Here is a 56,916-nt window from a genome sequence, read left to right as displayed (position 1 = left end):
TCCAGGTGCTGGTGGAGGATCGCGAGCGCGGAGTCGGCCCGGAACGGCGGGTGACCGGTGAGGAGCTGGTAGAGCACACAGCCCAGCGCGTACACGTCGGAGGCCGGTCCGGCGGGACGGCCCAGGGCCCGCTCGGGGGCGATGTAGAGGCTGGTGCCGACGATCTGCCCGGTGGCCGTGAGGGCCGCGCCGGGATCGTCCAGGAAACGGGCGATGCCGAAGTCACCGATCTTCACGGTGTCCGCGCGGTCCAGGAGGAGGTTGGCGGGTTTGACGTCCCGGTGCACGATGCCCTGCCGGTGGGCGGCGGCGAGGCCGTCGGCGGCCTGGGCGGCGACGCGGGCCACGCGCTCGGCGGGCAGCGGACCGGAGCGGGAGAGCAGCTGGGCGAGGCTGTCGCCCTCGACCAGCTCCATCACCAGGAAGAGGCGGCCCTCGTGCTCGCCGAAGTCGAGGACGCCGACCACGTGGGGGTGGTTGAGCCGGCCGGCGGTCTGGGCCTCCAGGCGGAAGCGGGAGGTGGCGGTGCGGTCGGTGTCCTGGGGCAGCAGGAGCTTCACGGCCACCGGTCTGCCGAGCGTCTCGTCGTACGCCCGCCAGACCTCCCCCATCGCGCCCCGCCCGATCGCGTCGTGCAACTGGTACCGGCCTGCTATGAGCACCTGTGTTACATCCTCATGCCGTGGGACGACTCGACCGCCGCCGGCGTGACTCACCGCCTCGCGGCGGGCGAGGTGGGGGGTGCCGCAGCGGCCTCAGAATACCGATCATGAACCGCGCGACCGACCGCCGCCGGCGGGACGAGGAGAGGGGGCGCCCAGGGGGCCGGCCGGGGCCGGCCGAGGGACAATCTCCTTCAGGCCCGTGCCCAGGAGGGGTTGGGATGCCCGTGGTCCCATGGTGTCGGCGGGGGAGAGGGCCGGGAGGGGAAACGTCAGCATGATCGAGTGGATGCCCCGGGGCACCGGCGCCAGGCCCGTCCCGCAGCCCGTCGCCACCCCGCTGGTGTGGGCCGGGGCCTTCGGGGGCGCGCTGGTGCTGGTGGCGCTCCTCAACATCCTGGTGGGTACGGACCGGCCCGGATTCGCCCTGACCGCGCTGTCCCTGCTGGCCGCCGTGCTGGGCCTGTGCGCCCGATTCACGGCCGCCCCCGGCACGGCCGTGCTCTGCTGGCTGTTCCTCAACGGCTTCGCGATCCCGCCCGCGGGCACCCTCACCTGGGCCGGCCCACGTGACACCTTCTGGCTCGGCTGCCTGCTCACCGCCACCCTGGTCGGCACGGCACTGGCCCGCCTCGTCCACGCCCGCGCCGCCCACCGCCGCCTCGCCACGGGAGCGACCGACACGACGGATCCGGGCGACGGCCCGTACGTCCTCTGACGACGGGGCGGAGCGCCGGGACCGACCGGAACCACGGCCCCGAAGGGGCCGCCTTGGGGGACCCGGCCTCGTGGGCGCGTTCCCGGCGGTGGTGACCCGCGGCCGGCCGCGGTCACAGGGCCGTGCGGCGCAGGGTCAGGTGGATGTCGCCGGCCTTGTCGGTCTCCTCGGCGAGGACCTCGTAGCCGTTCTCCTCGGCGAAGGAGAGGGCGCTCTCATGGCCGTACGACCGGGTCAGCCGACGCAGCCAGGCCGCGTCGAAGCGCCTGCGGTCGTAGTCGCTGATGATGGCCTGGAAGCCGCCGTCGTCGGCGCGGGCGAAGCCGATGTCGTTGCTGGCGGAGCCGACGTGCCGGCGGCGGACGATGACCTCCGCCCGCTGGCTGCGGCGGTCACCCTGGTAGCCGTAGAGCGGCTGCGGCTGCGCGTGGCTCTCGACCTCCTCGAAACCGAGCCTCTTCAGGGCGCGTACCAGCGTCTCCTGGTCGTGCAGCGAGGTGCGGACGCGGGTGTAGTGGGACACGGGGACTCCTTCAGGCGAGGCGCACGATGGGTTGCCGGTCGAGGACCCAGACACGGCGTTCCAGGTCGAAGGCGGAGACGGTGAGGCGTTTGTGCGCGTCGATGCGGAAGTCGACGCGGAACCGGTCCGCGCCCGCGCGGGCGGGCGGATCCGCCTCCAGGAAGGTCGGGTTGTCCTCGTTGAGCCACAGCTGTGACTGCTCCTGCCGGTGCTGCGCGGTGACCGCGACGGTACTGGCACCGCCGTCCGCGTCGAAGACGATCTCCAGGTCGGCGCCCGCGTCCCGGTAGGTGGCGTGCGCCAGTTCGTAGACGGCCAGCCCCAGGTTGCGCTGCCCGTCCCGGATGGCCTTGATGGTGAGGGTGCGGATCGGATCCGGCGTCGGGTACTCGCTGCCCGCGCGGACCAGCGGCTCGAACTCGTAGACGCCGGTGTCGCGGTTGACGTGCCGGATGGCGTAGTCGTGCTGGATGTGGTCGTGCAGCTCGTAGCCCCCCGCGATGCCGGCGGCCCCGGCCGCCACCGCCTCCAGCGGACGGTCCAGACGCAGCACCTCCGGCGCGAACTGCCAGCGCAGCAGCTCCTGGACGGCCGGGATGAGACTGGAGCCGCCCACCAGGAACACCTGGGAGATCTCCGCGGCCGGGTAGCCCGCCGCCGACGCGCTGTCGAGGGTCTTGCGCAGCGCCCTGCCCACCCGGCCGAGTACGTCCCGCTCCCGCAGCAGGGCCTCGAAGTCACCGCGGGAGAGGTCGAGGCGGTAGGACTCCCCGGTCCCGGGGTCCGTGGCCTCCACGACGGCGGTCGTGGCCCGGGTGAGCGTGGTCTTGGCCGCCTCGGCGGAACGCAGCAGCCGCCGGAACACCCGGTTGTACGCCGCCGTGTCGCCGAGCGGCACTCCGGTGGCGTCGGCGGCGTGCCGGGCGACGAGGGCGTCGATGTGGTTGCCGCCCAGGTCGGCTCCCGCCTTGGCGATGGCCCGGACACCGGCCCCGCCGCCGGTCGCGGACGGCTCCTGCACCCGTACCACGGAGATGTCGAGCGTGCCGGCGCCGAAGTCGAAGACCATGAAGGCGTCCCCGGGGCGCAGCCGGGCGCTGTAGCCGACCGCGGCGGCGGTCGCCTCGTCGACCACGCGCAGCCGGCTGAGGCCCGCCGTCTCGCCGACCTCGCGCACCAGCCAGTCCCGGTAGGTGTCGAAGGCCTCGACCGGGGCGGTCGCCACGATCTCCAGGTCGTCCGTGCCGACGGCGAGGGTGGCGGCGGCCATCACGTCGCCGAGGAACTGGGTGGCCGCCTCGCGGTTGCTGATCCGGCGGCCGCCGACGGAGCGCGGGATGTCGATCGACTGCCCGGTGACACTGCTCTTCGTGGACTGGAAGACGGCCACCGCCGGGTCGTCCAGCAGGGCCGCGTCCCGGGCGACGGCGGCACCCGTCCAGCGCCGTCGGCCGTCCGCGGCGAAGGCGATCAGCGAGGGGATCACCCGCTGACTCACGCCGCCGCTGCCGTCGCGCAGCAGGTCCAGTCCCTCCAGCGGGATGGGCTCACCGCGGTCCAGGGTGTGGTCCCAGCCGGCGACCACGGTGTTGGCGGTGCCGAAGTCGATGCCGATGCGGGTCGTCATGGGATCTCGGGGCTCCTCGGGGCTGGGGCATGTGCCTGGCGCGGCCTCACGGGCGTCTCGGCAGGCGGCTTCTCGGCGGGCTGTCCGGCAGGCATCTCAGGGGCGTCTCACGGGCATCTCGGCAGGCACCTCACAGGCTGATGTCGTACTCACCGGCGGACAGGGGAGCGAGGTCGCCGATCTCGCCGATCTCGATGTCGAAACGGAAGCGGTACTCCAGCAGGTCGTGCAGGAGGTCCAGGTACTCCCGTGCGGCCGCGGGCAGGTCCCGGGCGGCCCGCGCGCCGGCCACGACACCCAGGTCCGCGGGGACGCAGGCCACCAGGGGCCTGGTCATCAGCGTGGGCAGTTCCCAGGTGCGCAGGTCGTAGAGGTCGGTGAAACCGGCGTCGTACCCGACGGCGAGGAAGTCGCCCGACGGGGAGAGGTGGGCGCTGGTGACCGAGGCCGTCGTCTTCGGCCGGGACAGCGACTTCTGCTCCAGCGACCCGGCGTCCAGGACGAGGATCCGCCCCCGCTCGTCGACGAGGACGACCTCGTCACGGCCCGGGAGCGCCTCGAGGCCGCGGACCAGGCCGGCGTTGACGGCGCCGGGGACCAGATTGCGGCCCTCGCGTCCCAGTTGGAGGACGGTGCCGCGTTTGCTCGCCACGACGAGCGAGTCGGGGCCGGTGAACACCGCCCGGCCGATGATCATCCCGCCGTCGCCGCGGGCCACGACCTCCGTGGCGGTGCCGTCGGTGACGGCCAGCTCCCGGGCCAGGACCGCCAGACGGCCGGACGGGAGGTGCGCGGTCACCGCCCGGGGCCAGTCGCGCTGGGGATCCAGGCCGAGCTCGTCCAGACGGACCGCCTCGACGGTGCCGTCCGGCGCCCCCAGCAGGAGCCGGCCCCCGCGCGTTCCGGCGGCGAAGGCGCCGTCCGTGGTCCTCAGGGTGAGCGCGGTGAAGGGACCGGGTTCCTGGTGCAGCACCCGGTGGGCGCCGCCGGCGCAGCGCACGAGCCGGCAGGTCGTCCGGCCGTTGTTGGTGCGTTCACCGGCGACGAAGGCACCGCCGCCGGTGTGCACCACGTACCCGACCGAGGAGTCGAAGCAGTCGTAGCGCTCCACCAGCCGTCCCTGCGCCAGGTCGACGACACCGGCGACCTGATGGGTGCCCGCGATCGCCAGCAACGGGGCGTCGGGGGCGAAGGAGACGTCGTTGACCCGGCCGTGGAACTGGATGCGGCTGCTGCGCGCGATCGCCGGCCACCAGTCCTTCAGCCCTCGCACCCACGCGCGCGCGGACCCGGAATCGGCCCGCCGCATCATCTCGAAGACCCGGCGGCCGTCCTCGTCGCGCGGCGCCCAGTCCCCGAACAGACCCATCAGCCCGAGGCCGGTGGACGGGGCCACGTCCTGCACCATGCTCCACAGCTGCGGCCATTCCCCGCGCGCCGCGAGCTGCCCGCCCAGGTAGGCGAGCTCGTCCTCCTCCATCTCCGGTATGCGCGACCGCCGGTCGCCGCCCACCAGGATCCGCACCAGGTCCAGGCCGCCGGTGGCGCGCATCGCCTGCTGCAGCCGGGCGCGGGTCTCCCGGGAGGCGGCGGCGTAGGCCAGTTCCAGCAGCCGGCCGTCGGGGTCCATGCCCCGGTACTGGTCCAGCTGGCCGGTCAGCAGGAAGAACACGACCCGGCGGACGGGGTCCCTGGGGGCGAGCCGCTTCCCGGCGCAGAACGGCACCAGCGCCGGTTCGGACATCGCCGCGTCGCACAGGTCCTCCACCAGCGCCGGCGAGAGCGCCGCCGTGATCCTCGTACGGGCGATGTCCCCCAGCGGATGTCCGGTGCGCGCGGCCGCCCGGAACAGGGCGGCACGGGCGGCGGGCGCGGTCAGCCGGGAGAGGTCCGGCTCCAGTACGACGAGACTCGCGCCGCGCTCCGGCTCGTGCGGCGCGGGAGCCTCCCAGGAGGACAGGGCGGTCAGCAGCCGTGGATCGGGGAAGCGCAGCCAGGCCGCCCACAGCACGGTCAGCGTCCCGGCGGGCGGGGGTGCCGGATTGCGCAGCAGGACGGAGGTCAGCGGGGGCAGGTCCGCGGGCCCTTCGGCGTCGCCCTCGAACGGGTGGGAGGCGATCCGCCACAGCGCCCGCGACAGCGGTCCGGTGGCCGTCGCGCAGGTCTCCTCGGCGGTCCGCCGGATCCGGGGGTCCGGGTCGGACAGCAACGGGTGCGCCGCGTCGGCCTGTTCCACGGGCCAGAGCTCGGTCAACCGCCCGTGCAGGGCGGCCGTCCGCAGCCGGGCGAGCCCCTCGGGGGCCAACGCGCCGGAGTCCAGCACCACTTGACGCAGTCCCGGATCGCCGGTGGCGTCCCAGAGTTCGGCGATCAGCTCACCGGCGTCCCCCCGCCGCGGATGCCCCGCGTCCCGCGCGGTCGCCGACAGCAGGGCCACGACCCGCGGATCGCCCTCCCGGACGGCCGTGGAGAGCCGTGACCAGGCGCCGCGCGCCCGGAAGCCCCACCACGACGTGGTGTTCCAGCGCGCGGACACGCGCAGCCAGCGCTCGGCGCGCCGTTCGCTCACCACCGGCCTGCTCCCCCCTGCGGACCCGTCACGCCGACGCCGTACGCCGGCGCCCCCGCCCGCATTCCCCGCTCGTTACGCCAGTTCCAGCCGCACCTGCGCCTCGGCCGCCCGCTCGGCCTCGGCGAAGGAGGCGGACTGGGCCCGCCCGTCGCGCAGCCACGCCCGCAGGTTCTCGATGGACTCCCGCTGCGAGCGGCTGAGCGGGACCAGCCGCCCGATCGCCTCGGCGACGTCACCGGTGGTGATGTCCCGTTCCTCGGCGAACGCCCGGTACATGGCGTCGACGATCGCCTGTTCCAGCTCGGCGCCCACACAGCCGTCGGACAGCCGCGCCAGCAGCGCCGTGTCGAACCGGCCGGGGTCGCGGCGCCGCTTGCGCAGGTGCACGTGGAGGATCTCGCGGCGCTCGGCCTCGGTCGGCAGGTCGAGGAAGAAGACCTCGTCGAAGCGGCCGCGGCGCAGCATCTCCGGCGGGAGCGCGGTCACGTCGTTGGCGGTGGCGACGACGAAGACCGGTTTGGTCTTCTCCTGCATCCAGGTGAGGAGGGTGCCCAGAACGCGCTGCGACGTCCCGGAGTCGCCGCCCCCGCCGACGGCGAACGACTTCTCCAGCTCGTCGATCCACAGCACGCACGGCGCCACGGTCTCGGCCAGCGCCAGCGCGTGGCGGATGCGTTCCTCGGACTCGCCGACCAGCGAACCGAAGACCGCGCCGACGTCCAGGCGCAGCAGCGGGAGCTGCCACATCCCGCCGATCATCTTGGCCGTCAGGCTCTTCCCGGTGCCCGGAATGCCGATGAGCGCCAGCCCCTTCGGAGCGGGCAGCCCGTACGCCGCCGCCTCGTCGCCGAAGGCGCGCTCGCGCAGGGTGAGCCAGCGCTTGAGCGCCTCCAGCCCGCCGATGTCGTCCGGGGTCTCCTCCGGCGCCGTGAACTCCAGGGCCTGCGAGGAACGGATGACCGCCTTCTTCTCGGCCAGGACGGCGCCGATGTCCCGGTCGTCGAGGACCTGGTCGCGCACGATCGCCTTGGCGAAGGCCCGCCGGGCCTGGGTGGAGGTGAGGCCCAGCGCCGCCTGGGCGAGCCGGGCCATGCCGTGGACGGTCAGTTCGGTGCGGATTCCGCCGGTCGAGGCGATCATGCGGTCCAGTTCGGCGCGCAGGGTGTCGGCGTCCGGCAGCGGCAGCTCCAGGACCACGGCGTCGTCGTTGAGTTCGCGGGGCACGTCCCGGACGGGCGTGGTGACCACCAGCGAGGACCCGGTGTACACCAGCTCGTGCGCCAGGTTGCGGACCTTGCGCCGCACGACCGGGCTCTTCGACCAGAACTCGTGGAAGTCCTTCAGCACGTACAGGTCGCGCTTCTTGGGCGCGGCCTTCACCATCTCGCCGATCTTCTCCAGCGCCTTCTCCGGGGTCGGCGCCTGGGGCATGCTCCGCCCGGCCGACGACCGGAACCCGTCGGCGATGTCCCAGCTGACCAGGTCGCCGGAGGCGTCCCGCGCCGCGCGCGCCGCGTCCAGCACGGCGAGCGCGCGCTGCTCCTCCACCGTGACCAGCACCAGCAGCGGCACACGGGCCCGCAGGTACAGGCCGATGTCGTTCTCGATGGTCACCGCGGACCGCCCTCCCAGCCGTGCATGCCTGTCAGCGTGATCGTGCCGTCCGCCCCGATCACCAGCTCCGCCTCGGGTACGCCGGCGAGGTCCGCGGCGCCGTACCGCCCCGTCAACGCCCAGTACTCCTTGTTGGACGAGCCACGCAGCCCCGCCCCCAGCCGCAGCCGCGCGTTGTACCGGCCGGCGACGACCAGGTCCGCGTCCGCGACCGCCGCCGCCCGGCGCACGTCCCCCTCGACCTCGGCGCGGCTGAACCCCGTCAGGACGATGATCCCGAGGTCCGTACGGCGCCGGATCGCGGCGCAGAACGCCCCGACCGCGTCCGGTTGCTCCAGGGGTTCTCCACCGGTCAGGGTGACTCCGTGGAGGCCGTCGGTGCGGAGCACCTCGTCGACCACGTCGGAGACCCGCCGCGGCCCGGCGCCGTGCGGGGGGTGCGTGTCCGGGTTGAAGCAGCCGGGACAGCGCAGGCTGCACCCCTGGCTCCACACCACGAACCGCAGGCCCGGACCGTTCGCCGCGCTGCGGGCGAGCGTCGAGTGGATCCGCCACCGGGGATCGGCGCCGACCGCGTCGCCCTCTACTGCCATAGCCGGTCGTGGTGCTCCTCGCCGGTCTCCACGTACGCCTCGGCGGTGAGCTCCTGGGACTCCACGTCACCGCCGAGCCGGGCGACCAGCTCCTGGGTGTCGGCCAGACACGCCATGCCCTCCACGCCCTGGACGTGCATCTCGACCCGCCCGTCGGCCCGGATCGTCACTTCGAGAATCTCGTCGGCCAACTCGCCCCCCACGTCCGGCTTCTGACCTGATTGACCGGCAATATATCTTTCCGCGCGAGGGGCGTCAGCAGGTCCGCACGACCCGGCCGGCGGCTCGTCGGCCCCGAAGGACCCCGTACGCCGGGCCGCTGAGGGCTGCCGCTTCAGACGGCGGTCGTCTGCCCGGCGGCGGTCGTCTGCCCGGCGCCGGCGTCGTAGGCGGCACGGGCCTCGGTCACGGCGGACCGGTGGCGCTCGGCCCAGTCCACCAGGCCGGTCAGCGTGGTGCACAGCTCACGGGCCATGGGCGTGAGGCGGTAGTCCACCTTGGGCGGCACGGTGGGGTACACGGTACGGACGAGCAGTCCGTCCCGCTCCAGCCTGCGCAGGGTAAGGGTGAGCATGCGGCGGCTGATGCCGCTGACGGCGCGTTCCAGTTCGGTGAAGCGGACGGGGCCGTGGGCGGCGGCGATCAGGATCCCGATGCTCCACTTGCCCGCCACCCGGTCGAGCACCTCGGTGACCGGACACGCTTCGTCCCGCACCGCCTCGGCCACACGGGTGTGCCTCTGTGACATGAATGTGCCTCCTTCCGCGGAGCGGCAACGTTACCGAGGATGACTGCTGTAACACGTCGTGCACCAAGGGGGAACAGATGTCCGTTCGCGCGCTCGTCGTCGATCCGTCCGCGCCCGCCGCCGTCCGCCTCGCGGAGGTACCCGACCCCGTGCCGGGGCCGGGGCAGGTCCTCGTGGACGTCACCCACGCCTCGCTGAACTACGGCGACCTCAACGACGCCCGCTCCGGCCGGATCCCGCCGGGTGCGGTGCTCGGTTCGGACGCCGCCGGAGTGGTGACCCGGGCCGCCGCCGACGGAACCGGCCCCGCGGTGGGCACCCGGGTGGTGGCCCTGACGCCGGGCGCCTTCGCCGAGCGCGTCGCGATCGACGTGGAGGCGCTCGCCGAGGCGCCGGCGTCCCTCGACCTGGCGCGGGCGGTCGCGCTGCCGGTGGCCGGAGTGGCCGCGCTGCGCTCGCTGCGGGCCGCCGGCCTCGGACCGGGGAAGAGGGTGCTGGTCACCGGCGCCTCCGGCGGGGTCGGCCGCTTCGCCGTCCAGCTCGCGGCGCGGGCCGGGGCCCACGTGATCGCGTCCGTCGGCTCGGCGGCCCGCGGGGAGGGGCTGGCCGCACTCGGCGCCGACGAGGTGCTGGTCGGGCTGGACGGGCTCGACCGCCCGGTCGACGTGGTCGTCGACAGTGTCGGAGGGCCCCAACTCGTGGCCGCCTGGGGCCTGCTCGCGCCCGGAGGCAGCGTGCAGAGCGTCGGCTGGACCTCCGGGGAGCCTGCCGTCTTCCCGCCGTACGCGACGGTCGGCCCGGCCAAGTCGCTGAACTCCTTCGTCATCGAGGGCCCCGCGGGCGCGGACCTGGCCACGCTCGCCGAACTGGCCGCGGAGGGCGCCCTCACCGTCGAGATCGGCTGGCAGGGCTCCTGGGAGCGCTTCGCGGAGGCCGCCGGGGCCCTGCGCGGACGGCGCGTCGCCGGAAAGGCGGTGCTGGAGGTGTCGAAGGCCCGGTCAGTTCCGGCAGCCGCATCCTGAGGCGGCCCTGGCCTCGGCCACCGTGGTCGAAGGGCCGGTGGCCCGCTCGTCCGGGGTGCAGCAGGCGGTGACGCCGCAGCACGCGGCCGCCGCCGCGGCCGTACCGCCCGTCTCGCCGGAGCCGGAGGGCTTGACCGCGCGGACGACGGCGGAGTGCATGCGGTCGGCCACCGCGTGGGTCGGCGTGATCTCGACGTCGGTGAACCCGGCGGCGCGCAGCCCGTCCCGGTACTCGGCGAAGGACAGCGCGCCGGCGACGCACCCGACGTGGTCACCGCGCTCGGCCCGCTGCCCGGGAGTGAGGCCGTCGTCGGCGACGACGTCGGAGACGCCGATACGGCCGCCGGGCCTCAGCACGCGGAAGGCCTCCGCGAAGACGGCGGGCTTGTCGACGGACAGGTTGATCACGCAGTTGGAGATGACCACGTCGACGGTGTTCGCGGGCAGCGGGATCGCCTCGATGGTGCCCTTGAGGAACTCGACGTTCGTCACGCCCGCCTTCTCGGCGTTGGCCAGGGCGAGGGCGAGCATCTCCTCCGTCATGTCCAGGCCGTACGCCTTGCCCGTCGGCCCGACGCGGCGGGCGGAGAGCAGGACGTCGATGCCGCCGCCGGAGCCGAGGTCGAGGACGCGCTCGCCCTCGCGCAGCGCCGCGACGGCGGTGGGGTTGCCACAGCCGAGGGACGCGGCGACGGCCTCGGCGGGCAGGGTGTCGCGCTCGTCGGCCGCGTACAGGGCGGAACCGAAGGTCCCGCCGACCTCGACCGGCTCGGGCCCGCAACAGGCGGTGCCGCCCTCGGTGACCTTCACGGCTGCGGCGGCGTAACGCGCGCGGACGGTTTCGCGGAGGTCGGCGGACTGCTCGCTCATGACTTCACTCCTGGGTGACCGGGCGGAGGTGCCCCGGAACGGGCTGTTTCGACGTTCATTGATTCCACCCTGCGCCCTGTATCGAGAGACGTCAACATAGAGACATGTCGAAACAGGGGATTAAGATGCTCGGCGAGGACGCGGACCTCTGCCGCCGACTGTCCGCGGCGCCGCTCGACGAGGAACGGGCGGCGGAGCCGGCCGGGGTCTTCAAGGCCCTGGGCGACCCGGCCCGGTTGCGGCTGCCGCCGGTGATCGCCTGATGCACCGCCCGCCGCGGCGGCGACGGGCCGACCGCGCGGGACGCGGCCGCGTACGTTCCCGCCCGGACCGCCGGAGCCGGCGCGGGCGCGGGTGCGGCCCTGGCCGACGCCGGGTGACCGCCGCGAGGGCACCGGGCGTCCCGCCGCTCCGGTGGCTTCCGACCGGTGCGGCGGCTCGCCGGACGCCGTCCGCCGGCACCGGTTGCCGCGCGGAACCGTCACCGGTCGGGTGCCGCACCGTGGCCCGCCCAGGAGGCACGATGTTCCGGGGAGGCCGCGGCCGGCTCGCCGCGCGTGCTGATCCCCGCGCCGCGCGGGAGAGAGGACGTGTCCCATGCCTGAGCTGCCGGACGTCGAAGGATTCCGGAAGGTGCTCGAGTCCTGTGCGAAGGGCCGGGTCATCCGACGCGTCGACGTGCGGGACACCGGCGTACTGCACGGGGTGACCACCCGGAGGCTGCGGGACGCGCTGGAAGGCCGGCGTTTCACCCGGCCGGAGCGGCACGGGAAGTGGCTGCTCGCGCGCACCGGCGGTCCCACCCTCCTGCTGCACTTCGGCATGACCGGAAGACTGGTGTGCGGCCGTCCCGACGACCCGGTCGAGGCCCACGACCGCGTCCTGTTCACCGTGGCCCGTGACCGTCAGCTCCGCTACCGCGACCAGCGCAAGCTCCAGGGTCTCTGGCTCGCCGACGACGAGTCGGAGGTCGCACGGCTCCTGGGCCGCCAGGGGCCCGACGCGCTGGCGGTGAACCGGGAGGAGTTCGAGGCCGCGCTCTCCGCCCGCCGCGGCAGCGTCAAAACGGCCCTCATCGACCAGTCCGTCCTGGCCGGACTCGGCAATCTCCTGGCCGACGAGATCTTGTGGCGCGCGGGAGTGCGCCCCACCAGCCGGGCGAGCGATCTCACCGAGGCCGACCGCCGCCGCCTCTACACGCACATGCGCCGCACCCTGCGCTCCGCGGTCACCGCCGCCTGCGTCCCGCCGCGGGACTCCTGGCTCACCGGTCACCGCGACGACCCGGCCCCCGTCTGCCCGCGCTGCGGCAACCCCCTCCGCCGTTCCCGTACGGCAGGACGCGCCACGGTGTGGTGTCCGCGGTGCCAGTAGAACGGAACCTCCGGTCCCCTTGCGGGCGGGGGCGCCGGTCCGACCGTGCCCTGGTCGGCGTGGCGCGGGCACGGCGAAGGCTTCGTCGAGCGGGGTGAGGCGGCCGAGCCGCCGCGGCGCCCGTCCGCCACCGGGTGAGGACCACGCGGACCCGCCCACCACTCCGTCGCTCCGGTCTCCGCCGAGCCCCGTCCTGCCTTCCTGGCTCCGGGGCCCGTGGAGCCCGTCCCGCCTTCTGGCTCGGGGGGCCTGTGGAGCCCTTCTCGCCTCGTGGCTCCGGGCCCAGCGGAACCGCGTCCCGCCTCGTGGCTCCGGGCCCCGCGGAACCGCGTCCCGCCTCCTCCGGGCCCCGCGCAACCCCCGCCCCGCCGTCTCACCCCCGGCCCCGCCGAGCCCCGTCCTGCCTCCTGGCTCCGGGGTCCGTGGAGCCCGTCCCGCCTTCTGGCTCGGGGGCCTGTGGAGGCCCTTCCCGCCTCCTGGCTCCGGGCCCAGCGGAACCGCGTCCCGCCTCCTCCGGGCCTCGCGCAACCCCCGCCCCGCCGTTTCACCCCCGGCCCCGCCGAACCCGTCCCGCCTCCTGGCCCCCAGCCCGCCGCACCCCCTCCCGCCCCTCCCGCCCTGCACCCCGGAGCTCGCGCGCCTCCGCCGCAGTTCCGTCACCCTTGCCGCGCCCAGGAGCACGCCTCTGCGCAGCTCCCCGGAGCCGCCGAGTCCTGGCGCGACTCCCGGCGCAGGCCCCGGCGCCGGTGCCAGGGGTGGCGTTCCCTTCGGCCGGGCGGGCCGGGCCGGAAGGAGGACCGTGCCCGACGCCCGCCGTCGCCTCTGGGAGGCGGAACCTCAGTTCCGCCCGCCGTCGCCTCCCGGAGGCGGAATCTCAGTTCCGCCCGCCGTCGCCTCCGGGAGCGGAACCTCGGACATCCGTTCGCCATCAAGCAGGGCGTACAGGCGTAGGCGTACGGACGACATGGGGTGGGCGCGCGGTGAACAGGCGGATCAGGAGGGCGGCACTGGCCTGTCTCCTTCTCGCGACGGCGACGGGCTGTGCGACGGCGTCCACGGCGGAACCCCCCGCGGGGTCCCCTTCCGCCACGACGCCGCACTCCTCCGCATCGCCCGCACGGCCTCCCCGCGGTGACGCCGGCGCGCAGGCGGGCACCGCGGCCGCCTACCGCAAGTGGGGCCTCGAGCCGCTGGCGGCACCGCCCGCCCCGCCCGCGACCAAGCCGGCGGGGCGGGCGGCCGACGGGGGCGGGGTGCCGGTGATCAGCGACATACCCACCAAGGAGAAGATCGTCTTCCTCACGTTCGACGACGGCGCCGAGAAGGACCCGGAGTTCGTGACGATGATGCGGGAGCTGAAGATCCCCTTCACGATGTTCCTGACGGACTCCGCCATCCGCACCGACTACGGCTACTTCGAGCAGCTCCAGCGACTCGGCGACGGCGTCCACAACCACACGCTGACGCATCCCAACCTCCGCACCCTGGGCGCCGCCGCCCAGAAGCAGGAGATCTGCGGGCAGCAGGAGAAGCTGAGGAATCGATACGGCACCACGCCGCGGCTGTTCCGTCCGCCCTACGGCAACTGGGACGAGAACACCCGTGCCGCCGCGGCCTCCTGCGGGATAGAGGCGATCGTGCTGTGGCGCGAGTCGATGCAGATAACGAACATGCAGTACCAGCGCGCCGACCGGAAACTCCACCCCGGTGACATCATCCTGGCCCACTTCCGCGGACCGTCCGAGCTCAAGGGCGCGACCATGACCGAGATGACGGCGAACCTGCTGCGCCACATCCGGAAGCAGGGCTTCACGGTCGCCCGCCTGGAGGACTACCTGTAGCCCCGGCGAACCGGGCCGGCCGGCCAGGACATCTCTCTCCGGCAGGGCCGCGCACGAGACCGACCCGTTGCGCGGACGTGCCCAACAGGTCTCCTGTGCAAGGGGACAGGGGTGTCATCATGGAACTGTTCACGGAGCCGCGGACCGAGCCGTCACGGGGGTCATCTGATGGGCAGTGAGAACGGGGCGGTCGCCGGAGGGCTGGCCGAGACGATCGAGGCGTTGCGGGCCGAGCTGACGACGGCGATGGCGCAGGGCAGCGGACAGCCCCTGCAGTTCGAACTGGGGCCGGTGGACGTCGAGTTGGCGCTCGCCATCACCCGAGAGGGCTCGGGCAGCGGGGGATTGCGCTTCGGGGTGGTCTCGTTCGGCGCGGCGGGGAGGGCGGCGGCGGAGACGACGCACCGGCTCTCGCTCACCCTCAACCCGGTGGCGGCGCGCGGCGACGGGCCCGTGCGCGTGACGGCGGACGTCGACGGCGAGCCGCGTTGAGGGGGACCGGGTTGTGCCGCTGAGCGCGCAGCGCGTCGCGGAGGTCTTCAACCCCTCGGCCCGCGTCGTGGGTTCGGGCTGGTTCATCACGCCGCAGCTCGTGCTCACGGTCTGGCACGCCGTCGAGGGAACCACGCCGAGCGGTGAACCCGCGCCCGGCGTACCGCCGCCACGGCGCCCCCTGTCGCCGGCGGCACTGGAGGAGCTGACCCGTGACCGCGCGCGCTGCCGGGTACGGGCGCTGGCGGACGCCCGCAGGGGACAACCGTTCCAGGACGCCGTGACCGTGTGGTGGCGGCCGGAGTGCGACACGGCGCTGCTGCTGGTCACCGACGTCGACCAGCCCGCGTTGCCGGCCGGCTGGTCGCCGACGCACTGGGCCGATCTCACCTCCGCCGACCCCGTCGACGTCACCGCCGTCGGCTTTCCCGACCACGACGTGACGAGCGGGACGCGCGAGTCGCGGCAGTTCAGCGGAGTCGTGCATCCGCTGTCCGGGGTACGGGCCGGGCAGTGGGTCATCACCACCGGTGCGCTGGCACGGCCGACCCCCGGCAGCGGGTGGGCGGGCATGTCGGGCGCGGCGCTGTTCGCCGGGGACCGCCTCGTGGGAGTCGTCACCGCGGACGCCGGCGGAGGATCCGGACCGGTCGCCGAGCTGCGGGCCGTACCCGCGTCGACGTTCGCGGACGATCCGGGCCTGGCCGCGTGGATCGCGTGGGCCGGTGGAGCGGGGGCATGGGCACCCGGACGCGTCGGAGAGCCGGAGCCGAGTCGCCCCGCACCTGCGGACCCCCCGCGACGCCGCCGTACGGCCGGACTCTGGACCTCCCCGGCCGCCCTGCTGCTGGGCACGGCGGCCGCGACGGGCGCCGCCCTCCCCGCGGGACCCGCCTCCGCGGTGGTCGTGGCCTCCGCAGGATGTGTCGCCGCCTCGCTGCGCGCCCGGCACCTGCGGCGCCACCGCCCGCTGCTCCCGCCTCCGCTGCTCGCCGCCGCGCCCGCCGCCGACGTCGTCCGCGACCGCGGCGGTCTCCCCTACCACGCCGCCGAGCCCGGCGAGCTGGCCCGCGTCTACACCCAGCAGTACCTCGACACGACCACGGACCGGGACGCCGACGCTCCGGCCGGGCCACTCCGCGTCACCGGACAGCCGGTCTCCGTCGAGCGCCTCCTCACCGACCCCACGGCTCGCCACATCGTCGTCACCGGCCAGCCGGGCGTGGGCAAGTCCAGTCTGCTGGAGTACGTGGAGGTCACCGCCTGGCGGTGGTGGCGCGCCGCGACCCGTGCCCAGGGGCCGAGCGGGGCGCCCTTCGGGCCGCTGCTGCCCGTGCGGATCGCCGCCCGGGAACTGGTCGGCAAGGACTCCGTCGCCTCGGCCGTGCGGCCGGAGGCGCGGGTCCTGCTGGAGGCCGGCCCGCCCGTGCCGGGCGCCCGGGTCCTGGTGCTGGTCGACGCGCTGGACGAGGTGACCCGGCCCGAGGACTGGCGGCAGGTGATGGAGCTGCTGCTCACCACGGCCCGGGACAGCACCGGAGGGCCCGGCATGGAGCGCCGTCTGCTGCTGTCCACGCGCGGTCTGCACGACAGCACCTGGCGCAGCCTCGCGAGCGCCGGCGTCACGGAGTTCCGCCTCCAGCCGTTCTCCGACGCACAGCTCCACCGGTTCGTCATGGCCCATCAGACGGGCGGCGCCGACCGGCTGGCCGACCCGCTGGTCCACGAGCGGGCCGAGGCGCGGGCCGCGGAGTTCCTGGCGTACGTGCGCGGAAGCAACATGGTCGACCTCGTGCGGCTGCCCCTCCTCGCCCAGCTCGCGGTCGGCCAGTACTTCGAGCCGGGCGGGCAGCCGCACCTGCGGGGCCGCCGCGTCGACCTGTACGCGCGTGCCGTGGCCGAGTTCCTCGGCCGCTTCCCGCAGCGGCAGGCCCCCTACGAGCCCGGCCTGCGGGACCGCGTCGAGGAACTCCTCGGCCGGCTGCGCGAGCGCTACGCCCGGGAAGCGCCGCGCCACTCGGCCGTCACCACCGCCCTGCGCGGTTTCCTCGGTGATCTGGCCGACGTCTACCTGCGGCACGGCACGTCGATCACCCGCGCCGCCGCGGACCTGCTCACCGGCCCGCGGGACGACGACCTGTACACCCGCCGGACGGTCGCCGCGCTCCTCGACGCCACCGGACTCGTCGTCGACGTCCACGGGGCGTACCCGCGTTTCCTGCACCGCACGTTCGCCGAGTACCTGGCCGCGGAACACCTCCGGGACCGCTACGGCACCGACCCGGCCGCCTGGGGCGACGCCCTGGCCGATCCCGACACGCGGGTCGCCGCGCTGTTCGCGTTCGACCGCCACCCGGCCGAACGGCAACGCGAGCTCGCCCGCGGGCTGGCCGCCGACCCCCGCCGGGTGGAGCAGGCGGCGTGGCTGGTCGCCGAGGGCATGTGCGACGACGAGACCCGCGACCGGATCCTCGAGAAGCTGTGGCAGCACCCGGACGAGCAGGAGACGGGCACGGCCCCGGTCGTCCACGACTGGCAGCAGACCCACACGGCGCTCGCCCACCTGCCCGGCCAGCGGCGCCGCCTGCACGACATGGCGACCGACCCGGACTCCGTCCCGGTCGACCGGGTCAACGCCGCGGCGGCGCTGGCCGGCCACGACCCGCGCGGCACCGGGCTGCTGCGCGGTTTCTGCCACGACGCCTCGTTCCCTGTGCAGTTGCGGATCGGCGCGGCGGCCTACCTGGCACGGGCCGACCGGCAGACCGGCACCGCACTGCTCACCCGGTTCGCGGACGACTCCACCTCCCGCTACTGCGCCCAGGCCGCCGCCCGCCTCGCGGAACACGACCCGCCCGCGGGCACCGCGCGGCTGCGCGCCCTGGTCGCCAACCCCCACTGCCCCCATCTGGCCCGCGTCGAGGCCGCCGTCGCGCTGCGCGCCCACGACCGGGCCGCCGGAACCGACTGGCTGCGCCGATTCGCCGCCGACGGGCGCTTCTTCGCGGACTGCCGGGTGTACGCGGCCGACGCCCTCGCCGCGTTCGCCGGCACGGGCGACCAGGAACGCACTGAGGCGACCGAGCTCCTCGAGCGCATCGCCCGCGACGAACGCGTCGACGCCGGCTACCGCGTCGAGGCGGCCCACCGGCTCGCCCGCTACGACACCGCCACCGGCGCCCCCATGCTGCGCGACTTCGCCGACGGCGCCGTGCGCGGCCGCTACAGCTGCGACGCCGCGGTGCTGCTCGCGCAGCACGACCGCGCGGACGGGGTACGGGCCCTGGGCGCCATCGCCCGCGGCACCGGCCAGGATCCCCAGCACAGGCTGCGCGCGGCGGCCGAACTCGCCCACTACGAACCGGCGGAGGGCGAAGCCCTGCTGACCGAGCTGGCCCGGGAACCCGCCTGGGACGACGGGCCGCGCCTCCAGGCCGCCGTGCTGCTGGCCCGGCGTGACCGGCAGGCCGGCCTGTCCCTGCTCCGCGCTCATGCCGCCGAGTCGTCCGGCGAGGCCCGCGTGACCGCCGCGCGCGCACTGGCGGGCGTCGACCGGGAGGAGGGGTTGCGCCTGCTGCGGGAGCTGGCGGACTCGCCGGACGCCGGACGCTCCGTACAGGTCCACGCCGCGAGCGCCATGGGCGACTTCGATCCGGACCTCAAGGAGGCCACGTTGCGCAGGCTCGGCGCGGACATCAGACCGGGCGGATGGTTCTCGGTGTGACGCGGCGGGGAAGTGCGTCGGTACGGCGTCCAGTGACGGATGTACACCAACGGGGAGGCGACGCACGGTGATCCCACGCATCGACGGCGGTCCGGATCCGGTCGGTATGGCCCGCAAGTTCGCGCGCAAGGGCGACTGGCGCAGTCTGTGGTGGCTCATCCTGTCCTTGCCACTGCCGCAGGCGGTGGGCGCGGCGGCTCATCTGAAGCCCCGCAAGTGGACCCCGCCGTCGGACGCCGACGCCCGGCTCGCCGCCGTGCTCTCCGGCGTACACACGAAGGAGGCGCTCCGGCTCGGCGCGGACCTGTTCCACCGCACGACCGTGAAGATGCCCGGCTCGCTGCGCCTCGTGCACCCGGCCGGCTTCTGCGTCCGCCATCCGGTGGTGGCGCTCGACACCAGGGGCCGGGACACGCACACCTCCCGCGTCGTCACGGTCGACCGGACGGGCGTGCGCTCCGTGCTGTACGAAGGACCCGCCCAGCACTGGTCGATGTGCGCCCTCGACAGCGAGACCGTCATCGCCCGCCGGGAGTTCGACAGCGGCGGCTACCGCGGCGACACGGAGATCGTGGAGTACACCCCCGGCAGGGAGGCCGTGCTCGCCTCGGGGAGCGGGCTGCTGGACGCCGTCGTGGAGCCGACCGCGACGGGGTGGGTGGTCGGCACCAAACTGCTCGGAGTCGCCCTGGCCCTCGCCGACGGCGAACAGGAGCAGCTAGATCTGCGGGAGTTCGGCCTGCGCCGCGCGGACCTGTTCGCCGTCGACGCCACCGGCACCCGCATCGCCTTCGCGGACGGCTCCCGGCTGCTGGTCACGGACAGCAGGCTGCAGCCGCTGCACGAGCTGGTGGTGGAGTCCGTGCGGCACGGGGAGTTCAACGCGATCACCTTCACCGAGGACTCCATCGTCACCGCAGGCTGGGACAAGGGCCTGTACCGCTGGCAGATCATCGGCGGCCGCATCCGGGGCCTGTACGCGGGCTACGACTCCACGCCGCGCACCATCTTCCGGCTCAACCCGGTGGCCCCCTGGAACCTCCTGGTGGCGGAGGGCGGCAACGTCAACTACCACTACGACATCTCCACCCTCGAACGCTGCGCCTCGCCGGACTTCCTGGTGCCGACGGGCCCCGACGACAGGGACGACGACCTCCGCGGCTCGCGCGCCATCGGCGGCTTCGTGTCGGCGCCCTACGGCAGGCTCGCGGTGTACGAGGGCGGACTCGCCCACCGCACCAGGACCTCGGCGGACTTCTACTCCACGATCGTCCAGGACCTCGAGCATCCCCTGAACATCCTGGTGAAGCCGGTTCTCGCCCTGAACGCCACCGACGCGGACCGGGTCCGCCCGCACCTCGACCCGGCGCCCGGCGCGGGGGACATCTACCCGCTCACGGCGACCGAACGCGCCGTCCTGGAAGCGGCGATCGAGGCGTGCGACTGGGCGCCCCAGGTGACCGGTGGCTGACCCGTCGGTGCCACCGGTATGAGGTCTTCTCCGTCGGACCGGTATCCGGGGGCCGGACCGGTATCCGGGAAGCTGGGAGCGGTATCCGGGAGGCTGGGACCGGCGCCCGGGGAAGCCCGACCGGCATACGGGGCGCGCTGCACCGGGATCCTGGGCGACCGCTACTTCTCCGGGTCGTGGCCCCAGTTCATCAGCGAGTAGCGCCACTTGCTGTGTGTGGTGTCTCCCGACGGCCGTTGGGCGAGGTGGCGTTTGATGTAGCCGACGACCTTGCTCATGTGCGCGTAGTCGTCGTCGGACAGATCGCCCCGCTTGCTGCGCAGGATGGCCACGATGCGCCGCCCCGAGGCGTGCCCGGTCGACTCGCCTCCGGACTCGTGCTGTCCCGCGCTCTTCGACTCCTCACGGGCCAGCCAGTCCTCCAACTCGCCGGGGCTGAGGTTGACCAGCTCGTGGAAGTCGTCCCACACGGCGCCCTGGTCGCGCGGCGACACGCTAGCCGTCCTTCTTCTTGCGGAGGGCCTGCGGTTTGTGGACGGCCTCGCGTCCGGACTTGTCGCTGCGGACCAGGTACTGCGGGTCCTCGGGAGAGGCGGCGACCGTACGTCCGGCCTCCTCGGTCCTCTCGGTGATCTTCTTCTCGACCTTGCCCGTGGTCTCGCTCCCGTGACTCTTCCAGGACACCCGGTCGCCCTTGCGCGGCTGTTTCTTTCCGGACATAGGCCACCTCCTGCCACTTTCCTCGCGAGTCACCAGGGGAGCCGTGCGGAAACGCGCAGCGGCCCGGTTCCGCGGCATCCCCCCGGCACGACGGCCCGGAGGGAAACGGTCAGGTGGCGGCTCCGTCGTCGCGGAATGCGGCGGCCGTCGCGCGCGTCGAGAGCTAAGATCCCGGCCATGGCCCTGACCGTGAGTGACGTGGACCGGTTCGAGGCCTCCAGGCCCCGCCTGGAGGCGATCGCCTACCGTCTCCTCGGCTCCGCGAGCGAGGCCGAGGACGCCGTGCAGGAGACGTACCTGCGCTGGCAGGCCGCCGACGCCGACCAGATCGAGGTCCCCGAGGCCTGGCTGACCAGGGTCCTCACCAACCTGTGCCTCAACCAGCTCACCTCGGCCCGCGCGCGGCGGGAGACCTACGTGGGCCAGTGGCTGCCCGAGCCGCTGCTCGCCGGGGACCCGATGCTCGGCCCGGCCGACACCGCCGAACAGCGCGAGTCGGTCTCGTACGCGGTCCTCGCCCTCCTGGAGCGTCTCTCCCCCAACGAGCGGGCCGTGTACGTGCTGCGCGAGGCCTTCGACTACCGGCACCGGGAGATCGCCGAGATCCTCGACATCACCGAGGCCGCCAGCCAGCAGATCTTCCACCGCGCCAAGAAGCACGTCGCGGACGGCAAGGCCCGCACCGAGATCGACGAGGCCGCCGCCCGGCGGGTCGTCGAGGAGTTCCTCGCGGCAGCAACCAGTGGCCGGACCGAGCCGCTCGTGCGGCTCCTCACCCAGGACGCCGTCTCGATCGGCGACGGCGGCGGGAAGGTCCCGGCCCGTGCCAAGGCGTTCGAGGGCGCCCTCGCGGTCGCCAAGTTCATGCGGGGCCTGTTCAAGCCCGGCAAGGCCAAGCGCGACCTGGTCGGCGGTTCCGCCGAGATCTACGCCACGACCGCCAACGGCGACCCCGCCGTCGTGGCGGTCGTCGACGGACAGGTCGTCGGTGTCATGTGCCTGGCGGTCACCGACGAGGGCATCGCCGCGTTCCGCAACCAGGTCAACCCCGACAAGCTCGAACGCGCGACCCGGCGATGGGCGGCCGCCGACCACGGCGAGCCCCTGCTCGTCGCCTTCTGACCCGCTGCCTCTCGACGACTTACGTCTCTGCCGGCTGATGTGAGGTGCTTCACATCGCGTCCCTGTCAGGAAACGGCGGCCCGCCCGGTTCAAGGGGCGAATCCCGCTCAAGACAGGAGCCCGGAAATGCAGCACCGCATCGTCGTCCTCGGAGCCGGATACACCGGAGCCGTCGCCGCCGGCCGCCTCGCCAGGCGTCTGCACCGTGCAGACGTCGCCATCACCCTCGTCAACGCCGAGCCCGACTTCGTCGAGCGCGTCCGGATGCACCAGCTGGCCGTCGGCCAGTCCCTCAGGCCCCGGCCCTACAGCGAGATGTTCGCGGGCACCGGCGTCGAACTGAAGCTCGCGAAGGTCACCGGCGTCGACGTCGACCGCAGGACCGTGGCCGTCCTCGACGCGAACGGCGCAGAGGAGCTGGAGTACGACACCCTCGTGTACGCCCTCGGCAGCGGCTGGAACGACCACGGCGTCCCCGGCGTCGCCGAACACGCACACGAGATCGCCGGCCGGCGCGGAGCGCTGCGGCTGCGGGACCGCCTGGCCGGCCTGGACGCCGGTCAGCCCGTGGTGGTGGTGGGCGGCGGCCTGACCGGTCTGGAGGCCGTGACCGAGATCGCCGAGGCCCGTCCGGACCTCGATGTCGCCCTCGTCGCCCGCGGCGCCCTCGGCGACTGGCTCTCCGACAAGGGCCGGGGACACCTGCGGAAGGTCTTCGGCAAGCTCGGCATCACCGTGCACGAGCACGCCGACGTCACCGCGGTCGCGGCCGACCGCGTCACCGCCGCCGACGGCCGGACCATCCGCTCCGCGGCCACCGTGTGGACCGCCGGATTCGCCGTCCACCCGATCGCGGAGGCCACCACCCTGGAGGTCACCGGCACCGGTCAGATCGTGGTCGACGGGACCATGCGCTCCGTCTCGCACCCGGACGTGTACGCCATCGGGGACGCGGCCATGGCGATGGGCCCCGGCGACAAGCCCCTGCGGATGTCGTGCGCCTCGGGCGGCTTCACCGCGTGGCAGGCCGCCGAGGCCGTCGCGGCCCGCCTGACCGGCGGGAAGCTCCCGCACGTGCCGATCCGCTACTTCAACCAGTGCATCTCGCTGGGCCGCAAGGAGGGCCTGATCCAGTACGTCACCGCCGACGACCGTGCCGTCCGTTCGGCTCTGACGGGACGGCTCGCCGCCGTCTACAAGGAGCTGGTCTGCAAGGGCGCGGCCTGGAGCGTCGCCAACCCGACGTTCGGTATGCCGATCCGGCGCCGCCGGGTCGTGCGGGAGGCGGCCCCGGCGGATTCGGCGGTCAACGCGGCGGCCTGACCCGCCACGCCGTCGGAACGGGCGCTCTCGCACCGAGGGCGCCCGTTCGCCGTGCAGCGACCCGGCGTCGTACGCGTGGCTGGAACCCGGGCCGTGGCCTTTCCGTCTTCCTGCGTCGGAAGCCTCGTCGGACCGTTCCGCGTGGGGGAGGAAGCCGTCTCGGCCGTAAGGTGACGAGCGCAATGCACCCTGGAAATTAATCAGATTCTAACAAATCGGCCATAAATTGAGACAAATATCATCGCTGTTCGCGCCGCGGACAGACCGCGGAATCCCGTCGCCCGTGTGGAGCCGGCCCCGGGCGAGACTCTGGGCCGTAGCGGGTGTCGCGGCCCTCGGATTCCTCGTCGCACTGGAAGTCGCCGCGCGTCGCTACGGCCTGCCCGGACCGATCACCAACCAGGTGCGAGAGGTGGTGTTCGCCCCGAAATCGGGCTTTCTGCTGTACGCCGGTATGGCGTTGATGATGGTGGTGCTCACCTGGCGGCAACGCCTCATCGCGGCCGCTGCCGCGATCGGGATCGACGTCGCCTTCCTCGCGGTCCGCTGGGCGGCCGGCGCCGAGGTCACCGACGGCCACCCCTTCGGCAACGGCGCGCTGTGGGTGCTTCTGGGCTGTGCGGTCATCGGCGTCACGCGTCGCACCGGCCGCGAACGCGTCCTGCTGCTCCAGGGCGTCGGACTGGGCCTGCTGCTGGTGGCCGGCCGCAAGACCGGCGACACCTGGCTGCTCATCACCTCGAAGACCCGCCCTGAGGTGCTCGACCAGTACGTGGCGACCGCCGATCACGCGCTGGGCAACCCGTCGTGGCTGGCGGGCCGGATGCTCACGGCCACCGGTGCGATCGGCTTCAACTTCCTCGACATCGTCTACGGTCAGCTCGCGGTGGCCGCCGTGATCGTCGCCCTGTACCAACTGCGCAACGTGGCGGCCGAGCGCCGCTTCCCCGGCCACCACCTCGTCCGCACCTTCCTGGTGATCGGCCTCCTCGGGCCGGCCACCTACATGATCTTCCCGGTGGTGGGACCGATCTTCGCCTACGGCACCGGCGCCGAGCACTGGGCGTCGGTCAGCCTGTGGGCGGACACGCCGTCCAGCGCGCACTGGGCGGTGGCCCACCTGTGGCCGCAGACGCCGCCGCCGATCGCCGGCCCGCACCACATGCCGTTCGACGGGATCACCCCACGCAACTGCATGCCGAGCCTGCACACGGCGTGGGCTGTCGCGATCTTCATCCACACCCGGCAGGGCCCGCGCGCTCTGCGCTTCGCGGGCACGTTCTGGCTGATCGCCACACTCGCCGCGACCCTGGGATTCGGCTACCACTACGGCGTGGACCTCCTGGCCGGCGTCGTGTTCACACTCACGATCGAGGCGGCGCTGCGCACGTACGACCGCGGGTGGGACCGCTCGGGGATCCTGCTGGTCGCCTACGGCGCGACGGTCTTCACCGGGCTCCTGCTGTCCTACCGCTTCCTGCCGCTGCGGATGGCCGAGCATCCGTGGGTGTCCGGACCGCTCCTCGTCCTGGCGATGACCTCAGTGATCTACGGCTACGTCCGGACGACCGCACTGTGGGAACCGGGCACCATGCCGGCGCGGCGCCCGGAACCGCTGCCCGAACCGATCTGACGTACGGAGCACGGGGCGGCGGGCCGAGCACCGCCCCACCCGTGCACCCGCCCCACCAGGCACCCGCTCCGCCCGTGCACCCGCCTCACCGGTCGTCGCCCTCGAGACCGGCCTGTGCGAGTGCCAGCATGTGCGCGGCCGTCAGGACGTTGCGTGGATCGGCGGCCGTGTTCAGCAACCAGGTCGCCACCGTGACCGACTCGCCGGGCGGAACGACCAGCAGCTCCCAGCGGCCCACGGTGTCGCAGTGCAGGGCGATGGCATGCGCTTCGGCATCCACCGGCGACAGGGCCACTTCGATCACGCGGCCGGGTGCCATGACCGTGCGCGGGGCGTCGGGCCACGCGACGGCGTCCACGGTGACGCGGGTGACGGTGCCGATGCCGGGGTGCAGCGAGCCGACCAGCGCGGGCAGCTCCAGTTCGAGCATGTCGCAACGCGGCCACCAGGCGCCGTCGAGCGGACCGCGGCCGCCACCCGGAGTGAGTGCCAGCCGGGCCACGGGCATCCGGTAGGTACGGTCTCCGCTCCGGGAGACATCCTCTGCCGACCTTCCGGTGGCGTCGTCCATGGTGCGATCCCGTCCCGGGCGGCCCGTGGGCCGTCCGTCTCCGCCGTTCGCCGGGAACGGCACCGCCGTGGCCGCGCCGCGTGAGCCGCTCCCGATGACGTCGGCGTACGTCCGGGCCACCGGACGGCGCCGTCCGAAGCTCGTGCGGCCCGCCGCGCCCCGGGGAGAGCGAGGCGCCGCGGCCTCACTGGTCCGAGTAGCCGATGTCCCCGATGGTCCAGGCGCTCACGTCCTTCAGCGCGACGCGGTACATGCCTCCCGTGTCGGGGATGCCGAAGCTGCCCTGGAGGATCCGGGCGACGTGGAAGTGGAGGTGCGTGGGCTCGTCGCCCCGTGGCCGGTCGCCGCTCCCCTGCGGAGGGGCGAAGGCGGGGGCGAACCGCCCCAGGTCCTCGGAGTCCCGAAGGACCTCGGCCACTCGCTCCTTCCACAGGGCTTCCGGGGCCAGCCGTCCCGTGATGACGGCTCCGGGAATCACCACGGTCAGGGACATCCGGCTGCTGCGCTGCGACTCCACCATCGCGGCGATCGCGACGAGCAGGTCGTCGGAGTGCTTCATGTCTCCGGAGCCTAGTCCGACGCCCGAAGGCGCGGGGCGTGAACGAGGAGGGCGTCACCAGCCCAGCGCACCGTCGTCAGCTCCATTCCGGGGCCTGCGCGACCGGAGGCGCCTCGTGGCAGGTGAAGCCGAGCCGGGTCAGCGCCCTGCGCATCTCACCCGTGGTGAAGTCGCGGCGGCTCTGCCTGGTGATCACTTCACCGACCTGCATCACGGGGTAGAGACGACTGCCGATGGTCACGGACACACCGGTGACGGGTTCGGGCGTGACTCCGCTCATCGACTGCTCGACCTCGCCTTTGGTCAGGTCGAAGGGGAAACGGGCGATGACACAGCGCATGGATGCCTCCACAGGGTTGGGGGAGAAACACCGGAGGGGCCGACCGCGCGACGGCGGTCAGTGGGTGAGGGCGAGGACGCCCAGGGCGTAGCCGTGCTCGTCGATGACGGGGGACGCGTCCAGGGTGCGGACCCGCATGGCGGCTTCCGCCTCGCCGAGGGCGGCCACGGACGAGGTGAACGGTCCACGGTCGAGCGCGATGTCCCGCAGCCGTGTCCGGTCGCTGTACCAGGAGCCGCCGCGGTGCGCGGAGAGCTGGGCCCGGGTGACCAGTCCCGCGCACCGCCCGTCCTCGTCCTGGAGCAGCAGGTGGGGGACGCGGGCGCCGATGAGCACGGACAGGGCCACGTCGACGGTCATGTGGTCGTCCACCTGGGGCCCGGGAGCGTGCATGGCGTCACCGGCGGTCAGGCCGGTGCCGTCGGCGTTCCCGGCCTGTCGTGTGCGGGGCGGAATCGGCGTCATGGGCTTCTCCTCTTCGTCGGGGCGGGCAGGACGGGCGAAGGCTCGCCCCGACCGGCTGGGAGCGGGTGCCGGCGCCTGGGCTACGGGTTGTTCCTCGGGCCGGAGCGGCGGGTTCGGGGGGTGGCGCGTCCGCTCCGCCCACGGCCTGCGGACGGTCCCCTGCGGCCGCGGCCGGCGGATCCCGTGCGGGGGCTCTGCTCGGCGACCGGTGCGGTGACGGTGACGGGCACACCGGAGGGGGTCCGGGCGCCGGTGATGCGATGCAGTTCCGCCTCGCCCGGTCGGATCCGGACGGTCTGCGCGGTGATGCCGGCGTCGGCCATCAACCGGTCCACCGCGCGACGCTGGTGCGGCAGGACGAGGGTGACGACGGTGCCGGTCTCGCCGGCGCGGGCGGTACGGCCGCCGCGGTGCAGGTAGTCCTTGTGGTCGCCGGGAGGGTCGACGTTGACGACGAGGTCGAGGTTGTCGACGTGGATCCCGCGGGCGGCGACGTTGGTGGCCACCAGGACCGTGACGTGGCCGTCCTTGAACTGGGCGAGCGTCCGGTTGCGCTGCGGCTGGGACTTGCCGCCGTGCAGGGCCGAGGCCCGCACACCGACGGACAGCAGGTGCTTCGCCAGCCGGTCCGCCGCGTGCTTGGTGTCGAGGAACATGATCACTCGCCCGTCGCGGGCCGCGATCTCGGTCGCGGTGGCGTGCTTGTCGTCGTCGTGCACGTGCAGCAGGTGGTGCTCCATGGTGGTGACGGCGCCCGCCGACGGGTCGACCGAGTGCACCACGGGGTCGTGGAGGTAGCGGCGTACCAGGAGGTCGATGTTGCGGTCCAGGGTGGCCGAGAACAGCATCCGCTGGCCGCCCGGACCGACTTGGTCGAGCAGTGCGGTCACCTGCGGCATGAAGCCCATGTCGGCCATCTGGTCGGCTTCGTCCAGGACGGTGACGGCGACCTGGTCCAGCCGGCAGTCGCCCCGTTCGATGAGGTCCTTGAGACGGCCGGGTGTCGCCACGACGACCTCGGCGCCGCCTCGCAGCGCACTCGCCTGGCGGCCGATCGCCATGCCGCCCACCACGGTGGCGAGCCGCAGACGCAGGGCGCGGGCGTAGGGGGCGAGCGCGTCGGTGACCTGCTGGGCCAGTTCCCGGGTGGGCACGAGGACGAGGGCGAGCGGCTGCCGGGGCTGGGCCCGCTGCCCGTCCAGCCGGGCCAGCGCGGGCAGGCCGAAGGCGAGCGTCTTGCCCGAGCCCGTGCGCCCTCGGCCCAGCACGTCCCGGCCGGCCAGCGCGTTCGGAAGCGTGGCCGCCTGGATCGGGAAGGGCACGGTCACGCCCTCGGCGCCGAGTGCGGCCAGCAGACGTGCGGGCAGGTCCAGTTCGGCGAACGTCTCGACCGCCGGCAGCGGCTCGGTGAGAGTGACCGGCAGGGCGAACTCCTGTCGGCGTGTGCCGGAGCGCGCTCCTTGGCCGCTCTTTCGCCCGGTGGACGGACGGGGGTTCTGCCGGCCTGTCTCCTGCGTGCGGAAGCGGCTGCCGCGAGCACCGCCTGCCGAGCGCTGGGAATCCTTGTCCGTGCGGAAGCGGCGGGAGCCGCCGCCGGTACCACGGGTGCGGTTCATGGAGGAACCTTCCTCGATGCGGCGCATCGAGGAATTCCATACGGCGGCCTGGGGCCGGACGCGGATTCGCAAGAATGGGCCGAGGGACATACGAAAAGCCGGGCCTCTCGGCGCTGAAGTCGGGGTCGTCGACGACGCGGGGAGTCCGGGGGATCAGAGAAACGCAACGAGCTGGGGCCCGCACCCCAAGAGTGCGGGCCCCAGCCACATCATTCGCGTCAGCGTCAGGCGGGAACGATGTTCTCGGCCTGCGGGCCCTTCTGGCCCTGCGTGACGTCGAAGGTAACCTTCTGGCCTTCCTGAAGCTCGCGGAAGCCGGAGGTGGCGATGTTCGAGTAGTGGGCGAACACGTCAGCGCCGCCGCCGTCCTGCTCGATGAAGCCGAAGCCCTTTTCCGCGTTGAACCACTTCACGGTGCCAGATGCCATATTGAATCTCCCTTGGGGGCAGTGCCGGATTCCGCACTTTACGGATCCGAGTCGCCGCGATGATCACCCCTCCGGAAAGATCCGGGAAGCTCTGCGAAAACAAGTCTTCGGTAACCAAAACTGCAACTGTTATCACGGTAACACAGGTCGGGTGGAAGCCCCCATCCCTTTTCCGTGTCGGCCCAGAAATACTCATCCGGCCGCAGCCCGCATTTCTGTAGCGGCGGGACTAGGTTTCTGCGCCGTACTCGTCCAGCTTCCGGCGCATTTCCCGGTTCAGGCGGAGGGCGTCGTCGAGCCGGTCCTCGAGGGAGATGATGCGGCACGCGGCCTCGATGGGAGTGCCCTGGTCGACGAGTTCACGGGCGCGGGCGGCGACGCGCAACTGGCGGCGTGAGTAGCGGCGGTGACCGCCCTCCGAACGCAGGGGGGTGATCAGCTCGGCCTCCCCGAGTGCCCGCAGGAAGGCCGGGGTGGCGCCGAGAACGGCGGCGGCCCGCCCCATGGTGTAGGCGGGATAGTCGTCGTCGTCGAGGTGCCCGGCGACCGGGGCGTTCTCAGCGGGCATGGCACCTTCGTCTCGGAGACCGGCGAGGGGGCCGGGCGAGCGTGGCACCCGCGCCCGAAGAACTCCCTCCGCCTCGCGACAACCCTAGCGGCAGGCAGGGATACATGCTCTCGCCGCGGCAGGTTTTCCCCTCCCGCCGGGCCAGGCTCGAGAGCGGTCCTCCCGGGACGACGGCCACTCGCACGAGCGGCAGAAAGGTCACCGTCAGCCCAGCCGCTTACCGGTTTCCGCGGTCAACGGCGCGCCAGTCGACGCTCGCCGTGGACTCCCCGCCGGTACGCGATGTCGTAGTAGCGGAAGATCGTCTCCTCCTGATCGGCGGGCAGTACGTCGTCCGTCCCGATCGAAGGCGCCTTCCGTACCTCCCCCCTGGCATGGGAGACCTTGACATAGCCGGGCCCCAGAACCGCCTCGTCGAGCGGGACGAAGACCAGGCGCTGACGGGTCGGCAGCCCCGTACGGACCGTGGCCATGGCCGGTTCGTCCGTGGCCGTGTCCACGTAGACGGCTTCGAGTGCGCCAATCTTCCGCCCCTTGGGGTCGACCACGTCCTGGTAGCGCCACTCCCGGACATCGGCCGCGCGGATCATGGCCGCTCCGTTTCTCCGCCGTCGCAGTCGAGGACTCCCCGGCGGTCATGTGTCGTCTCCCACCGCGGAAGGGCCGGCCCGGGGCACACGGACCCGTGGACGCCGTTCGGGAGGAGTCCAGGAACGCGGGCCGGCGGGCTGCCGGAAGAGCTCTCCCGGCCTTCTCGTCCCACGCTACTCCTGCGGCCGGCCGTCAGCGGGGCTCGTCGGTCTGCGCACGGCGGGCCGAGTGGTGCGATGCGGGCGACGGAACCCCCGGTCCGGGGGCGGACCAGAGGTTCCGATGACGTGCCTCGGGGGGATCACTCGGAGGCGTTGATCACCAGTTCGGCGTGGGCGTTGTGCGGCTGGGGGTCGTAGGGGGCCTGACGCGCGGAGGCGTGGAGCGTGACCGCGCCGGTGGCGTTCGGGACCACCCGGTCGATGCGCAGTTCGAAGGGGAACCGGATCCGGTCCTTGGGGCCGGCCCAGTGCCGCAGTTCGCACCGGTACGCGGCGGATCCCTCCGCCCGGCAGTTCTCCGGCGCCGAGACGACCGTGGTGCCCTCGGGCACCGCCACGGTCACCGTGCCGACCGGGTCACCGCTGCCGATGTTGGCGAACCAGGCGGGACCCTTGTTGCGGAACCCGATCGTGGCAGTGACCTTCTCCCCGGCCGCGCTGGTGACCTCGTCGCCCTGGACGGCGAAGTCGGCCGTGTTCTCCGCGGTGACCGGCGTGCTGGTGGAGTTGTCCTCGGGGTTCCGGTCCTGGGTGCCCTCGAGCGGCTGGACGTCGACATCGAGTCGCTCCGTCAGGGCGTGGGACGCCACGGTGAGCCGCAGCGGCTCCGGCAGGGTGACGGTGGCGCCGGGCTCCACGACGGTGTCGAAGGTGCAGTCCAGCAGGCCGCCCGGCATGTACTCGGTGTCCAGGACGGGCGGGGTCCAGGCGCAGCCCGGGTAGGTGGTGGCGAACTCCAGGCCGTAGGTGTTCCACGCCTGGAGGCGGAAGCCCTCCGCGGCCGCGTCGCCGTTGTTGGTGACCCGGACGGGTACGGTCAGGGAGGTCCCGGGGGCGACCGGGCCCACCGGCGCCGGCCCGGTCGTCAGGCTCAGGTCCGGCGAGGGTACGGACTCGACCGTGACCGGTGTGCTGCCCCAGTGGGTGTACAGCACACCGTCCGGGCCGTCGGTCTCCGCCTGCCCGTGGTGGCCGATGCTCAGCTCCGCACCGGCCGGGGCGCCCTCCACGGTCCGGAGCCCGATGGTGACCTGGGGCCCGTCGTAGGTGCCGCCGATGTCGCCGACCTCCCAGATGTCGCACACGGCGCTGGTGCCGGACCCGGACAGGAAGCAGTTGTCCGGCACCGAGACCTCGGCCACGCCCGCCAGCTCCGACAGGTCGAGGGTGAGCACGCCGTTGGCGACGTGGTGGTCGCCGTTGTCGTGGTACAGGCCGAACGAGAGCTCCTGGTACGAGCCCGGTGCGGCGGACAGCGTCACTCCCTCCGGGGACTGCACCCACAGCATGTCGCTGGCGGCGGAGGCCGGCGTGGTGCCGAGCACGCCGGCGCTCAGCGACGCCGCTGCGACGAGCGCGTACGCGCCGAGCCGTCTCCTGCGGCCGGTGGCGGTTCTCATGACAACTCCCAGGTCGTAGGGAGATCCACCCGTGGCGACGACCCTGGGGGCCACGGCACGGAGTGATCGTTTCCGCTGTTGGACGACCGGGACCTGCCGGAAGTTGTGCCGGGCACGGGCGTCGACACGGGCTGCGGCGCCGGCCTCGTCGCGCCCGTGCGGCGACGAGTGGGAGGCCACTGCCGGCCGTGCCGGACGGCCGGTGTGCACGGACCGGCACGCGGCCGGTGACCGGCGAAAGCAGCGGAAAGGCCCGGGTCCTCGGACCTGGGCCTTCTCCGTGCAGCGGGTGACGAGTGGCGCACGCGCGCTCTCGGCTCGGGAAGCGATGGCGCGTGCGCGAGCGCACCGGTCGACGGGCAGACCGTGTGCCCGCCCGCGCCCGCGTGATCAGTTCGAACCGGGACCGGAACGGTCGGATGCCTCGTTCGCGGCACGGCGGTACTCGGCGTTGATGCGCTGCGCCTCCTCGAGCTGGTCCTCGAGGATGACGATGCGACAGGCAGCCTCGATCGGGGTTCCCCTGTCGACGAGCTCGCGGGCGCGGGCGGCGATCCGCAGTTGGTAGCGGGAGTACCGGCGATGTCCGCCTTCCGAGCGCAGCGGAGTGATCAGACGGGCCTCGCCGATCGCGCGCAGGAAGCCAGGGGTGGTGCCGAGCATCTCGGCGGCCCGGCCCATGGTGTACGCGGGGTAGTCGTCGTCGTCCAGACGATCGCTGAGCGGATTTTCTGCTGCCATGTCACCTCGTTGTGCAACGCGTCGAGGGGCCCTGGTGCCGTACGGCACCAGGGCCCCGAAGGAAATGAAACACCATCTGCCGGCCCTCATGCTCGGCCGACCTTCGGTTTCCGCTACCCGGCCCGGTAAGGGGAGGGGTGCGGGGATCGCGACTGCGTGACCGGGAACCACCATCCATTCCGGGGTCTTGCGGTACCCGGACCGGGAGTTCCTCGGACCGGGCGATCCTGATGGCGTCTGCTCCTCCGTCCTTCCTCTGGATCAACCACTCTGAACGGGTACTGCGGTACTGCTCGGTGGTGCTGTCGGCAGCCCCTCGACCTGCGGGCTGCCCAGTGCGGCTCTCAGTCCCGTCACCGTTCTGCGAACGTCTTGGCTTCGGAACTCCAGAGCCGCCCTGACCTGCGACTTCAGATACTGCTACCCGCCAGTTCGTGTCTGCCGGGTCTGGCTAGACCGTGTCTACGAGAAAAATGCTAATCCTGCCAAGAGCCGATGTCTACTCTCACAAGAGTAGAATTTGGCGTGCAGGGATGGCAGGCATCCTGTGGTCGTGATGACGGTGGACCAAGTCGTCGCGGGGCGACGAGAACGGACACGCCGCCGTGTCCCGACGGGGCAGGTCAGGGCCGGCCCCGACCTGCGCGGCCACGGCGGCGACCCCGTCAGCCCTGGGACGGAGAAGAAGAGATACTGCGGGGGCGTTCCACGCCCGGCGCGGTGATGACGACCGGGACACCGGAAAGCGTCCGGGCGCCTGTGACGCGGCTCAGCTGACGCGGCTCAGCTGACGCGGCTCAGCTCGACGGGCCGGACGGCCGTGCAGGGCGAGTCCGCGCGCGGGATGGGTGGGCACGTCTCGTGCGTGACCTTCGTCGGGGGCGCCCAGCAGGGAATTGCCGCAACGGGCGAGCGGCGCGGACGATCCGGACGAGCCGAAGTCGGTGCGGGACGGAGCCTTCCCGTCGCGCGCCCTGAAATGCAACGAGCCGGGGCCCGCACCTTTTCGGTGCGGGCCCCGGCTGCGAAGTATGTGTCAGCGCCGGGTGTCGGCGGGGACGATGTTCTCGGCCGTCGGGCCCTTCTGGCCCTGCGCGATGTCGAACGACACCTTCTGGCCCTCCAGCAGCTCGCGGAAGCCCTGGGTGGCGATGTTCGAGTAGTGGGCGAAGACGTCGGGGCCGCCGCCGTCCTGCTCGATGAAGCCGAAGCCCTTTTCCGCGTTGAACCACTTCACGGTGCCAGTAGCCATTGTGTTTCTCCTTCGGAGGCGGTGTCAGGAATTCGCACTGTGCGAATTCCGTGTCGCCGTGATGATTAACCCGTCGGAAATGAACCTTCTGGCAACCACACCTGCAACTGACACCGACACTAGCACGGTGCGGTCGGCCCGGCATGGTCGACAATTCCGATCCGGCCGGCGGGGCGGGGAATACTCGTCGTGCCCCGCACCTAATTCTCATTTCACGGGCACAGATATTGCTTCCCGCGGGCGTGGCCTCCCTGCCGAGCGCTTCCGCTCACAGCCCTGTGACCTCCGTCGACGGGAGAGGTGCCGCTGCCCTCGTCGTCAGTGGCAGGCGCAACGGCGAACACGCCGGGACGCCACTGCCGAGTGGAAGGTCACATCCCCCAGGCGGGTCGTGGGGCGGCACCACGGTGACTGCGGTTGTCCCGCCACAGCCCTCGTCGTACGTCCTGGCCAGCGGGTTTCAGCGCTCCGGAACCGGCCCCCGGGGCTGAAACCGGGTTGAGGCCGTTCTGAACCGGCCGGGTCGCAAGCTCTGCGGCATGACGACGACGAACCAGGAACTCGCGATCGCGGCCACCGGGCTGCGGAAGGCCTACGGGGACAAGTCCGTCCTCGACGGCATCGACATCCATGTGCCCGTCGGCACGGTCTTCTCGCTACTCGGGCCGAACGGCGCGGGCAAGACCACGACGGTCAGCATCCTGTCCACGCTGATCTCCGCCGACGGCGGCCGGGCGCGGGTCGCCGGGCACGACCTCACGGCCGACGCCCAGGCGGTACGGGCCGCGATCGGTGTCACCGGCCAGTTCTCCGCCGTCGACGGCCTGATCACCGGCGAGGAGAACATGCTTCTCATGGCCGACCTGCACCACCTCTCCCGCAGGGAGGGAAGGCAGGTCACCGCCGAGCTGCTGGAGCGCTTCGATTTGGTCGAGGCCGCGAAGAAGCCCGCCTCCACCTACTCGGGCGGCATGAAGCGCCGCCTCGACATCGCCATGACCCTGGTCGGCGACCCGCGCATCATCTTCCTCGACGAGCCGACCACCGGCCTCGACCCGCGCTCACGCCACACCATGTGGCAGATCATCCGCGAACTGGTCTCCGGCGGCGTCACCGTCTTCCTCACCACCCAGTACCTGGACGAGGCCGACCAGCTCGCCGACCGCATCGCGGTGCTCAACGGCGGCAAGATCGCCGCCGAGGGCAGCGCGGAGGAGCTGAAGCGGCTCGTCCCCGGCGGCCACGTACGGCTGCGCTTCTCCGACCCGGTGGCGTACGAACGGGCGGCGACCGCCCTGCGCGAGGCCTCCCGGAACGACGAGGCGCTCACCCTGCAGATCCCCAGCGACGGCAGCCAGCGCGAGCTGCGCGCCGTCCTCGACTGGCTCGACGCCGCCGGCATCGAGGCCGACGAGCTGTCCGTGCACACCCCGGACCTGGACGACGTGTTCTTCGCCCTGACCGCCGGCGGCCCCACCCCCGCCCGGTCCCTCGACAACGACCGGCCCACGGCCGACGCCCACCCCACCGACCCGGCCCGGCCCACGACCCACGCCGGCACCGACAAGGAGACCGCCCGATGAGCTCGACCACGACCACGAGCGTGACGACCAGTACCGCCCCCCGGTCCCGGCACGCCCACCCCTTCCGCGACAACCTCACCATGCTGCGGCGCAACCTCCTGCACGCCCGCCGCTACCCCTCCCTCACCCTCAACCTCCTGCTCACCCCGGTCATCCTGCTGCTGCTCTTCGTGTACGTCTTCGGCGGCGTGATGAGCGCCGGCATCACCGGCGGTCCCGCGGACCGTGCCGACTACGTCGCCTACCTGGTCCCCGGCATCCTGTTCCTGACCGCGGCCATGACCACGCTCGGCACCGCCGTGTCCGTGGCCAACGACATGACCGAGGGGATCATCGCCCGGTTCCGCACCATGGCGATCTCCCGCACCTCCGTGCTGATCGGCCATGTGATCGGCAGCGTGATCCAGACGCTGACGGCCCTGGTACTGGTGCTGGGCATCGGGCTGGCCATCGGGTTCCGCCCCGACGCGACGCCGGTGGAGTGGGTCGCGGCGGCCGGGCTGCTGGCCCTGTTCAGCCTCGCGCTGACCTGGCTCATGGTCGGCGTCGGCCTGATCAGCCCCAACGCGGAGGGGGCGAGCAACATCGCCCAGCCGCTGGTGATGCTGCCGTTCCTGTCCAGCGCGTTCGTGCCGGTGGACGCCATGCCGGGCTGGTTCGGGCGGTTCGCCGAGTACCAGCCGTTCTCGCCCGCCATCGAGACCCTGCGCGGGCTGCTGCTGGGCACCGGGATCGGCACGGCGAACGCCGTGCTCGCCGTCGGCTGGAGCCTTGGCCTGACCGTGCTGGGCTACCTGTGGTCCAAGGCGCGGTTCAACCGTGAGCCCCGGCGCTGAGCTCCCGCAGGGCCACCGCCCGCAACTCCCCCCGCCCCAGGGCGGCGTACCTCGACACCGCGTCGGCGTACGCCCCCTTGTCGGCGTCCTCGGCCGCCTTGCGGGACCGGGCGTGGGACAGGGTGGGGAACTCCCGCACCGCCGGCATCCGCTCCGCCAGCGCCACCAGCCGTACGGCCGCCGCCTCACCCCGGGCCAGTCCGACGAACCCGAGCGCCAGCAGCACGCTCCCGTACACCGGCAGGTCCACAGGACCGCCTCCGCCGGAGGACCGGCTGGAACGGGATGAGCCGGAAGGCCCTGCGGCACCGGGCGGGCCCGAGGAGCCGGTCAGCATGTCCAGCAGGCGTTCCCGCAGTTGGCCGGCCAGCTCCGTCACCGGCTCCAGCCGGCCGTGCTGGGCGTGCGCCGCCAGCGCGGCCGACCGCACCTGGAGCGACCACGGGTCCAGGAACGGATCGTCGGTGTGCCGCAGGCTGTACTCCCGCATCTGCTCCGCCGCCTGCCGCCACAGCCCGAGCCCGACCTCGGTCAGTCCCCGGGCCAGCGCGATCTCCGCCCGCGCCGTCAGCTCGTTCACGGCGCCCTCCTGCTGCTGCTCCAGGGTCGCGAGTCCCAGCCAGTACTCCGCCTCGTCGACCTCCCCGCGCTGCAGACAGGCCAGCACCAGCCCCCAGTGGACACCGATCAGGTCCGACGAGTCGCTCAACCCGCCGAGCACGTCCAGCGCGGCCCGCAGCTGCTCGTACGCCTCCGCGCCCCGCTCGGACTGCAGGCACAACTCGCTCAGCCGCCCCCGACTCAGCAACTGCAACGCCGGATTGCCGAGCGGCACCAGGGTGTCGAGCATCCGCCGGGCGTACTCCAGCGCCCGCTCCACGTCGTGCTCCGCTTCCCATACGTAGCCGGCGACGCACGCGGCGATGCCCGCCAGCAGCGGCTCGTCGGCGTCGCACAGCTCCCGCAGCCGCGCGTACTCCGGCGGCTCCGTGTCCGGTACGGCGCACAGGACGACGGCCAGCGCCCGCACCACGGTGTCCGGCGGGGCGGGCGGAAGCCGGCGCAGCGTGACGAGGTGGCGTACGGCGTGCGGGCCGAGGCCCATGAAGAGGCTGGCGGTGCACACCGTCGCCGCACTGCGGGCCGTCTCCACGTCGTCCGGGTCCTCGGGGCCCGGGCGGAAGTGGGACAGCGGCCCGCCGGTCTCGGCGGCGAGGGCGACGAGCCGGGCGTAGCTGGAGCCGGTAGCCCACAAGGAGGCCAGCACGGCGGTGACGGCCGCGATCGTGGGCCCGTCGTCCCGGAGCAGCGCGTGCCGCAGGGCCAGGACGAGGTTGTCCTGCTCGGCCCGGGTGTGTGCCCAGGCGGACAACGAGTCGTCGCCGAACAGCACATCGCGGTGGCGGCGGCCGAAGTCCCGGGCCCAGGAGAGGAACCGGTCGGTCACCGCCTCCTCCTCGCCCGCCTCGGCGCGCCGGGCGGCGCCGAACTCCCGCAGTGTCTCCAGCATGTGGAAGCGCGCCCCGGAAGGGCTGTCGCCCACCCTGATCAGGGACTGGTCGGCGAGCTGTTCCAGCAGGGCCAGCGTGTCCCCGGTCCCGTCGAGCACGTACTCCGCCGCGTCCTCGGTGAAGCCGCCGGGGAACACCGACAGCGCGCGCAGCGCCGCCCTGCCGTCGGGCTCCAGCAGGTTCCAGCTCCACTCGACCACCGCCCGCAGCGTGCGATGCCGCTCAGGGGCGTCGCGGGCGCCGCCGCGCAGCAGGGCGAAGCGGTCCCGGAGACGGCGGGAGATGTCGGCCACGGACAGCACCCGCACCCGGGCCGCGGCCAGTTCCACGGCCAGTGGCAATCCGTCCAGGTGACGGCAGATGTCGGCCACCCGGTCGGCGGGCAGTTCCACACCGGGCCTGGCCGCCCGCGCCCGCTGCTCGAAGAGCTCCACCGAGGTCGCCAGGGACAGCTCCGGCAGGGCGTACACCGACTCCGAGCTCAGCCCCAGCGGGGCCCGGCTGGTGGCGAGGATCCGCAGCCCCTGCGAGCGCGACACCAGCGCCTGCACGAGCTCCGCCGCGCCGCGGATCACCTGCTCGCAGTTGTCCAGCACGAGCAGGACGGGTCCGGCGCCCAGCGTGGCGACGATGCCCGTCACCGCGTCGCCGCCGCCGGCGAACTGCCGCCCTTCCCCGGCGCCGACGGCCGAGGCGACCTCACCGGCCACGTCGTCGTCGGCGGTGACCCCGGCCAGGGGGACGAAGTGGACCACCGGCTGCTCGGCCGCGCGGCTCACCGCGTGGGAGAGCCGCGTCTTGCCCAGCCCGCCGGGACCCACGACGGTGACCACCCGGACCTCGCGCAGCAGCCCGGCCACGGCGGCGATGTCCGCGTCCCGCCCCAGCAGCGGGTTCGGCTCGTGCGGCACACCGTGGCGGACCGGCGCCGTGTCCGCGCCGAGCAACTCCTGGTACACGGACCTGATCCGGGGCCCCGGATCGGTCCCCAACTCCTCCCGCAGCGCGCGCCGGTAGGCGTCGTACCGGGTCAGCGCGGCGGCCCGCCCCGCCGTGGCGGCCTCGCAGCGCAGCAGCTCCGCCAGCACCTCCTCGTCCCGCGGCAGCTCCCCGGCCAGCTCGGTCAGCGGTGCCGCCGCCTCCTCCCGCCGCCCCAGCCGGGCGAGTGCGAGTGCCCGGGAACGCACCAGCGAACGGAAGACCCGGAGCCGGTCGACGCGCAGCGCCACCACGGGATCGTGCAGGTCTTCCCCGGCGCCGGCGCCCACGCTCCCGTCCCACAGGGCCAACCCCGCCTCGGCCTGCGCCAGGGCCCCCTGGTGATCCCCCGCCCTCCCGCGCTCGGCGCTCGCCGCCTCGTACCGCAGCAGCGCGGAACTGTCGACGCGCTCCTCGTCCAGGGCCAGCCGGTACCCGGTGGGAGTGCTCACCACCACGTCGCCACCCAGCTGCGCCCGCAGCCGCGACACGAGGACCTGCACCGCCTTGCCCGGCCGCTCCGGGAGCTCGTCCGGCCACAACCCTTCCACCAGCCGGCCGGTGGTGCAGCCGGTGCGCGGCTCCCGGGCGAGCAACGCCAACAGCCCGCGCAGCCGGGGTGCGGTGATCTCCCTCCCACGCCAGGCGACTCGGGACAGCAGGGCCAACTCGGTGGTCATTCCCGAAGGTTAACCATCGGGGAGCAGGACGTTCCCGCCTGTGGTGAGGAGGTGGTCGATCCGGCGTCGGAGGGACCCCGCCGGTCGAGACGAGTGTGACGGCGGTGAACGACGACTCGGCGGGTGCGGAACCGGATGCACGCGAACGGGATGCCGGGGTAGTAGTGGAGATGTCGTCCTCGCTTTCCGCTCGTGCGGCAGCGTCCCGAGCGGAAGATCCGCAGCCAGGGATGTGATCACGATGCTTGACCCGCAGAACGACCCCGCCGTCCGGGTCGGAGCACCCCCACTCCCCGGACGGGAGGACCTCCTCCACAAGATCAGTGAGCTGCAGAACGAGATCGGCCAGCTGCACAACGCCGTTGTCTCGCACGCTGTGGTCGACCAGGCCATCGGCGTGGTCATCGCCGTCGGTGGGATCCGCCCCGACCAGGGCTTCGAGGTCCTGCGGCACGTCTCGCAGAACACCAACGTCAAGCTGCGGCAGATCGCCGAACAGATCGTGACCTGGACGTACAGCGAGAGCCTGCCCGACGAGATCCGGCACGCCCTGGACGCCGCTCTGTCCACCGCACGATCCGCCTGAAACGAACCCCGACTCCGCCGTTGATCGTCAGCGCGCCACCCCCTGGCCACCGCCGTCGTACGCCTGTGCCGCCGGAGTACGGTGGACCTACCGAGGGCTCCCCGCGCACCGGCTTCGGGCCGTTGCCGTTCTCGGCGCTCGACGACGCCGGGCCGCGGCTCCGTCCGTCCCCGGGGGTGGGTTCGTTCCATGACCGTGCACGCGCGGGACCTGTCCGGGTCGGTGGCCGCAGGGCAGGACGCGGTTCCGCACCGCGAGCGGGGTGAGCGACCGCGGACGAGGGGTGAGGGCGCATCGCCCTGGGCCTGTGAGTGCCTCCGCCCCTTGACCCGTTGCCAGGTCGTCGACCGGCTGGTGGAACTCGGCGATCTGTACGCGGAGAGTTCCGGAGGGGGCCCGTGGCAGTGGAACGAGGGCCGCGGCCTGTACCTCCGCCGGCTCGCGACGGATCTGCGGCGACCGGGCTTCGCCCTGCTGATCGCGGAGGCCACCACCCTGACGGGATGCGCCTACGGCTTCCCCGTGTGCGACGACGGCCCCCGGTGGCGCGGTCTCGACCTGTGCCTGACGCCCGCCCTGCGCCGGCTCGCGGTGTCGGGGAGCCTCTTCGCCGTCTCCGCGATCGTCGTCCGGCCCTCGGTGGGCGCCCAGCACCCGGGCCATGACTGGAATCTCGCCCGCCGCCTGCAGCGACGGCTCCTGACCGACCATGACGCGGCGCTCGGCGTCACGATGGTGGCCCGCGGCGACGTGCAGACCCTGCGGGCCCTGCGGTCCTGGGGATGGCGGTCCCCCGTACCGGGCGCCCGCGCGACGCCCCGGCACGCCCCCTACCGCGTTCTGGTCCTCGACCGCTGACCGCCGAGGCGCCCGCGGCCCAGGGAATTGGAACTCCCGGGTCACATCAGCTGCGGCCCGCGGCCCGCGCCCGTGAGCTGGTCGACGGGAGGAGCCGGTCGAGGCGGCGGCCTGCCGCACCACGGGAGAGAGAACTCCGCACGGGTGGCCCTTTTTCTGCACACAGCGCGTTCGGTACCGGCCGCTCGGGTACCCAGCAGGCGGAACGTCCGGTTGGGACCGCAGCTTGGCGGACCCGCGCTCGTGGAGATGCTCCGCGCATCCCCGCGAGTGCGTCATTCCGGCGTGAAGACCGGTCGGACGTCCGGCCTGCTTCCCCGGCGAGGCCGACTCCGCGAGCACGAGCGCGAGCCTTCGCTCCGCGGACAGGGGGCGGCCTGCCGGTGTCGGCCCCGGCAGGGCGAGGGAAATGTCCCTTGTGCGACGACGGGCGCGTCTGTACGACGGCGGGCACGTCGTGACAAGTAGCTCCCGGCTGGGCGCGTTCCTCAGTCCACCGGCCCCGCCGTGCCCCCGAGCCGTCCGGTCTCGGCGAGTGCCAGCATCCGTGTGGCGGTCAGTGAGTTCTCGGGGTCGGCAGCGGCGGCGAGCAGCCGGGCGGCTGTCCCGGAAGGCTCCTCGGGCGGGACGACCAGGAGCACCCAGCGTCCCACGGTGCCGCAGTCCAGGGTGATGACGTGCGCCTCGCTTCCGGGTCCGGCCGGCTCCACGGCGATCACCCTGCCGGGCGCCATGACCGTGCGCGGAGCGTCGGGCCATTCGGCGGGGTCCACGGTGACCCGTACCGTGGTGTCCGGATCCGGCTCCAACGAGCTCACGAGAGAGGGGAGTTCGAGTTCCAGCGCGTCGCAGCGCGGCCACCAGGCCCCGTCCAGAGGGCCATGGCTGGCGTCCGTGGTGAGGGTCAGGCGGGGCATGGGCATGCGGTACGTGTGCCCGGAGGCCGAGGTCGGGTCCTCGGCCGGGGTGGTGCTGCTGGGTTCCATCGTGCGGTCCCGTCCCGGGAGTCGTCGGACGACCGCCCGTTTCGCCACTCGCCGGGAACGGCACCGCCGACCGCGCTGCGCGAAAAGCTCTCGGTACGGTCAGGCTACTCCGCGCCGAGGAGAAGCGGGCGGATCAGTCGTCCGCCCGTGCCCCCCGCGCCGTTCCCCGATTCTCCTGCTCCTCCTGTTCCTCCTCCTGCTCCTCCATCAGGCGGATGCCTTCATGGGTCAGCGAGACGGCGGCGGGGGTCCGGTGCGAGGTCCAGTCCACGCTGATCAGGCCCTCGTCGGCCAGATAGGCGCAAGCGGCGGCCAGATCCTCGTCGGGCAGGCCCAGCTCGGTGCGGAGCGCCGATCCGCTGACCTCGGAGCGGTTGTCCTCGACGGCCCCGTACAGGGATCGCAGAACCGCCTTCCGATTGTTCTTGCGTTCGCGGAGTTTCGTCATGGCTGTCGCTCTCCGAGGTTCTACGGCCGCGCGGGCACGGACACGGCGCGATCCCGCGGCAGCACGGACCCGGGTCACACCTCGTCGGAGTGTGCCCCCGCGTGTTCTGTCGCCTCGCTGGCCGCGAGCCAGGACCGTGCGGGTTCCGCGGCGTGCGCGGTGTCGAGGGTGAGATGGAGTCGGGTCCCTCCTTCGCTGCCTGCGGGGTAGCTGCGCTGCTCGGTCGAGGCGAAGCAGCGGCGGAGCACTTCGGCGACGCGCCGGGCGGCCTCCGGCGTCGTGGCGACGACACGGACCTCGGCGTGGCCCTCGGGGGGCAAGGGCTCGTGCTCCATACGGACCTCCTGGCAGGCGCTGGGCGAGAAACACGCATGTGTGACGCCCCGAGACGCCGGGCGACGGTACGGCGGCGTGACGCGTTTCCGCGGCGCTCCTCTTCTGAAGGGTATGCCGGGCGGGCGCGCCCGTGCGCACCACGCGCCCGGTGGTCGGGCCGGAGCGGGCCGGCGACAGCGCGGACAGGGACGAGCGGTGTCTACTGCTGCCCGCCGGGGCCGGCGGAACGAGCCTGATCACGGGCGGTGTCGACCAGGATCTGGCCGGCCTGCCGAAGGTTGCCGGTACGGACCGCGTCGGCCATCGCGGCCCTCGCCGCGAGCGGGGGTGTGTCCGGTGGGATGACGAGCAGCGAGAAGTGGTCGCGGTCGCCACGGGTCACGAGGGCGGTGTCGTCCCCCACGGCGAAGGAGTCGATGTGCACGATGCGACCGTCGACGGTGATCCGGGTCGGCAGTTCGTCCCAGGCGTCGCGGTCCAGGCCGACGCGGGTGACGGGTCCGAGCCGCTCGGCCAGGGCGGCGATCAGGCCAGGCAGCTCGGTGGCGGGATCCCGGGAACGGGGCCACCACGCACCGTCGAGCATGGCCTCGCGGTCATGGGTGGTGGCGAGCCGCAGAAGCGCCGTTCCGGGCCGCAGGGAGTCGTACACGCCGTCCGCCAGGAGACCTGTCGGAGGAGGGGGGTCGGAGACGGCCATGAACATCACCTGCCTGTCGGTTCCGGCAGGCCGCCGACCGCGGGTGACGGTGACGGAGCAGCTGCCGTAGAGGGTTACGACCTCCTCGCGGCCCTCGCCTCCACGCTACTCCCGCACTGCCGCGTCACGGTCGGCTGCTCCGCACCGGGCAGCGCTGTACGCGCCGGCAGTGGTGCGGGACGGATCCCTGCGGCAGCAGGATCAAGGCGGCAGCGACTGCCTGACCTCGCCCGCTGCGGCTACCTGACCTCGCTCGCCGTCGCGCGGAGGTGCTCGATTCCGGCGTCGAGCGCCGCCTTGAGGTGGGTCGAGTCACCCGTGGACATCATGATGGCCACGCCTCCCTGGACACCCGCCAGCAGCGCGGCGGCCGTCCGGTCCACATCGAGGGCCGGTGACACCAGACGGTTCGCCTGGAGGGCTCGTATGCCCCGCGCGAGCTGCTCCTGCCACTGGCGCATCAGCTCCGTCACGATCGCCCGCGCACCGGGCCGGGCCCGCCCGACCTGCAGGAACAGCGCCCCCAAGGGGCAGTGGTCGCCCTGCCGCTCATACCGCTCCACCACCACGTCCCGCCACTGCTGCCATGCCTCCCACGAGTCCAGCCGCCCCAGGTAGGGCTGCTGGTCCTCCAGGACGCGGTCCGCCTCGAACCGGGCCACCGCCAGCAGTAGTCCGTCCTTGCCGTCCGGGAAGTAGTGGAACAACTGGCTCTTGCTCGTGCCGGTGCGGCTGCGGATGTCGTCGAGCGTGGTGAAGCCGACGCCCCGCTCGCGCAGCACCTCGGCCGCCCCCTCGATGATGCGGGCCCGTGTGGCCCGGCCCTTCGCGGTCGTCGCGTCCGGCATCCGATCCCCTCTCCACCCTCTCAACCTGTCCACCGGTCCACCGTGTCCATTTTGGACTTGCCGGTCCATTTTGCACGACGCACCCTGGTCCGCACACCGCGAGGCAAGGGAGAACAGTCATGGGTGAACGACTGCGGAACAAGACGGCGTTGGTCACGGGATCCACCAGCAACATCGGACAGGCGATCGCCGAAGCGTTCGCCGCCGAGGGGGCCCACGTCATCGTGTCCGGCCGCAACCGGGACCGAGGGGCACAGGTCGTCGCGGGGATCCGCGCATCCGGCGGCCGGGCCGATTTCCTGGCGGCGGACCTCGACGGCAGCGCGGAGGCTTCCCGGGACCTGGCCGCTCGGGCCCGGGAGACCTTGGGCGGGCGGATCGACATCCTGGTGAACAACGCCGGCATCTACCCGGCCCCCGGCACCACCGCCACCGACGAGGCGACCTTCGAGAGGGTCTACGGCGTGAACGTGAAGGCACCGTTCTTCCTCACCGCCGCCGTGGTCCCCGCCATGGCCGACGCCGGCGGCGGAGTGATCATCAACCTCGGCTCGTGGATCGCGCGCCTGGGTGTTCCTCTCGGTGCCCTCTACAGCTCCACCAAGGGAGCCATGGAGACGCTCACGCGGGCCTGGGCCGCGGAGTTCGGCCCGATGGGCGTGCGGGTGAACGCCATCTCGCCGGGCGTGATCCTGCCCCCGGCCCCGGAAGGCGGCGAGCCCCATCCGGGCGAGCTCATGATGAAGGGCACCCCGGCCGGTGACGTCGGCACGCCGGACGCCATCGCGCATGCCGCGGTCTGGCTGGCCGGCGACGAGGCGGCCTTCGTGCACGGAACCGTGGTGGACGTCGACGGCGGCAGGACAGGGGTCGCCGTCATCGCCGCGTAGGGCGTGGCGTCGGCGGCGGATCGTCGGCCGCGACAACAAAGAAACCCCAGGCCGTCGGCCTGGGGCTTTCGCATGGAGCGGGTGACGAGAATCGAACTCGCGCTCTCAGCTTGGGAAGCTGCGGTCACCGAGGGCCCGTTGTGCCGCTGACCTAGGTGAACATCCGCTACGCGGCCTCATCGGCCTTGGCTGCTTTCACCGTGATTCCCCGCTGTTCCCCGCTCCATCTGGTGCGCTTGTGGTGCGGCGTCCGTGGGGGTGGAGGAGAGACACCCCCGGACTATCCAGGTCTGCGGGGCAAACCGCCCGGACGGGCTGAGGCCCGCATTTCAAATCGGCTCAGGCGAAGGGCACTTCGCCAGTTCCCGCTAGGCTCCCTGTGACCTTCAGCCCGGCACACGCCAGGGCTTCTTGTGCGGGTGCTCCGAGCCGGGGCACCGGGGGTGGGCGAATGACGAATGCTTCAGCGGTCGGAAGACGGGTCGTTGCGGCGGCGGGTGTCTTGTCGGTGCTGGCGCTGACCGGCGCGTGCGGTGCGGACAGCGGGGACGATGCTGGGGGAGGTAAGCCTGCGGCCGCCGGGCCCACCTTGTCTGCGAGCTCAACGCCACAGCAGGCGTCCGGATCGCCCGCCTCCGCGGCCGGGAAGGGGCTCGACCAGAAGGGCCTCGACCGCCTGGCGCTGACCGAGCACGACGTCCCCGGCTATACCGTCAACACCGTCACGGGCCAGGGCAGCCCGGTGGACCACGACGTGCTCACGACCTACCGCGCCGTCACGCCCGCACCTTGCCGACCCGTCTACGCGGCCGCACAGCTGGGCAGCCTGCACGACCTCACGGCCCAGGTCAGCCAGGATATTGTGTCCACCTCCGACGATCTCGGACAGCACGCGAGTGTCGGCCTGACGTCCTACACCCTTGCCGACGCCCGCACGGTGATGACCGAACTGCGCGCAGCGCTTCCGAAGTGCGTCACCGCCGAGATGCGCCCGTCCGCTGCCCACCCAGGTGCTGGACTGGGGTATTCCGGTTCCCAGTCCCGATCTGTTTCCGGTTACGGCGACGAGACACTCGCTTTCGACACCACCCAGGTCGTCGACAGCGGGGGACCCAGCATTCCCGTCACCGTCCTGGTCGTCCGACAGGACTCCACCATCGCCACCTTCCTGTCCCTCAACCCCATCCAGCCCCCGACCATCCCCCAGGACATCATCGACGCGCAGCTGAAGAAGCTCGCCTGACCTCGTCGGGCGGGGGATGACGTACGTGGCGCGGTTTACAGCACACCTTCGGCTGGAGGATCCGGCCGCCACGCAGCTGTAGTGGTACCGGTGTGGCACGACCCCGGATACGGCGAAGGGCCAGCCTGAGAGGAAACCCCTGAGCCGGCCCTTCTTCCTGCGCCCCGGCAGGATTCGAACCTGCGACACCCGCTTTGGGAGTGCGGTCCGACGTTTTCAGCAGGCGGCTGCCGCAAGGCTCGGGCTGATGCCTACGGCCGCCCGGAGTTGCTGACATCCGGTGCTGTGATGTCAGCCGGGGATGTCAGGTGGGCCGCCCTGTTCGGCTACGGGCGACGGTAGACGGCAGGGTCGATTCCGGCTGCCGGGGCCCGGGACAAGTCCAGATAGCACGGGTAGTCGGGGTCACCTACCTCCATGAGTACGAACTGATCGACGTCGTGCTTGGCGAAGCGATGGAGGTACTGCAAGAAAAGTTCCAGTTCCTCGTCGGAGAGAGGTTCGTCGTGTCGGTCGTTTCGCACGCCCTCACCCTACGGCTGGCCGGGTGGCATGACCGCTTCGTCCCGAAGCAACTTGGGCGGGGGCCTTCCCTGGGGCAGGTGTGCCCTTCACCTGCGCTGATGGCCCGCGGGCGTTCGTGCTTGTTCCCGTGCGTTATCACGCTGTTAGACACTCACTCGTTCCTCTGCATCACTTCTTACGGCGCTTGCTCGCCCTCTTCTTCTGTTCGGCTTGGCCACGCTTCGTCCAGTCGCTTTGGTGGCGGTAACAGCGCGACGTGCCCTTCATCGTCTTGTTCTGACAACCTCCGCCGGCCGACGTCGATCAACCGCACTCCCCTTGCTCCCACTCGCCCACCGTCCACCCCGGTAGTTCGGCTTCAAGGTCGGCATCCAGCATGCGTCCGCCGTGCAGGCATCGCGTAGGGGGCATGGCCGGCGCAACAAGAGCGCCATGCGCACGCGAGTTGGAACAGGCAGCACCGTCGCACGAGCACTCATTCCTAGACGGAAACTGAGACGGCCCGGCCGAAGCCGAGCCGCCTATTCGTTGTGCAGCTGACCGATCCGTAGCTCTAGCCAGACCGGTCAGCACCGGTCATGCCGGCCGCTTCAACGGCCTGCGTGGCCACGCGCAGTCACGTGTGGTTTGCGGTGGCTGCGGTACGCCGCTGCCGTGCCAAGGCCTGCCAGCGCGGATGTTAGAGCAAGAGCGCTCGCGTAAGCGTCAGCAATCTGTGCGGCCGAGCGTGAGAGCACCAGCACGATGACGATTACTCCGACGACCCATGGCTTGGGCATGGGGTTTGACAGCGCCCCGGAGTTTAGGGTGACACTCATGTGAGCCTCCAATGGCTTAAGGCCCTCGATCGCACGCACCGCCAAGCACTCGCGATCGGGGGCGCTTTCTTGCCTCCGGACCGTAGCAAGACCTTGGCCGTCGAAAGGTGTGACAGCGACGCCACCGGCAACTCTCAGCTGTAAACTATAGTTTACGGCTACGTTGAGTTACGAAATAATGGGCATTTGACCCTAGCTCCTTCTGCTTTCCTAGGGAAAGTAGCAGGAGGGCCCAATTGACTTACCTACCGTAAGTTTTCAAGATGGCCGAAAATGAACCCCGGCGAACCCGCCCCCCGACTCCCATCCCATCTGCCGTCGACCCGCACACATCGTGGAGCACGCTCGGTGCCGTTTCTGCTCGGCTCTGACTGGGTCGATGGCGGACGGGATGGGAGTTCCCCCACCGCTACAACCCACCGGCCGGCAACCGCCCGCGGGCCCTTCCATCCCGGAGTCGAAGCGCCCCGCCCCCGCCAGAGGCATCGTTATGAGCCGCACTCGCGTACCGCTCGGCTGCATCGTGGGTTGGTCACCCATCAGCCCGAGCTGTCAGGCGTGCGGACGGCGGCCGGGCTGAGCGGGGCGCAGACAGGAGTGCAGGCCCGGGCGACGGGCCGCGCGCGCCGCACCGAATGCACTCCGCGCTCATGCCTGACGCGGGTTATGGCCACGAGGCACAGATCTTGCTCCGGACCATGTTCGAGACCTCTGTCAGCCTCCGTTGGCTCTCACGGAAGGGGGATGCCGGCGCGCAGGGCCGGCGCGCAGGGTGTCTTGGCTGAGGGGGATCGTACGAGCCGGGCGGCCCTCGCGGACCTGGAGGAGGCTTTCGAACTGCCGCAGACCTGATCGACGCCATCAGGAGCCTGCCGGTGGAGAAGACCGACGAGAGCGAGATCTTCCGCAAGTTCCAGGCTCATTGTGACGTCGATCCCAAGCGCGAGCTGTACTCGGTTTACCGCCACCTCTGTGGATATGCGCACCCGAGTACGACCGGCGCCTTCGCCTTCATCGAACCGACGACGAAGGTGCCGGGGCTGCGTACGGAGCCCCGGACGAGCCCTTCCGCGGTCGAGGACCGCCGCCATGTGCCTCATCCGGGCGGGGCGCGCCTTCGATTCTGCCGCGAGTCAGCTGACGCGCGGTAGTGCCGCCGCCAGTCCTCCGACTCCAGCTCCCGTTCGATGGCCGGCCGACGGCGCCCCGGGACCGTGGGTACGCACCACCCCTCGCACATGCCTGGACATGAGTTTGTAACCAGCCATTGACAGGAGCTTTGGCCGAAGGCACTCTCATGTGCACACGGTTGCCTAACCGGTTAGGCAACCCGGTTTCAACCAGTATGGGCAGGGATGATGGCGCGCCGGATCGGGATCAAGGACGTGGCTGCCGCGGCAGGTGTGTCCAAGGCGACGGTGTCGCACGTCCTCAACCGGGTCGAGGGCAAGCGGATCAGCCAGGAGACCCAGCAGCGCATCTGGCGGGTCGCCGAGGAGCTCGGATATGTGCCGAACAGTCTGGCGCAGGCATTGGCGACGCAGCGGTCGCAGACCATCGGCTTCGTCAGCGACGAGATCGCCACCACCCCCCACGCGGGCCGGATGATTCTGGGTGCCCAGGAGGCCGCCGCGGCCGAGGGTCTGGTGCTGCTGCTGGTCAACACGAGCGGCGACGCGGAACTGGAGCGCACCAGCATCGAGATGCTGCTCCAGCGGCAGGTGGACGGCGTGCTGTACGCGGCCATGTACCACCGCATCGTGGAACTGCCCGAGGCCCTGCGCTCGACGCCCACCGCGCTGCTGGACGCGCGCTGCGACGACCCCGCCGTCCCCTTCGTGGTGCCCGACGAGGCCCAGGGCGGTTACACCGCGGTGCGCGAGCTGATCGACCACGGCCATCGTCGGATCGGCGTGACCGTGCAGACCCGCGACCTTCCCGCCCGGGAGGGCCGCCTGGAGGGCTACCGCCAGGCGCTGGCCGAGGCCGGCATCCCCTACGACCCGTCCCTGGTCGCCGCCGAGACGGCGGTGCCCTTCGACACGGTCGGCGGTGATGTGGACTCGGGCTACCGGGCCGCCCGGCGTCTGCTGACGGCGCAGCCGCGCCCGACAGCGTTGTTCTGCTACACCGATCGGATGGCCGCCGGCGCTTACCGGGCTGCCGCCGAGTTGGGACTGTCCATCCCTCACGACCTGTCGGTCGTGGGTTTCGACAACCAGGAGCTGGTCGCCGAGGCGCTCTACCCCCAGCTGACCACAGTCCAGCTTCCGCACTACGAGATGGGGGCGCGGGCCGTCGCACAGCTGCTCGCGCTCACCGGAACGCCGGGTTCGCCACCAGGCCCGGTCGCACAGGAAGTGCTGCACTGCCCGCTGGTGGCGCGGGCATCTGTCACTTCGCCGCCCCGGCTCTGAACCCGGGACGGCGAAGCTTTCGCACCACGACAGGCGACCGTCGCAACCGGTCGTCATCCCTGTCAGTACTTGGAACACAGTGAGGGTACACACATGTCCTCTGGCATTTTCAAGGAGCCGTTCAGCCGCCGTGGCGTGCTGAGAGCCGGCGTCGCATCCGCCGCGGTGGCGGGCGTGGGCGGGCTGGCCTCCGCCTGTTCCTCCGGCTCGTCCAGCTCTTCCGGCTCGAACGTGCTGAACGTTCTGGTCTTCACCGACCAGGCGTCCGCGGACAAGCTGGGCAAGGTGGCCGCGCCGTTCGAGAAGGCGCACCCCGGCATGAAGGTGAAGTTCACCGGCATCTCGGGCAAGGACTGGAACGACTTCTTCAGCAAGCTGCTCACCCAGATCGCCGCAGGCAACGCCCCCGACATCGCCTCCGTCGCCACCGAGGGCCTGCAGCTCTTCGCGGCCAAGGGTCTGGCCGAACCGCTGGACGACTACGTGAAGCGGGACGCCTCCCAGCTCAAGTCGTACTTCGCCGACGTCCACCCGGCGCTGATCGAAGCGATGATGTACCAGGGCCACCTGTACGAACTGCCGACCGATTTCAACGCCGGCAACATGTTCTACAGCACCTCCCTGTTCGAAAGCGCCGGGGTGGGACGCCCGGCCGACGACTGGACCAAGGACGACTTCTACGACATCGCCAGGAAGATTGCCGCCAAGGGCGGTTCGGCCGTCCCCTACAACTGGGTGGTCCGGCTGTGGGGCAGTTGGACGTCCTGGATGTACGCCAACGGCGGCAACCTGCTGACCGAGGGCAAGTGGGACGGCGGCGACTGGCTGTGGGACACCTTCTACCCGAACGACCCCGCCGCGGCCGGCCGCAAGGGCGGCTGGCGCTGGGGGGATCCGACCGCCAACTCCGCCCCGGTCGTCGAGTCCCTCGACTACATGATCCAGCTGCAGAAGGAGGGCTTGTCGGCCAAGCCTGACGTCGGTGGCGGCGAAACGCTGCAGGGTCTGTTCGCCAGCAACAAGATCGGCATGGCGGTCGGCGGCGGGTTCTGGGCGGGTGGCCTGCACAACGCCGGCATGAAGACGGGCTCCTTCGACGTGCAGTACTTCCCCAAGTGGCGCAGCCAGCGTCACCTGTTCGGCGCGGGCGGCTACGGCATCCTCAAGTCGTCCAAGAACAAGGACCTCGCCTGGGAGTTCGTGAAGTCCCTGGTGTCCGCGAAGAACCTGGAGGTGCTGAAGCCGGGCAACACCACCACCTTCCCGCGCAAGTCGATGGTGACGGCCGAGAAGTACGCCACCACCGGCCCCAAGAACTGGCACGTCTTCTACGACACCCTCACCAAGTTCCCCGACACCGCGCCGATCCCGGCCCCGCCGTACTACCAGGCGATGGCCATCGCGCTGAACAAGCGCACCACCGAGGCGATGGCCTCGGGCAAGGCGAAGGCGGCCCTGGACGGTTTGCAGAGCGATCTCGAGACCGCCATGAAGACGGGATGAGGCGTTGATGTCACAGGCTGTCCGAAACCGTGGCCGCGCGTCCGCCCCGTCGGGCGCGCGGTCGGGCCGCCCTCCTGAGCAACAGGCGGACCAGAGCGCGGCGCTGCGTCGCCGCGCGCAGAACCGACGCGCCCGCCGCGAGACTCTGTTCGGCTACGCCATGGTGGCCTCCGCCCTGGTCGTGGTCGTCGTGTTCACCGTGGCGCCGATTTTCGCCTCGTTCGTCCTGGCCCTGTTCAAGTGGGACGCCATCTCCACCCCCGAGTTCGTCGGGCTGGACAACTTCGACGCTCTCCTGAGCGACAAGACGGTCACCCACTCGCTGCTGTTGACCTCCGGTCTCGCCGTGTTCATCGTCTTCCTCCAGGTCGCCCTCGGCCTGGGACTGGCACTGCTGGTCGCCCAGCGGGCGTCGAAGATCGTGCAGAAGCTCTTCCGCGCGGCGTTCTTCCTGCCGATGCTGGCCTCCGCAGCGGCCATCTCAATCGTGATGTCCTACGTGTTCAACGACCAGTTCGGCGTCGTCAACTACTACCTGAACCTGCTTCACCTTCCCGAGGTCTCGTGGCTGAGCTCCAATGGGGGAGCAACGGCGACCATCGTGCTGGTCGCCGTGTGGCAGCAGCTGGGCTTCACCTTCATCCTCTTCGTCGCCGCCCTCAGCTCCGTCCCGGGCGACGTCCTGGAGGCCGCGCAGATCGACGGCGCATCATCCGCCCGCATGTTCTGGCGGATCAAGCTGCCCCTCATCAGCCCCACCGTGCTGTTCGCCTCCACCGTCGGACTGATCAACACGATGCAGCTGTTCGACCAGCCTTATGTGATGACCCAGGGTGGTCCCGGCGAGTCGACCTACACCACCGTGCTGCTCGTGTACCGGACGGCCTTCCAGAACCTCCAGTTCGGCTATGCCTCGGCCATCTCCGTGGTGCTGTTCGCCGTCCTGCTGATCATCACGGCCGTGCAGTTCACGGTGAGCCGAAAGTGGGTGTTCTACTCGTGACCGCCATCCTCGACAAGCAGCCCGCAGCCGCCGTCCGCGTCCCGCGCCGGCGCCGACGGATCCGGATCGGACGTCTGCTGTCGCTCACCGTGCTGACGGCTGCGGCCGTGCTGGTGGTGGCGCCGCTCGTGTGGGCCCTGGCCACCTCGCTGCGCACCCCGGCCACCTCCTTCGACAACCCGCCGCAGTGGATCCCAACGGATCCTGTCTTCTCGAACTACCAGGCCGTCTTCGACAAGGTCCCCTTTACCGCGTTCTTCCTCAACAGCGTGGTGGTCACCGGACTCATCGTGGTCGGCCAGCTCATCACCTCCACGATGAGCGGCTACGCCTTCGCCATGGTCCGCTTCCGCGGCAACAAGGCCCTGTTCGCCGTCATCCTGGCCACCATGATGGTCCCGATCCAGACGACCATCATCCCGGTCTTCCTGATCATCAAGTACCTGGGCCTGACCGACAGCCGCATGGCGCTCGTCCTGCCCGCCGTCGGAGGCGCCTTCGGCACCTTCCTGATGCGGCAGTACTTCCTGCAGATGCCACGCGAACTCGGCGAGGCGGCACGGGTGGACGGAGCCTCCCACTTCCAGGTCTTCGCCCGCATCTACGCCCCCATGGCGCGTGCCCCGATGGCCACCCTGGGAGTGCTCACCTTCTCCGCCTACTGGAACGAATTCTTCCGCCCGCTGATCTTCCTGCAGTCGACCGACAACTTCACCCTGCCCCTGGGCCTGGTGACCCTGCAGGGAAACATGGGCACCGGCAGCATCTCCATCGTGCTCGCCGCAGTGATCATCGCCCTGATCCCCAGCGTGCTGATCTTCCTTGCCGCCCAGCGGTACTTCGTCGAGGGAATCGTGGCCGGCTCCTTCCGCTGAGCCACCCTCACCCCTCCGACGCTCTCCAACACCTCGAAAGGCACGCGTGTGTCCACCGCGCCCTTTGACCGCGACCGGCACCGTCCCGTCGCGCACCTGCGCCCGCCCCGCAACTGGATCAACGACCCCAACGGGCTGGTCCACCACGACGGCCACTACCACGTCTGCTACCAGTACAACCCGCACGGCACCGGCCACGCCAACATGCACTGGGGCCACTTCCGCAGCCCCGACCTGCTGAGCTGGGAACCCTTGCCGATCGCCCTCACCCCCACCCACGGGGGCGAGGACGCCGACGGCTGCTTCTCCGGCAACGCCGTCTCAGACGGCGACCGGCTCGTCGCCTTCTACTCCGCGCACCGCGAGGAGCGCCCGCAGCACCAGTTGGTCACCACTGCCGAGTCCTGCGACGGCGGCCTGACCTTCCGCCCTCGCGGCGACCTGCTCATACCCGAGCCGCCCGACGGCACCACTATGTACCGTGACCCCTACGTCTGGCAGGACGGGGACAGCTGGCGGATGCTGGTCGGCGCCGCCCTCGCCGACGGCCGCGCCGCGGCCCTGCTGTACGACTCGCCCGACCTGCAGACCTGGACCTACCGGGGGCCCTTCTGTGCCCGCGAACCAGAGCCCGTCGGCGACGCCGGACTGGTCACCGGCGAAGGCTGGGAGTGTCCCCAGTACCTCCCGGCGGCTGACGGGCGAGGTGCCCTCATCCTCTCCGCCTGGTACGAACGCGACGGCCCGCACGGCGTGCTGGCCCTGGTCGGCGAGGAGCGCGGCGACGTCTTCGAAGCAGGTCCGCCCCAACTCCTCGACCACGGCCCGGACTTCTACGCCCCCGCCCTGCTGCGCGCACCCGGCCGAAGATGGCTGCTGTGGGGCTGGTCCTGGGAAGCCCGCACCCAGGAGTGGTCCGACGCCGAAGGCTGGGCCGGAACGCTCACGCTCCCCCGCGAGATAGAGCTGACCGAGGACGGTCGGACGTACCAGCGGCCCGCCGCGGAACTGCTCGCGCTACGCGGTGAACGTACGGTCCACGCAACCGGGCTGGCCTCGGACACCGCTCCCGTCGACCTGGGCGAAGTCAGCCGCAGCTTCGACCTCACGGCCCGCCTCGAAGCGACCGGCAAGACCGGCCTGCGCCTGGTCACCGCTCCCGACGACTCCGAGTACCTCGACATCCTCCTCGACGCGGACGCAGGCCAGTTGGTCGTCAACCGCGACCACGCCTCACTGGACCCGCGCACCCGCGGCGGCACCTACACGATGCCCTGTCCCAGCGGTCGGCCGGTCGACTTGCGCGTCGTCGTCGACCATTCCATCGCTGAGATCTTCCTCTCGACCGGCCAGGTACTCACCGTTCGCTTCTACCCAGTAGGCGAAGGCCCCTGGCACCTGCAGGCGCACACCACGCCCGGCGCACAGCTCAACTACTCGATCGACGCATGGCAACTCCTGCCGCTTGAGATCAAGGAATCCGGCACCGACACGCTCAACGGCAAAGGCCGCGCGGCGTAAACGCCGCCCAATCAGCGTGCCATTACCGCGAATTCCGGCAGAACATCCCGGCCGTGGAGGACGACGACCCCACGATCCCAAGTTCCGCCAGGCCGCCGCATTCCTGCCGTTCCCGAATGAACCACTCGACCTGAGAGCGCACTCTCCACCCACTTTGTCCGCTCATTTCCTGAACCAGGAGACAGTCCCATGACCCCTGCTTCGAATTCCTCCTCGCCCGGACGTCCAGCCGTCGCCCGCCGCACCGTTCTCGGAGCGGCAGGCGCCGCGGCCGCCGCCGTGGCAGTCACCCTTCCCGTGCCGGCGTCAGCCGCCTCCCAGACCAAGCGGCAGCGGCCTCTGCCCGGCGGCGGCGATCTCGGCCCGAACGTCATCGTCTTCGACCCGTCCACCCCCAGCATTCAGACCAGACTGGACGAGGTATTCGAACAGCAGGAGGCGGACGAGTTCGGCACCGGCCGGTATGCGTTCCTGTTCAAGCCCGGCACCTACAACGGGATCAACGCCCAGATCGGGTTCCACACCTCCATCGCCGGTCTCGGGCTCACTCCGGACGAGACGACCATCAACGGCGACATCACCGTCGACGCCGAATGGAACGGCGGCAAGGCCACGTCGAACTTCTGGCGGTCCGCCGAGAACCTCGCGGTGGTACCGGCCAACGGCACGAACCGCTGGGCCGTCTCCCAGGCAGCGCCCTTCCGGCGCATGCACGTCCGCGGGAACCTCACCCTCGCCCCCACCGGCTACGGCTGGGCCAGCGGCGGCTACATCGCCGACAGCCGCATCGACGGCCAGGTCGGAACGTACTCGCAGCAGCAGTGGTACACCCGCGACAGCGCCATCGGCGGCTGGTCCAACGCCGTTTGGAACATGGTGTTCTCCGGTGTCCAGGGTGCACCCGCGCGGAGCTTCCCCAACCCGCCCTACACGACGCTCGACACGACCCCCATCTCACGGGAGAAGCCGTTCCTCTACCTGCGGGGAAGCGAGTACCGGGTCTTCCTGCCCGCGAAGCGCACCAACGCCCGCGGTGTCAGCTGGGGCAACGGCACGCCGCGAGGCACCTCACTGCCCCTGTCGCGGTTCTACGTTGCCAAACCCGGTGTCAGCGCGGCCACTCTCAATCGGGCACTCGCCCAGGGACTCCACCTGCTGCTGACCCCGGGGATCTATCACCTCGACGAGCCGGTCCGCGTCAGGCGGCCCAACACGGTGGTGCTCGGACTCGGCTACGCCACGCTGATCCCGACCAACGGCGTCACGGCCCTCAAGGTCGCCGACGTCGACGGGGTGCGTCTGGCCGGCTTCCTCATCGACGCCGGGCCGGTCAACTCATCCACCCTGCTCGAAGTCGGCGAACCCGGCTGCTCGGCCGGCCACAGCGCCAACCCGATCACCGTCCAGGACGTGTTCATCCGCATCGGTGGAACCGGCCCGGGGAAGGCGACCACCAGCATGGTGATCAACAGTCGTCACACCATCATCGACCACACCTGGCTCTGGCGCGCCGACCACGGTGACGGCGTGGGCTGGGAGACCAACCGGGCCGACTACGGCGTCGTCGTGAACGGCGACGACGTCCTGGCCACCGGCCTGTTCGTCGAGCACTTCAACAAGTACGACGTGCAATGGAACGGACAGCGCGGCCGCACCATCTTCTTCCAGAACGAGAAGGCGTACGACGCCCCAAACCAGGCGGCCATCCAGAACGGCTCCGTCAACGGCTACGCGGCCTACAAAGTGGCCGACTCGGTGACCACACACGAGGCATGGGGCCTCGGCAGCTACTGCAACTACAACGTCGACCCGACCATCGTCCAGCACAACGGTTTCGTCGCCCCGAACACACCGGGCGTGAAATTCCACCACCTTCTGGTCGTCTCGCTCGGCGGTAACGGCCAGTACGAACACGTCATCAACGACACCGGCGCCCCGACATCTGGCACATCGACCATCCCGTCCAACGTGGTCTCCTACCCCTGAGCTCACCGCTCATCGACAGTCCCGTCGACCGGTCAGCAGATCGACGGATCCCGGCCCGGCCCGTCCAGCCGGGCCGGGAACTCCGCGTCGGCCACTTCGAACGCGAACCGCGTGCAGTCCGACCTGGCCTCCTCGGCGCCGGCCTGACCGCGACCTCCTCGGTGCGGCGATGCTCCCTCCCGCGTACGTGGCTCAACCCAGCGGTGTGACCAGCATCGAGGTCATCGACGCACCGGCTGGCCTCGACTAGGTCATAGAGTTCTCGATGCCCCGTGATCCGATCGCATCCGCGCCTAGATGAATGAGTCCGATGTCTTCAGTGGTCGTAGGCGATCAGCGATCGTTTGATCTTGGCGCCGGTGGTCCAGTTGTGCCAGATAGCGG

At 71.7% G+C, this 56,916-nt stretch carries 52 protein-coding genes and 1 tRNA gene (1 of these 53 only partly in view); 24 read left to right on the top strand and 29 right to left on the bottom strand.

Annotation, left to right across the window (positions count from 1 at the left end; translation table 11 throughout):
* On the bottom strand, positions 1-662 hold the 5' portion of the coding sequence (locus ACIHAR_RS37810; RefSeq protein ID WP_365463544.1) for a serine/threonine-protein kinase. Its footprint begins 403 nt before the window's first position; 662 of the gene's 1,065 nt are visible here — the first part of the coding sequence; its start codon is at positions 660-662; the stop codon falls past the left edge of the window.
* 277 nt (positions 663-939) lie between these two features.
* Between ACIHAR_RS37810 and ACIHAR_RS37805 the strand changes: the two genes are divergently transcribed.
* A complete protein-coding gene (locus ACIHAR_RS37805) occupies positions 940-1,380 on the top strand; it encodes a hypothetical protein (RefSeq protein WP_365463547.1) in 441 nt (146 codons plus the stop codon).
* A 112-nt stretch (positions 1,381-1,492) separates the two neighbouring features.
* On the opposite strand, the gene ACIHAR_RS37800 is transcribed toward ACIHAR_RS37805, so the two are convergent.
* From ACIHAR_RS37800 to ACIHAR_RS37770, 7 genes are all read right to left on the bottom strand, one after another.
* Positions 1,493-1,903, bottom strand: a complete 411-nt coding sequence (locus ACIHAR_RS37800; RefSeq protein WP_365463550.1) for a DUF1257 domain-containing protein — start codon at positions 1,901-1,903, stop codon at positions 1,493-1,495.
* Positions 1,904-1,913: 10 nt separating this feature from the next.
* The gene (locus ACIHAR_RS37795; RefSeq protein WP_400023778.1) at positions 1,914-3,530 is read right to left on the bottom strand and encodes an Hsp70 family protein; all 1,617 of its coding nucleotides are present in this window, start codon (positions 3,528-3,530) and stop codon (positions 1,914-1,916) included.
* A 130-nt stretch (positions 3,531-3,660) separates the two neighbouring features.
* A complete protein-coding gene (locus tag ACIHAR_RS37790; protein WP_400023776.1) occupies positions 3,661-6,099 on the bottom strand; it encodes a hypothetical protein in 2,439 nt (812 codons plus the stop codon).
* Positions 6,100-6,174: 75 nt separating this feature from the next.
* Complete coding sequence (locus ACIHAR_RS37785; RefSeq protein WP_400023775.1) at positions 6,175-7,716, bottom strand: AAA family ATPase; 1,542 nt, start codon at positions 7,714-7,716, stop codon at positions 6,175-6,177.
* Entirely contained in the window at positions 7,713-8,309 is a 597-nt protein-coding gene (locus ACIHAR_RS37780; RefSeq protein WP_365463562.1) for a 4Fe-4S cluster-binding domain-containing protein, read from the bottom strand. Before ACIHAR_RS37780 ends, ACIHAR_RS37785 begins: the two co-directional genes overlap by 4 nt.
* Positions 8,300-8,512, bottom strand: coding sequence for a DUF2997 domain-containing protein (locus tag ACIHAR_RS37775; RefSeq protein WP_365463564.1), 213 nt, complete (start codon positions 8,510-8,512; stop codon positions 8,300-8,302). The genes ACIHAR_RS37780 and ACIHAR_RS37775 overlap by 10 nt, the downstream gene beginning before the upstream one ends.
* Before the next feature lie 131 nt (positions 8,513-8,643).
* Entirely contained in the window at positions 8,644-9,057 is a 414-nt protein-coding gene (locus ACIHAR_RS37770) for a winged helix-turn-helix transcriptional regulator (protein ID WP_400023774.1), read from the bottom strand.
* Between the two features lie 77 nt (positions 9,058-9,134).
* On the opposite strand from ACIHAR_RS37770, the gene ACIHAR_RS37765 reads away from it, so the two are divergent.
* Complete coding sequence (locus ACIHAR_RS37765; protein ID WP_400023773.1) at positions 9,135-10,079, top strand: zinc-binding dehydrogenase; 945 nt, start codon at positions 9,135-9,137, stop codon at positions 10,077-10,079.
* Here the strand turns inward: ACIHAR_RS37765 and arsM are convergent.
* A complete protein-coding gene (arsM, locus tag ACIHAR_RS37760; protein WP_400023771.1) occupies positions 10,056-10,949 on the bottom strand; it encodes an arsenite methyltransferase in 894 nt (297 codons plus the stop codon). The two genes, ACIHAR_RS37765 and arsM, sit on opposite strands and share 24 nt — an antisense overlap.
* Positions 10,950-11,053: 104 nt before the next feature.
* On the opposite strand from arsM, the gene ACIHAR_RS37755 reads away from it, so the two are divergent.
* From ACIHAR_RS37755 to ACIHAR_RS37730, 6 genes are all read left to right on the top strand, one after another.
* The gene (locus tag ACIHAR_RS37755; RefSeq protein ID WP_400023769.1) at positions 11,054-11,212 is read left to right on the top strand and encodes a hypothetical protein; all 159 of its coding nucleotides are present in this window, start codon (positions 11,054-11,056) and stop codon (positions 11,210-11,212) included.
* A 334-nt stretch (positions 11,213-11,546) separates the two neighbouring features.
* Entirely contained in the window at positions 11,547-12,323 is a 777-nt protein-coding gene (locus ACIHAR_RS37750) for an Fpg/Nei family DNA glycosylase (protein WP_400023768.1), read from the top strand.
* 980 nt (positions 12,324-13,303) lie between these two features.
* The gene (locus ACIHAR_RS37745; RefSeq protein ID WP_365463581.1) at positions 13,304-14,164 is read left to right on the top strand and encodes a polysaccharide deacetylase family protein; all 861 of its coding nucleotides are present in this window, start codon (positions 13,304-13,306) and stop codon (positions 14,162-14,164) included.
* A 168-nt stretch (positions 14,165-14,332) separates the two neighbouring features.
* Entirely contained in the window at positions 14,333-14,656 is a 324-nt protein-coding gene (locus ACIHAR_RS37740) for a trypco2 family protein (RefSeq protein WP_365463584.1), read from the top strand.
* 13 nt (positions 14,657-14,669) lie between these two features.
* Entirely contained in the window at positions 14,670-18,380 is a 3,711-nt protein-coding gene (locus ACIHAR_RS37735; protein ID WP_400023765.1) for an NACHT domain-containing protein, read from the top strand.
* 67 nt (positions 18,381-18,447) lie between these two features.
* Positions 18,448-19,851: a hypothetical protein gene (locus ACIHAR_RS37730; protein ID WP_365463590.1), complete on the top strand. Its 1,404-nt coding sequence runs from the start codon at positions 18,448-18,450 to the stop codon at positions 19,849-19,851.
* A gap of 161 nt (positions 19,852-20,012) precedes the next feature.
* On the opposite strand, the gene ACIHAR_RS37725 is transcribed toward ACIHAR_RS37730, so the two are convergent.
* Positions 20,013-20,345: a DUF3140 domain-containing protein gene (locus ACIHAR_RS37725; RefSeq protein WP_388751630.1), complete on the bottom strand. Its 333-nt coding sequence runs from the start codon at positions 20,343-20,345 to the stop codon at positions 20,013-20,015.
* Position 20,346: 1 nt separating this feature from the next.
* A complete protein-coding gene (locus tag ACIHAR_RS37720; protein ID WP_365463596.1) occupies positions 20,347-20,571 on the bottom strand; it encodes a DUF2945 domain-containing protein in 225 nt (74 codons plus the stop codon).
* Positions 20,572-20,748: 177 nt separating this feature from the next.
* Here ACIHAR_RS37720 and ACIHAR_RS37715 point away from each other — a divergent pair, with 177 nt between their 5' ends.
* The 3 genes from ACIHAR_RS37715 to ACIHAR_RS37705 all read left to right on the top strand — a co-directional run bounded on the left by ACIHAR_RS37715 (position 20,749) and on the right by ACIHAR_RS37705 (position 24,649).
* A complete protein-coding gene (locus ACIHAR_RS37715; RefSeq protein WP_400023762.1) occupies positions 20,749-21,693 on the top strand; it encodes an RNA polymerase sigma-70 factor in 945 nt (314 codons plus the stop codon).
* Between the two features lie 126 nt (positions 21,694-21,819).
* Positions 21,820-23,016 (top strand): NAD(P)/FAD-dependent oxidoreductase, encoded by a 1,197-nt coding sequence (locus tag ACIHAR_RS37710; RefSeq protein WP_400023761.1) that lies wholly within the window; start codon positions 21,820-21,822, stop codon positions 23,014-23,016.
* 283 nt (positions 23,017-23,299) lie between these two features.
* Entirely contained in the window at positions 23,300-24,649 is a 1,350-nt protein-coding gene (locus tag ACIHAR_RS37705; RefSeq protein ID WP_400023760.1) for a phosphatase PAP2 family protein, read from the top strand.
* An 85-nt stretch (positions 24,650-24,734) separates the two neighbouring features.
* Here the strand turns inward: ACIHAR_RS37705 and ACIHAR_RS37700 are convergent, their stop codons facing one another.
* From ACIHAR_RS37700 to ACIHAR_RS37650, 11 genes are all read right to left on the bottom strand, one after another.
* On the bottom strand, positions 24,735-25,157 hold the full coding sequence (locus ACIHAR_RS37700; RefSeq protein ID WP_365463646.1) for a DUF5994 family protein: 423 nt from the start codon (positions 25,155-25,157) through the stop codon (positions 24,735-24,737).
* A 247-nt stretch (positions 25,158-25,404) separates the two neighbouring features.
* Entirely contained in the window at positions 25,405-25,779 is a 375-nt protein-coding gene (locus ACIHAR_RS37695) for a hypothetical protein (protein ID WP_365463608.1), read from the bottom strand.
* 76 nt (positions 25,780-25,855) lie between these two features.
* A complete protein-coding gene (locus tag ACIHAR_RS37690; RefSeq protein WP_365463611.1) occupies positions 25,856-26,119 on the bottom strand; it encodes an SCO5918 family protein in 264 nt (87 codons plus the stop codon).
* 57 nt (positions 26,120-26,176) lie between these two features.
* Positions 26,177-26,584, bottom strand: coding sequence for a CBS domain-containing protein (locus ACIHAR_RS37685; protein WP_400023757.1), 408 nt, complete (start codon positions 26,582-26,584; stop codon positions 26,177-26,179).
* Positions 26,585-26,664: 80 nt separating this feature from the next.
* Positions 26,665-28,200, bottom strand: a complete 1,536-nt coding sequence (locus tag ACIHAR_RS37680) for a DEAD/DEAH box helicase (protein ID WP_365463617.1) — start codon at positions 28,198-28,200, stop codon at positions 26,665-26,667.
* Positions 28,201-28,424: 224 nt separating this feature from the next.
* Positions 28,425-28,628: a cold-shock protein gene (locus tag ACIHAR_RS37675; RefSeq protein ID WP_007383480.1), complete on the bottom strand. Its 204-nt coding sequence runs from the start codon at positions 28,626-28,628 to the stop codon at positions 28,425-28,427.
* 229 nt (positions 28,629-28,857) lie between these two features.
* Entirely contained in the window at positions 28,858-29,196 is a 339-nt protein-coding gene (locus ACIHAR_RS37670; RefSeq protein ID WP_365463619.1) for a MerR family transcriptional regulator, read from the bottom strand.
* Positions 29,197-29,429: 233 nt separating this feature from the next.
* Positions 29,430-29,786 carry a PRC-barrel domain-containing protein gene (locus tag ACIHAR_RS37665; protein WP_365463622.1) on the bottom strand — a complete coding sequence of 119 codons (357 nt, stop codon included), beginning with the start codon at positions 29,784-29,786 and terminating at the stop codon, positions 29,430-29,432.
* A 302-nt stretch (positions 29,787-30,088) separates the two neighbouring features.
* Positions 30,089-31,408 carry a hypothetical protein gene (locus ACIHAR_RS37660; RefSeq protein WP_400023754.1) on the bottom strand — a complete coding sequence of 440 codons (1,320 nt, stop codon included), beginning with the start codon at positions 31,406-31,408 and terminating at the stop codon, positions 30,089-30,091.
* A gap of 390 nt (positions 31,409-31,798) precedes the next feature.
* A complete protein-coding gene (locus ACIHAR_RS37655) occupies positions 31,799-32,149 on the bottom strand; it encodes a MerR family transcriptional regulator (protein WP_365463631.1) in 351 nt (116 codons plus the stop codon).
* 1,036 nt (positions 32,150-33,185) lie between these two features.
* Complete coding sequence (locus tag ACIHAR_RS37650; RefSeq protein WP_365463634.1) at positions 33,186-33,401, bottom strand: cold-shock protein; 216 nt, start codon at positions 33,399-33,401, stop codon at positions 33,186-33,188.
* 539 nt (positions 33,402-33,940) lie between these two features.
* Between ACIHAR_RS37650 and ACIHAR_RS37645 the strand changes: the two genes are divergently transcribed.
* Positions 33,941-34,984: an ATP-binding cassette domain-containing protein gene (locus ACIHAR_RS37645; RefSeq protein ID WP_400023752.1), complete on the top strand. Its 1,044-nt coding sequence runs from the start codon at positions 33,941-33,943 to the stop codon at positions 34,982-34,984.
* A gap of 80 nt (positions 34,985-35,064) precedes the next feature.
* Positions 35,065-35,820, top strand: a complete 756-nt coding sequence (locus ACIHAR_RS37640; protein WP_400023780.1) for an ABC transporter permease — start codon at positions 35,065-35,067, stop codon at positions 35,818-35,820.
* Here the strand turns inward: ACIHAR_RS37640 and ACIHAR_RS37635 are convergent.
* Positions 35,798-38,989, bottom strand: a complete 3,192-nt coding sequence (locus ACIHAR_RS37635; RefSeq protein ID WP_400023751.1) for an ATP-binding protein — start codon at positions 38,987-38,989, stop codon at positions 35,798-35,800. The genes ACIHAR_RS37640 and ACIHAR_RS37635 overlap by 23 nt on opposite strands.
* Before the next feature lie 241 nt (positions 38,990-39,230).
* Here ACIHAR_RS37635 and ACIHAR_RS37630 point away from each other — a divergent pair, with 241 nt between their 5' ends.
* The gene (locus ACIHAR_RS37630; RefSeq protein ID WP_365468542.1) at positions 39,231-39,575 is read left to right on the top strand and encodes an ANTAR domain-containing protein; all 345 of its coding nucleotides are present in this window, start codon (positions 39,231-39,233) and stop codon (positions 39,573-39,575) included.
* A gap of 324 nt (positions 39,576-39,899) precedes the next feature.
* The gene (locus tag ACIHAR_RS37625) at positions 39,900-40,433 is read left to right on the top strand and encodes a hypothetical protein (protein WP_400023749.1); all 534 of its coding nucleotides are present in this window, start codon (positions 39,900-39,902) and stop codon (positions 40,431-40,433) included.
* Positions 40,434-40,921: 488 nt separating this feature from the next.
* Here ACIHAR_RS37625 and ACIHAR_RS37620 read toward each other — a convergent pair whose 3' ends face one another.
* The 5 genes from ACIHAR_RS37620 to ACIHAR_RS37600 all read right to left on the bottom strand — a co-directional run bounded on the left by ACIHAR_RS37620 (position 40,922) and on the right by ACIHAR_RS37600 (position 43,751).
* Positions 40,922-41,419: a DUF5994 family protein gene (locus tag ACIHAR_RS37620; protein ID WP_365468548.1), complete on the bottom strand. Its 498-nt coding sequence runs from the start codon at positions 41,417-41,419 to the stop codon at positions 40,922-40,924.
* Between the two features lie 133 nt (positions 41,420-41,552).
* Positions 41,553-41,867, bottom strand: coding sequence for a hypothetical protein (locus tag ACIHAR_RS37615; RefSeq protein WP_365468551.1), 315 nt, complete (start codon positions 41,865-41,867; stop codon positions 41,553-41,555).
* A gap of 74 nt (positions 41,868-41,941) precedes the next feature.
* Positions 41,942-42,202 carry a hypothetical protein gene (locus ACIHAR_RS37610; protein ID WP_365468554.1) on the bottom strand — a complete coding sequence of 87 codons (261 nt, stop codon included), beginning with the start codon at positions 42,200-42,202 and terminating at the stop codon, positions 41,942-41,944.
* Between the two features lie 200 nt (positions 42,203-42,402).
* A complete protein-coding gene (locus tag ACIHAR_RS37605) occupies positions 42,403-42,903 on the bottom strand; it encodes a DUF5994 family protein (RefSeq protein ID WP_365468557.1) in 501 nt (166 codons plus the stop codon).
* 239 nt (positions 42,904-43,142) lie between these two features.
* Positions 43,143-43,751: a TetR/AcrR family transcriptional regulator gene (locus tag ACIHAR_RS37600; RefSeq protein ID WP_400023745.1), complete on the bottom strand. Its 609-nt coding sequence runs from the start codon at positions 43,749-43,751 to the stop codon at positions 43,143-43,145.
* A 119-nt stretch (positions 43,752-43,870) separates the two neighbouring features.
* Here ACIHAR_RS37600 and ACIHAR_RS37595 point away from each other — a divergent pair, with 119 nt between their 5' ends.
* Positions 43,871-44,641, top strand: coding sequence for an SDR family oxidoreductase (locus ACIHAR_RS37595; protein ID WP_365468563.1), 771 nt, complete (start codon positions 43,871-43,873; stop codon positions 44,639-44,641).
* Positions 44,642-44,714: 73 nt separating this feature from the next.
* On the opposite strand, the gene ACIHAR_RS37590 is transcribed toward ACIHAR_RS37595, so the two are convergent.
* Positions 44,715-44,808, bottom strand: a tRNA-Gly gene (locus tag ACIHAR_RS37590).
* A gap of 341 nt (positions 44,809-45,149) precedes the next feature.
* On the opposite strand from ACIHAR_RS37590, the gene ACIHAR_RS37585 reads away from it, so the two are divergent.
* The 8 genes from ACIHAR_RS37585 (at position 45,150) to ACIHAR_RS37550 (ending at position 56,532) form a co-directional block, all read left to right on the top strand.
* Entirely contained in the window at positions 45,150-45,884 is a 735-nt protein-coding gene (locus ACIHAR_RS37585) for a hypothetical protein (protein WP_400023743.1), read from the top strand.
* Positions 45,885-48,102: 2,218 nt separating this feature from the next.
* Positions 48,103-48,378: a hypothetical protein gene (locus ACIHAR_RS37580; protein ID WP_400023741.1), complete on the top strand. Its 276-nt coding sequence runs from the start codon at positions 48,103-48,105 to the stop codon at positions 48,376-48,378.
* 234 nt (positions 48,379-48,612) lie between these two features.
* A complete protein-coding gene (locus ACIHAR_RS37575) occupies positions 48,613-49,644 on the top strand; it encodes a LacI family DNA-binding transcriptional regulator (protein ID WP_400023739.1) in 1,032 nt (343 codons plus the stop codon).
* 93 nt (positions 49,645-49,737) lie between these two features.
* Entirely contained in the window at positions 49,738-51,147 is a 1,410-nt protein-coding gene (locus ACIHAR_RS37570) for an ABC transporter substrate-binding protein (protein WP_400023737.1), read from the top strand.
* A 7-nt stretch (positions 51,148-51,154) separates the two neighbouring features.
* On the top strand, positions 51,155-52,150 hold the full coding sequence (locus ACIHAR_RS37565) for a carbohydrate ABC transporter permease (protein ID WP_400023735.1): 996 nt from the start codon (positions 51,155-51,157) through the stop codon (positions 52,148-52,150).
* The gene (locus ACIHAR_RS37560) at positions 52,147-53,025 is read left to right on the top strand and encodes a carbohydrate ABC transporter permease (RefSeq protein ID WP_400023734.1); all 879 of its coding nucleotides are present in this window, start codon (positions 52,147-52,149) and stop codon (positions 53,023-53,025) included. The genes ACIHAR_RS37565 and ACIHAR_RS37560 overlap by 4 nt, the downstream gene beginning before the upstream one ends.
* A 48-nt stretch (positions 53,026-53,073) precedes the next feature.
* A complete protein-coding gene (locus tag ACIHAR_RS37555) occupies positions 53,074-54,546 on the top strand; it encodes a glycoside hydrolase family 32 protein (RefSeq protein ID WP_400023732.1) in 1,473 nt (490 codons plus the stop codon).
* A gap of 189 nt (positions 54,547-54,735) precedes the next feature.
* On the top strand, positions 54,736-56,532 hold the full coding sequence (locus ACIHAR_RS37550) for a coagulation factor 5/8 type domain-containing protein (RefSeq protein ID WP_400023730.1): 1,797 nt from the start codon (positions 54,736-54,738) through the stop codon (positions 56,530-56,532).
* Positions 56,533-56,916: the final 384 nt, after the last annotated feature.

Source organism: Streptomyces sp. NPDC052016 (genome assembly GCF_044548445.1).
Classification (GTDB): Bacteria; Actinomycetota; Actinomycetes; order Streptomycetales; family Streptomycetaceae; genus Streptomyces.
Note: the sequence above shows the minus strand (reverse complement) of the source record. Positions and strands in the feature narration are given on the sequence as shown.

Bases quoted from the DNA above. Each gene is read 5' to 3' on its own strand.
- ACIHAR_RS37630 (WP_365468542.1), top strand. From the start codon at position 39,231: ATGCTTGACCCGCAGAACGACCCCGCCGTCCGGGTCGGAGCACCCCCA.
- ACIHAR_RS37640 (WP_400023780.1), top strand. From the start codon at position 35,065: ATGCTGCGGCGCAACCTCCTGCACGCCCGCCGCTACCCCTCCCTCACC.
- ACIHAR_RS37645 (WP_400023752.1), top strand. From the start codon at position 33,941: ATGACGACGACGAACCAGGAACTCGCGATCGCGGCCACCGGGCTGCGG.
- ACIHAR_RS37710 (WP_400023761.1), top strand. From the start codon at position 21,820: ATGCAGCACCGCATCGTCGTCCTCGGAGCCGGATACACCGGAGCCGTC.
- ACIHAR_RS37695 (WP_365463608.1), bottom strand. From the start codon at position 25,779: ATGAAGCACTCCGACGACCTGCTCGTCGCGATCGCCGCGATGGTGGAG.
- ACIHAR_RS37620 (WP_365468548.1), bottom strand. From the start codon at position 41,419: ATGGAACCCAGCAGCACCACCCCGGCCGAGGACCCGACCTCGGCCTCC.
- ACIHAR_RS37635 (WP_400023751.1), bottom strand. From the start codon at position 38,989: ATGACCACCGAGTTGGCCCTGCTGTCCCGAGTCGCCTGGCGTGGGAGG.
- ACIHAR_RS37680 (WP_365463617.1), bottom strand. From the start codon at position 28,200: ATGAACCGCACCCGTGGTACCGGCGGCGGCTCCCGCCGCTTCCGCACG.
- ACIHAR_RS37675 (WP_007383480.1), bottom strand. From the start codon at position 28,628: ATGGCATCTGGCACCGTGAAGTGGTTCAACGCGGAAAAGGGCTTCGGC.
- ACIHAR_RS37665 (WP_365463622.1), bottom strand. From the start codon at position 29,786: ATGATCCGCGCGGCCGATGTCCGGGAGTGGCGCTACCAGGACGTGGTC.
- ACIHAR_RS37670 (WP_365463619.1), bottom strand. From the start codon at position 29,196: ATGCCCGCTGAGAACGCCCCGGTCGCCGGGCACCTCGACGACGACGAC.
- ACIHAR_RS37740 (WP_365463584.1), top strand. From the start codon at position 14,333: ATGGGCAGTGAGAACGGGGCGGTCGCCGGAGGGCTGGCCGAGACGATC.
- ACIHAR_RS37650 (WP_365463634.1), bottom strand. From the start codon at position 33,401: ATGGCTACTGGCACCGTGAAGTGGTTCAACGCGGAAAAGGGCTTCGGC.
- ACIHAR_RS37795 (WP_400023778.1), bottom strand. From the start codon at position 3,530: ATGACGACCCGCATCGGCATCGACTTCGGCACCGCCAACACCGTGGTC.
- ACIHAR_RS37700 (WP_365463646.1), bottom strand. From the start codon at position 25,157: ATGCCCGTGGCCCGGCTGGCACTCACTCCGGGTGGCGGCCGCGGTCCG.
- ACIHAR_RS37685 (WP_400023757.1), bottom strand. From the start codon at position 26,584: ATGACGCCGATTCCGCCCCGCACACGACAGGCCGGGAACGCCGACGGC.
- ACIHAR_RS37610 (WP_365468554.1), bottom strand. From the start codon at position 42,202: ATGGAGCACGAGCCCTTGCCCCCCGAGGGCCACGCCGAGGTCCGTGTC.
- ACIHAR_RS37750 (WP_400023768.1), top strand. From the start codon at position 11,547: ATGCCTGAGCTGCCGGACGTCGAAGGATTCCGGAAGGTGCTCGAGTCC.
- ACIHAR_RS37715 (WP_400023762.1), top strand. From the start codon at position 20,749: ATGGCCCTGACCGTGAGTGACGTGGACCGGTTCGAGGCCTCCAGGCCC.
- ACIHAR_RS37615 (WP_365468551.1), bottom strand. From the start codon at position 41,867: ATGACGAAACTCCGCGAACGCAAGAACAATCGGAAGGCGGTTCTGCGA.
- ACIHAR_RS37720 (WP_365463596.1), bottom strand. From the start codon at position 20,571: ATGTCCGGAAAGAAACAGCCGCGCAAGGGCGACCGGGTGTCCTGGAAG.
- ACIHAR_RS37755 (WP_400023769.1), top strand. From the start codon at position 11,054: ATGTCGAAACAGGGGATTAAGATGCTCGGCGAGGACGCGGACCTCTGC.
- ACIHAR_RS37770 (WP_400023774.1), bottom strand. From the start codon at position 9,057: ATGTCACAGAGGCACACCCGTGTGGCCGAGGCGGTGCGGGACGAAGCG.
- ACIHAR_RS37660 (WP_400023754.1), bottom strand. From the start codon at position 31,408: ATGAGAACCGCCACCGGCCGCAGGAGACGGCTCGGCGCGTACGCGCTC.
- ACIHAR_RS37805 (WP_365463547.1), top strand. From the start codon at position 940: ATGATCGAGTGGATGCCCCGGGGCACCGGCGCCAGGCCCGTCCCGCAG.
- ACIHAR_RS37570 (WP_400023737.1), top strand. From the start codon at position 49,738: ATGTCCTCTGGCATTTTCAAGGAGCCGTTCAGCCGCCGTGGCGTGCTG.
- ACIHAR_RS37565 (WP_400023735.1), top strand. From the start codon at position 51,155: ATGTCACAGGCTGTCCGAAACCGTGGCCGCGCGTCCGCCCCGTCGGGC.
- ACIHAR_RS37605 (WP_365468557.1), bottom strand. From the start codon at position 42,903: ATGGCCGTCTCCGACCCCCCTCCTCCGACAGGTCTCCTGGCGGACGGC.
- ACIHAR_RS37690 (WP_365463611.1), bottom strand. From the start codon at position 26,119: ATGCGCTGTGTCATCGCCCGTTTCCCCTTCGACCTGACCAAAGGCGAG.
- arsM (WP_400023771.1), bottom strand. From the start codon at position 10,949: ATGAGCGAGCAGTCCGCCGACCTCCGCGAAACCGTCCGCGCGCGTTAC.
- ACIHAR_RS37780 (WP_365463562.1), bottom strand. From the start codon at position 8,309: ATGGCAGTAGAGGGCGACGCGGTCGGCGCCGATCCCCGGTGGCGGATC.
- ACIHAR_RS37550 (WP_400023730.1), top strand. From the start codon at position 54,736: ATGACCCCTGCTTCGAATTCCTCCTCGCCCGGACGTCCAGCCGTCGCC.
- ACIHAR_RS37600 (WP_400023745.1), bottom strand. From the start codon at position 43,751: ATGCCGGACGCGACGACCGCGAAGGGCCGGGCCACACGGGCCCGCATC.
- ACIHAR_RS37655 (WP_365463631.1), bottom strand. From the start codon at position 32,149: ATGGCAGCAGAAAATCCGCTCAGCGATCGTCTGGACGACGACGACTAC.
- ACIHAR_RS37595 (WP_365468563.1), top strand. From the start codon at position 43,871: ATGGGTGAACGACTGCGGAACAAGACGGCGTTGGTCACGGGATCCACC.
- ACIHAR_RS37765 (WP_400023773.1), top strand. From the start codon at position 9,135: ATGTCCGTTCGCGCGCTCGTCGTCGATCCGTCCGCGCCCGCCGCCGTC.